This window comes from Candidatus Methanoperedens nitratireducens (assembly GCF_900196725.1).
Taxonomy (GTDB): Archaea; Halobacteriota; Methanosarcinia; order Methanosarcinales; family Methanoperedenaceae; genus Methanoperedens; species Methanoperedens nitroreducens_A.
In genome coordinates this window covers 1-54,769 of the sequence record NZ_FZMP01000178.1, presented here as the reverse complement: position 1 = coordinate 54,769, position 54,769 = coordinate 1, and the positions used below count along the sequence as shown (strand labels likewise).

64 protein-coding genes, 2 tRNA genes and 1 pseudogene (1 of these 67 cut by a window edge) are annotated in these 54,769 nt (G+C 46.0%); 34 read left to right on the top strand and 33 right to left on the bottom strand.

From position 1 onward, the window contains the following. Positions 1 to 213, top strand: partial view of a hypothetical protein gene (locus MNV_RS11455; protein WP_096206090.1) — the end only. It extends 282 nt beyond the left edge of the window; only the last 213 of its 495 coding nucleotides appear in the window; its start codon lies beyond the left edge, outside the window; it ends in the stop codon at positions 211 to 213. A 96-nt stretch (positions 214 to 309) separates the two neighbouring features. Here the strand turns inward: MNV_RS11455 and MNV_RS11450 are convergent, their stop codons facing one another. The 5 genes from MNV_RS11450 to purM all read right to left on the bottom strand — a co-directional run bounded on the left by MNV_RS11450 (position 310) and on the right by purM (position 2,813). Continuing rightward, complete coding sequence (locus MNV_RS11450) at positions 310 to 855, bottom strand: TOBE domain-containing protein (RefSeq protein ID WP_096206089.1); 546 nt, start codon at positions 853 to 855, stop codon at positions 310 to 312. 51 nt (positions 856 to 906) lie between these two features. Continuing rightward, positions 907 to 1,206, bottom strand: a complete 300-nt coding sequence (locus MNV_RS11445; RefSeq protein ID WP_096206088.1) for a hypothetical protein — start codon at positions 1,204 to 1,206, stop codon at positions 907 to 909. Further along, complete coding sequence (locus tag MNV_RS11440) at positions 1,206 to 1,424, bottom strand: hypothetical protein (protein WP_096206087.1); 219 nt, start codon at positions 1,422 to 1,424, stop codon at positions 1,206 to 1,208. Before MNV_RS11440 ends, MNV_RS11445 begins: the two co-directional genes overlap by 1 nt. 53 nt (positions 1,425 to 1,477) lie before the next feature. Continuing rightward, positions 1,478 to 1,723, bottom strand: coding sequence for a hypothetical protein (locus tag MNV_RS11435; RefSeq protein ID WP_096206086.1), 246 nt, complete (start codon positions 1,721 to 1,723; stop codon positions 1,478 to 1,480). A 97-nt stretch (positions 1,724 to 1,820) separates the two neighbouring features. Next, complete coding sequence (gene purM, locus MNV_RS11430) at positions 1,821 to 2,813, bottom strand: phosphoribosylformylglycinamidine cyclo-ligase (protein WP_096206085.1); 993 nt, start codon at positions 2,811 to 2,813, stop codon at positions 1,821 to 1,823. A gap of 211 nt (positions 2,814 to 3,024) precedes the next feature. Here purM and hisF point away from each other — a divergent pair, with 211 nt between their 5' ends. Then, positions 3,025 to 3,846, top strand: a complete 822-nt coding sequence (gene hisF / locus MNV_RS11425) for an imidazole glycerol phosphate synthase subunit HisF (protein WP_096206084.1) — start codon at positions 3,025 to 3,027, stop codon at positions 3,844 to 3,846. Between the two features lie 31 nt (positions 3,847 to 3,877). On the opposite strand, the gene fae is transcribed toward hisF, so the two are convergent. From fae to MNV_RS11390, 8 genes are all read right to left on the bottom strand, one after another. Beyond that, on the bottom strand, positions 3,878 to 4,381 hold the full coding sequence (fae, locus tag MNV_RS11420) for a formaldehyde-activating enzyme (protein ID WP_218838008.1): 504 nt from the start codon (positions 4,379 to 4,381) through the stop codon (positions 3,878 to 3,880). Positions 4,382 to 4,731: 350 nt separating this feature from the next. Further along, on the bottom strand, positions 4,732 to 4,965 hold the full coding sequence (locus MNV_RS11415; RefSeq protein WP_096206083.1) for a DUF488 domain-containing protein: 234 nt from the start codon (positions 4,963 to 4,965) through the stop codon (positions 4,732 to 4,734). Next, positions 4,962 to 5,885 carry a DNA-3-methyladenine glycosylase family protein gene (locus tag MNV_RS11410; RefSeq protein WP_096206082.1) on the bottom strand — a complete coding sequence of 308 codons (924 nt, stop codon included), beginning with the start codon at positions 5,883 to 5,885 and terminating at the stop codon, positions 4,962 to 4,964. Before MNV_RS11410 ends, MNV_RS11415 begins: the two co-directional genes overlap by 4 nt. Before the next feature lie 50 nt (positions 5,886 to 5,935). Beyond that, positions 5,936 to 6,346 (bottom strand): molybdopterin dinucleotide binding domain-containing protein, encoded by a 411-nt coding sequence (locus tag MNV_RS11405; protein ID WP_257000036.1) that lies wholly within the window; start codon positions 6,344 to 6,346, stop codon positions 5,936 to 5,938. Beyond that, on the bottom strand, positions 6,346 to 7,557 hold the full coding sequence (locus MNV_RS11400; RefSeq protein ID WP_096206081.1) for a formylmethanofuran dehydrogenase subunit B: 1,212 nt from the start codon (positions 7,555 to 7,557) through the stop codon (positions 6,346 to 6,348). The genes MNV_RS11405 and MNV_RS11400 overlap by 1 nt, the downstream gene beginning before the upstream one ends. Before the next feature lie 9 nt (positions 7,558 to 7,566). Next, positions 7,567 to 7,815, bottom strand: coding sequence for a 4Fe-4S binding protein (locus MNV_RS20790; protein WP_257000039.1), 249 nt, complete (start codon positions 7,813 to 7,815; stop codon positions 7,567 to 7,569). A gap of 68 nt (positions 7,816 to 7,883) precedes the next feature. After that, positions 7,884 to 8,012 (bottom strand): (Fe-S)-binding protein, encoded by a 129-nt coding sequence (locus MNV_RS20785; protein ID WP_257000038.1) that lies wholly within the window; start codon positions 8,010 to 8,012, stop codon positions 7,884 to 7,886. A gap of 67 nt (positions 8,013 to 8,079) precedes the next feature. After that, the gene (locus MNV_RS11390) at positions 8,080 to 9,057 is read right to left on the bottom strand and encodes a patatin-like phospholipase family protein (protein WP_179293952.1); all 978 of its coding nucleotides are present in this window, start codon (positions 9,055 to 9,057) and stop codon (positions 8,080 to 8,082) included. Positions 9,058 to 9,274: 217 nt separating this feature from the next. Here MNV_RS11390 and MNV_RS11385 point away from each other — a divergent pair, with 217 nt between their 5' ends. From MNV_RS11385 to MNV_RS11355, 7 genes are all read left to right on the top strand, one after another. Then, entirely contained in the window at positions 9,275 to 10,450 is a 1,176-nt protein-coding gene (locus tag MNV_RS11385; protein ID WP_096206080.1) for a DUF2341 domain-containing protein, read from the top strand. A gap of 32 nt (positions 10,451 to 10,482) precedes the next feature. Continuing rightward, entirely contained in the window at positions 10,483 to 11,520 is a 1,038-nt protein-coding gene (locus MNV_RS11380; protein WP_096206079.1) for a hypothetical protein, read from the top strand. A 165-nt stretch (positions 11,521 to 11,685) separates the two neighbouring features. Beyond that, complete coding sequence (gene queC / locus MNV_RS11375) at positions 11,686 to 12,360, top strand: 7-cyano-7-deazaguanine synthase QueC (protein WP_096206078.1); 675 nt, start codon at positions 11,686 to 11,688, stop codon at positions 12,358 to 12,360. A gap of 61 nt (positions 12,361 to 12,421) precedes the next feature. Then, complete coding sequence (locus MNV_RS11370; RefSeq protein ID WP_096206077.1) at positions 12,422 to 12,655, top strand: Lrp/AsnC ligand binding domain-containing protein; 234 nt, start codon at positions 12,422 to 12,424, stop codon at positions 12,653 to 12,655. A 251-nt stretch (positions 12,656 to 12,906) separates the two neighbouring features. Next, positions 12,907 to 13,194 (top strand): DUF357 domain-containing protein, encoded by a 288-nt coding sequence (locus tag MNV_RS11365; RefSeq protein WP_096206076.1) that lies wholly within the window; start codon positions 12,907 to 12,909, stop codon positions 13,192 to 13,194. Between the two features lie 11 nt (positions 13,195 to 13,205). Then, the gene (locus MNV_RS11360) at positions 13,206 to 13,595 is read left to right on the top strand and encodes a DUF555 domain-containing protein (protein WP_096206075.1); all 390 of its coding nucleotides are present in this window, start codon (positions 13,206 to 13,208) and stop codon (positions 13,593 to 13,595) included. Continuing rightward, on the top strand, positions 13,592 to 14,302 hold the full coding sequence (locus MNV_RS11355) for a diphthine--ammonia ligase (protein ID WP_096206074.1): 711 nt from the start codon (positions 13,592 to 13,594) through the stop codon (positions 14,300 to 14,302). Before MNV_RS11360 ends, MNV_RS11355 begins: the two co-directional genes overlap by 4 nt. A gap of 86 nt (positions 14,303 to 14,388) precedes the next feature. Here MNV_RS11355 and MNV_RS11350 read toward each other — a convergent pair whose 3' ends face one another. After that, positions 14,389 to 15,147 carry a CRISPR-associated protein Cas4 gene (locus MNV_RS11350; protein ID WP_143311751.1) on the bottom strand — a complete coding sequence of 253 codons (759 nt, stop codon included), beginning with the start codon at positions 15,145 to 15,147 and terminating at the stop codon, positions 14,389 to 14,391. Positions 15,148 to 15,287: 140 nt separating this feature from the next. On the opposite strand from MNV_RS11350, the gene psmA reads away from it, so the two are divergent. The 7 genes from psmA to MNV_RS11315 all read left to right on the top strand — a co-directional run bounded on the left by psmA (position 15,288) and on the right by MNV_RS11315 (position 20,222). After that, positions 15,288 to 16,055 carry an archaeal proteasome endopeptidase complex subunit alpha gene (psmA, locus tag MNV_RS11345; protein ID WP_096206072.1) on the top strand — a complete coding sequence of 256 codons (768 nt, stop codon included), beginning with the start codon at positions 15,288 to 15,290 and terminating at the stop codon, positions 16,053 to 16,055. Positions 16,056 to 16,119: 64 nt separating this feature from the next. After that, entirely contained in the window at positions 16,120 to 16,320 is a 201-nt protein-coding gene (locus tag MNV_RS11340; protein WP_096206071.1) for a 30S ribosomal protein S17e, read from the top strand. A 6-nt stretch (positions 16,321 to 16,326) separates the two neighbouring features. After that, positions 16,327 to 17,205: a 4-hydroxy-tetrahydrodipicolinate synthase gene (dapA, locus tag MNV_RS11335; RefSeq protein WP_096206070.1), complete on the top strand. Its 879-nt coding sequence runs from the start codon at positions 16,327 to 16,329 to the stop codon at positions 17,203 to 17,205. A 7-nt stretch (positions 17,206 to 17,212) separates the two neighbouring features. After that, positions 17,213 to 18,007 (top strand): 4-hydroxy-tetrahydrodipicolinate reductase, encoded by a 795-nt coding sequence (dapB, locus tag MNV_RS11330; RefSeq protein ID WP_096206069.1) that lies wholly within the window; start codon positions 17,213 to 17,215, stop codon positions 18,005 to 18,007. 302 nt (positions 18,008 to 18,309) lie between these two features. Next, on the top strand, positions 18,310 to 19,170 hold the full coding sequence (locus MNV_RS11325; protein WP_096206068.1) for a coiled-coil protein: 861 nt from the start codon (positions 18,310 to 18,312) through the stop codon (positions 19,168 to 19,170). 85 nt (positions 19,171 to 19,255) lie between these two features. Continuing rightward, positions 19,256 to 19,945, top strand: a complete 690-nt coding sequence (locus MNV_RS11320; RefSeq protein WP_096206067.1) for a phosphoribosyltransferase — start codon at positions 19,256 to 19,258, stop codon at positions 19,943 to 19,945. Further along, complete coding sequence (locus MNV_RS11315; RefSeq protein WP_257000035.1) at positions 19,935 to 20,222, top strand: acylphosphatase; 288 nt, start codon at positions 19,935 to 19,937, stop codon at positions 20,220 to 20,222. The genes MNV_RS11320 and MNV_RS11315 overlap by 11 nt, the downstream gene beginning before the upstream one ends. Here MNV_RS11315 and MNV_RS11310 read toward each other — a convergent pair. Beyond that, complete coding sequence (locus tag MNV_RS11310) at positions 20,212 to 20,721, bottom strand: hypothetical protein (protein ID WP_096206066.1); 510 nt, start codon at positions 20,719 to 20,721, stop codon at positions 20,212 to 20,214. The genes MNV_RS11315 and MNV_RS11310 overlap by 11 nt on opposite strands. A 231-nt stretch (positions 20,722 to 20,952) precedes the next feature. Here MNV_RS11310 and MNV_RS11305 point away from each other — a divergent pair, with 231 nt between their 5' ends. Both MNV_RS11305 and MNV_RS11300 read left to right on the top strand, forming a co-directional pair. After that, the gene (locus MNV_RS11305) at positions 20,953 to 21,534 is read left to right on the top strand and encodes an HVO_0476 family zinc finger protein (RefSeq protein WP_096206065.1); all 582 of its coding nucleotides are present in this window, start codon (positions 20,953 to 20,955) and stop codon (positions 21,532 to 21,534) included. Next, entirely contained in the window at positions 21,504 to 22,139 is a 636-nt protein-coding gene (locus MNV_RS11300; RefSeq protein ID WP_096206064.1) for a protein-L-isoaspartate(D-aspartate) O-methyltransferase, read from the top strand. Before MNV_RS11305 ends, MNV_RS11300 begins: the two co-directional genes overlap by 31 nt. Here MNV_RS11300 and MNV_RS19685 read toward each other — a convergent pair. Next, on the bottom strand, positions 22,136 to 22,294 hold the full coding sequence (locus MNV_RS19685) for a hypothetical protein (protein ID WP_179293951.1): 159 nt from the start codon (positions 22,292 to 22,294) through the stop codon (positions 22,136 to 22,138). The two genes, MNV_RS11300 and MNV_RS19685, sit on opposite strands and share 4 nt — an antisense overlap. 71 nt (positions 22,295 to 22,365) lie before the next feature. Further along, positions 22,366 to 24,144 (bottom strand): COG1361 family protein, encoded by a 1,779-nt coding sequence (locus tag MNV_RS11295; protein WP_096206063.1) that lies wholly within the window; start codon positions 24,142 to 24,144, stop codon positions 22,366 to 22,368. A gap of 171 nt (positions 24,145 to 24,315) precedes the next feature. Here MNV_RS11295 and MNV_RS11290 point away from each other — a divergent pair, with 171 nt between their 5' ends. Further along, positions 24,316 to 24,492 (top strand): preprotein translocase subunit Sec61beta, encoded by a 177-nt coding sequence (locus MNV_RS11290; protein ID WP_096206062.1) that lies wholly within the window; start codon positions 24,316 to 24,318, stop codon positions 24,490 to 24,492. A gap of 27 nt (positions 24,493 to 24,519) precedes the next feature. Here MNV_RS11290 and purD read toward each other — a convergent pair whose 3' ends face one another. After that, positions 24,520 to 25,824 carry a phosphoribosylamine--glycine ligase gene (gene purD / locus MNV_RS11285; RefSeq protein WP_096206061.1) on the bottom strand — a complete coding sequence of 435 codons (1,305 nt, stop codon included), beginning with the start codon at positions 25,822 to 25,824 and terminating at the stop codon, positions 24,520 to 24,522. 70 nt (positions 25,825 to 25,894) lie between these two features. Here purD and MNV_RS11280 point away from each other — a divergent pair, with 70 nt between their 5' ends. The 8 genes from MNV_RS11280 (at position 25,895) to MNV_RS11245 (ending at position 34,727) form a co-directional block, all read left to right on the top strand. After that, complete coding sequence (locus MNV_RS11280; protein ID WP_096206060.1) at positions 25,895 to 26,452, top strand: diacylglycerol/polyprenol kinase family protein; 558 nt, start codon at positions 25,895 to 25,897, stop codon at positions 26,450 to 26,452. A 338-nt stretch (positions 26,453 to 26,790) separates the two neighbouring features. Beyond that, positions 26,791 to 28,500 carry a PAS domain S-box protein gene (locus tag MNV_RS11275; RefSeq protein WP_096206059.1) on the top strand — a complete coding sequence of 570 codons (1,710 nt, stop codon included), beginning with the start codon at positions 26,791 to 26,793 and terminating at the stop codon, positions 28,498 to 28,500. 247 nt (positions 28,501 to 28,747) lie between these two features. Further along, the gene (locus MNV_RS11270) at positions 28,748 to 29,899 is read left to right on the top strand and encodes a M24 family metallopeptidase (protein ID WP_096206058.1); all 1,152 of its coding nucleotides are present in this window, start codon (positions 28,748 to 28,750) and stop codon (positions 29,897 to 29,899) included. After that, positions 29,896 to 30,771: a type II methionyl aminopeptidase gene (gene map / locus MNV_RS11265; protein ID WP_096206057.1), complete on the top strand. Its 876-nt coding sequence runs from the start codon at positions 29,896 to 29,898 to the stop codon at positions 30,769 to 30,771. Before MNV_RS11270 ends, map begins: the two co-directional genes overlap by 4 nt. Beyond that, positions 30,768 to 31,565, top strand: a complete 798-nt coding sequence (locus tag MNV_RS11260; protein WP_096206056.1) for a hypothetical protein — start codon at positions 30,768 to 30,770, stop codon at positions 31,563 to 31,565. Before map ends, MNV_RS11260 begins: the two co-directional genes overlap by 4 nt. 25 nt (positions 31,566 to 31,590) lie before the next feature. Continuing rightward, positions 31,591 to 32,616: a methyltransferase domain-containing protein gene (locus MNV_RS11255; RefSeq protein WP_096206055.1), complete on the top strand. Its 1,026-nt coding sequence runs from the start codon at positions 31,591 to 31,593 to the stop codon at positions 32,614 to 32,616. 57 nt (positions 32,617 to 32,673) lie between these two features. Next, positions 32,674 to 33,465, top strand: coding sequence for a slipin family protein (locus tag MNV_RS11250; RefSeq protein ID WP_096206054.1), 792 nt, complete (start codon positions 32,674 to 32,676; stop codon positions 33,463 to 33,465). Next, positions 33,462 to 34,727 carry an NfeD family protein gene (locus MNV_RS11245; protein WP_096206053.1) on the top strand — a complete coding sequence of 422 codons (1,266 nt, stop codon included), beginning with the start codon at positions 33,462 to 33,464 and terminating at the stop codon, positions 34,725 to 34,727. Before MNV_RS11250 ends, MNV_RS11245 begins: the two co-directional genes overlap by 4 nt. 33 nt (positions 34,728 to 34,760) lie before the next feature. On the opposite strand, the gene MNV_RS11240 is transcribed toward MNV_RS11245, so the two are convergent. The 8 genes from MNV_RS11240 to MNV_RS21030 all read right to left on the bottom strand — a co-directional run bounded on the left by MNV_RS11240 (position 34,761) and on the right by MNV_RS21030 (position 40,029). Further along, positions 34,761 to 35,822, bottom strand: coding sequence for a 60S ribosomal export protein NMD3 (locus MNV_RS11240; RefSeq protein ID WP_096206052.1), 1,062 nt, complete (start codon positions 35,820 to 35,822; stop codon positions 34,761 to 34,763). Between the two features lie 231 nt (positions 35,823 to 36,053). Then, positions 36,054 to 36,392: a DUF4870 domain-containing protein gene (locus MNV_RS11235; RefSeq protein ID WP_096206051.1), complete on the bottom strand. Its 339-nt coding sequence runs from the start codon at positions 36,390 to 36,392 to the stop codon at positions 36,054 to 36,056. 188 nt (positions 36,393 to 36,580) lie between these two features. Next, complete coding sequence (locus MNV_RS20780) at positions 36,581 to 36,952, bottom strand: DUF5667 domain-containing protein (RefSeq protein WP_257000037.1); 372 nt, start codon at positions 36,950 to 36,952, stop codon at positions 36,581 to 36,583. A 352-nt stretch (positions 36,953 to 37,304) separates the two neighbouring features. Beyond that, positions 37,305 to 37,389, bottom strand: a tRNA-Leu gene (locus tag MNV_RS11230). 123 nt (positions 37,390 to 37,512) lie between these two features. Continuing rightward, positions 37,513 to 38,301, bottom strand: coding sequence for a DNA-directed RNA polymerase subunit D (locus MNV_RS11225; protein WP_179293949.1), 789 nt, complete (start codon positions 38,299 to 38,301; stop codon positions 37,513 to 37,515). A 2-nt stretch (positions 38,302 to 38,303) separates the two neighbouring features. Beyond that, the gene (locus tag MNV_RS11220; protein WP_096206049.1) at positions 38,304 to 38,684 is read right to left on the bottom strand and encodes a 30S ribosomal protein S11; all 381 of its coding nucleotides are present in this window, start codon (positions 38,682 to 38,684) and stop codon (positions 38,304 to 38,306) included. Between the two features lie 2 nt (positions 38,685 to 38,686). Continuing rightward, positions 38,687 to 39,301: a 30S ribosomal protein S4 gene (locus MNV_RS11215; protein WP_096206048.1), complete on the bottom strand. Its 615-nt coding sequence runs from the start codon at positions 39,299 to 39,301 to the stop codon at positions 38,687 to 38,689. Then, the gene (locus MNV_RS21030) at positions 39,301 to 40,029 is read right to left on the bottom strand and encodes a 30S ribosomal protein S13 (RefSeq protein ID WP_096206047.1); all 729 of its coding nucleotides are present in this window, start codon (positions 40,027 to 40,029) and stop codon (positions 39,301 to 39,303) included. Before MNV_RS21030 ends, MNV_RS11215 begins: the two co-directional genes overlap by 1 nt. 151 nt (positions 40,030 to 40,180) lie before the next feature. Here MNV_RS21030 and nifS point away from each other — a divergent pair, with 151 nt between their 5' ends. Genes nifS through MNV_RS11195 form a run of 3 tightly spaced genes read left to right on the top strand, consistent with a single transcriptional unit; the run spans position 40,181 to position 42,073 of the window. Next, positions 40,181 to 41,335, top strand: coding sequence for a cysteine desulfurase NifS (gene nifS, locus MNV_RS11205; protein ID WP_179293948.1), 1,155 nt, complete (start codon positions 40,181 to 40,183; stop codon positions 41,333 to 41,335). A gap of 4 nt (positions 41,336 to 41,339) precedes the next feature. Further along, positions 41,340 to 41,723 (top strand): Fe-S cluster assembly scaffold protein NifU, encoded by a 384-nt coding sequence (gene nifU / locus MNV_RS11200; RefSeq protein ID WP_096206045.1) that lies wholly within the window; start codon positions 41,340 to 41,342, stop codon positions 41,721 to 41,723. Then, on the top strand, positions 41,720 to 42,073 hold the full coding sequence (locus MNV_RS11195) for a transcriptional regulator (protein WP_096206044.1): 354 nt from the start codon (positions 41,720 to 41,722) through the stop codon (positions 42,071 to 42,073). Before nifU ends, MNV_RS11195 begins: the two co-directional genes overlap by 4 nt. Positions 42,074 to 42,084: 11 nt before the next feature. On the opposite strand, the gene MNV_RS11190 is transcribed toward MNV_RS11195, so the two are convergent. From MNV_RS11190 to MNV_RS11170, 5 genes and pseudogenes are all read right to left on the bottom strand, one after another. Then, positions 42,085 to 42,531, bottom strand: coding sequence for a hypothetical protein (locus tag MNV_RS11190; RefSeq protein ID WP_143311750.1), 447 nt, complete (start codon positions 42,529 to 42,531; stop codon positions 42,085 to 42,087). 56 nt (positions 42,532 to 42,587) lie between these two features. After that, a complete protein-coding gene (locus MNV_RS11185) occupies positions 42,588 to 43,214 on the bottom strand; it encodes an MBL fold metallo-hydrolase (protein ID WP_096206042.1) in 627 nt (208 codons plus the stop codon). A gap of 194 nt (positions 43,215 to 43,408) precedes the next feature. Then, positions 43,409 to 45,424, bottom strand: coding sequence for a methionine--tRNA ligase (gene metG / locus MNV_RS11180; protein ID WP_096206041.1), 2,016 nt, complete (start codon positions 45,422 to 45,424; stop codon positions 43,409 to 43,411). A 134-nt stretch (positions 45,425 to 45,558) separates the two neighbouring features. Then, positions 45,559 to 46,658: pseudogene (locus MNV_RS11175) on the bottom strand (pyridoxal phosphate-dependent aminotransferase). Positions 46,659 to 46,840: 182 nt separating this feature from the next. Beyond that, positions 46,841 to 48,154 (bottom strand): ATP-binding protein, encoded by a 1,314-nt coding sequence (locus tag MNV_RS11170; protein ID WP_179293947.1) that lies wholly within the window; start codon positions 48,152 to 48,154, stop codon positions 46,841 to 46,843. 160 nt (positions 48,155 to 48,314) lie between these two features. Between MNV_RS11170 and MNV_RS11165 the strand changes: the two genes are divergently transcribed. The 3 genes from MNV_RS11165 to MNV_RS11155 all read left to right on the top strand — a co-directional run bounded on the left by MNV_RS11165 (position 48,315) and on the right by MNV_RS11155 (position 52,009). Next, positions 48,315 to 51,410, top strand: coding sequence for an FAD-binding and (Fe-S)-binding domain-containing protein (locus MNV_RS11165; protein ID WP_218838007.1), 3,096 nt, complete (start codon positions 48,315 to 48,317; stop codon positions 51,408 to 51,410). Between the two features lie 27 nt (positions 51,411 to 51,437). Next, positions 51,438 to 51,549 (top strand) — tRNA-Tyr (locus MNV_RS11160). A gap of 52 nt (positions 51,550 to 51,601) precedes the next feature. Further along, positions 51,602 to 52,009, top strand: a complete 408-nt coding sequence (locus MNV_RS11155) for a hypothetical protein (RefSeq protein ID WP_096206039.1) — start codon at positions 51,602 to 51,604, stop codon at positions 52,007 to 52,009. 29 nt (positions 52,010 to 52,038) lie between these two features. On the opposite strand, the gene MNV_RS11150 is transcribed toward MNV_RS11155, so the two are convergent. Continuing rightward, positions 52,039 to 52,791 (bottom strand): cupredoxin domain-containing protein, encoded by a 753-nt coding sequence (locus MNV_RS11150; protein ID WP_096206038.1) that lies wholly within the window; start codon positions 52,789 to 52,791, stop codon positions 52,039 to 52,041. A gap of 72 nt (positions 52,792 to 52,863) precedes the next feature. Here MNV_RS11150 and MNV_RS11145 point away from each other — a divergent pair, with 72 nt between their 5' ends. Then, positions 52,864 to 53,436, top strand: coding sequence for an endonuclease dU (locus tag MNV_RS11145; protein ID WP_096206037.1), 573 nt, complete (start codon positions 52,864 to 52,866; stop codon positions 53,434 to 53,436). Between the two features lie 36 nt (positions 53,437 to 53,472). Here MNV_RS11145 and MNV_RS11140 read toward each other — a convergent pair whose 3' ends face one another. Beyond that, positions 53,473 to 54,627 carry an ethylbenzene dehydrogenase-related protein gene (locus MNV_RS11140; protein ID WP_096206036.1) on the bottom strand — a complete coding sequence of 385 codons (1,155 nt, stop codon included), beginning with the start codon at positions 54,625 to 54,627 and terminating at the stop codon, positions 53,473 to 53,475. Positions 54,628 to 54,769: the final 142 nt, after the last annotated feature.

The window sequence follows — 54,769 nt, the reverse complement described above, 5'->3', positions numbered from 1 at the left end:
CCCGTGCTGACTATTGAATGTATCAACAGGGTGTGGCATCCTATTGGAATTGAGCGTATTCTCGGGTATGCTGCCTTAAGCTATGCTGTGGGTTGCAAACGTGTGATGTATCCTGATAAAGTTGAAGAGTTCATGTCATTCCAGCGCATGTTTGCACAGTATATCCGGGAGCAGGAGTGGCTGAAGAACGGGGTAAGGATAAAGAGAAAATAGGTACCAGATACGTCCTTGAAGTTTAAAAAAGAAGACAACTTACTACAGACTGAAAATTATACTTTGATTAGATAATAAACTCAGAGATGGCTGTAATCATTCTTTCCCTATCATTACTTCAGTTGCCTTTACCACAGCCACCACTTTATCGTCTTTTTTGATATCCAGGGCATCGGCAGCCTCTTTTGTGATGACGGCAGTTATCGTGGTCGGCTCTATGGATATCTTAACCTTTGCGATAAGACCCTCTTTCTCGACCTCGATTACCTTACCCTTAATCTGGTTCCTTGCAGAAATTTTCAACCCGATCACCTCCCAGAATGTAGCATCATAAATGGTTTGCGCAAGTATGCTTTGATATGTATTATATGCATCAAGTAAGCTTATTGCCTTTTCGGTCAGGAACGTGCCCTGGGCTTTTCCACCCCGTTTTTTTATTATAACAGGTTCTCCCACGCTTTCTTCTATCTCTTTTAAAAGCAGCCACGCATGCTTGTATGAGATTTTTACTTTCTTACATGCTTTGTTCAGCGACCCTTCATCCCTGATACTTTCCAGAAGAGCAGCCTTACCTTCACCTATTATCGGCTTATCTCTGTTGTTTACCAGCCATAGCTTTGTTTTAGCCAGCGTTCGTTCCATCGTAAATAAAATGTAAAAATCAATATATAACACTTAAGGTAGCGGTGAGTATCATTTCTTATACACAAGCGCCCCGGTTACCGACGCCAGTATGCCTATCAGCACATATCCAAAGCCTTTCATGCCAAAGTACGTATCGATAACGGTTGAAATACCCCAGAGAGTCAGGAAGAACCCGGTCGCAATTAATGCTGCCGCAATTGTTATATAATACAGTTTCTCACTGAATTTATGTAAGCCCTCTGCTACACCAGTACCGATTGCACTGATTACAACCTTTTCTGTTTCCTGGGAAATCCATTGAATGATTAATTTTGAAGTCTCACCAAGAGATTCCAATACGCCTGACACTAACTCTTCCTCGATACCAGGTAACCAAGGATAAGACCCCCGATGAAAGCCCCGCTCAGGCAGGTGAAAGGTTTTTCCTTTATACTTTCTTCAGCTCTGGTTTTTCCTTCGATAAATGCTTTGGATATGCTCCCCTGCTTCCCAAGGAGTGCATCGGATAGCTCATCTATCCTGGCACTCAGGGTCTTTAGTGACTCTGCTACGTCCACTTCATCCATACTAAACCGTTCCTCCCTTTGAAAAATAACCAATCAGGAATATAGACAGGATCTTATCTTGTCTTACTCTTGCCCCTTCTCGACATAAGAAAACCAAGAGCCAGACCCCCGACAAATGCCCCACCCAGGTAAGTGAAAGGCTTCCCCTGGATCGTCTTTATAGCCCTGGTTTTCTTCTCGGTAAGCGCATCTGAAATCCCGCTTGATATATTTTCTTTCTTCTCAATAAGCGCATTAGACAGCTCATCTATCCTTGCACTCAACGTCTTTAATGTCTCTGCTACTTCAACTTCTTGCATAATATAACCTCTTCCTCCCATCAAATATATGTTATATGTGTACTTAAGTTTTTCTCAACTATATAGAGAGGCGTTTGCCACCCCATTTTACGCCTGCTTATTTTATTTCCAGGTCTCTGACATAGATACCCTTATCTATGATTTCTCCCACTATCTTCCCTCCAAGCATTTTTGCTGCTTCCATGGCTTCTCCCCGGGGCAGCACGACAACAAAACCCATGCCCATGTTAAAGGTCTTGTACATCTCAAGGTCTTCCACACCCCCTTCTTCCTGCAGGAACCTGAAAACGGGCTGCGGTTCCAGCGGGTCGGTAATATTGAACCCGTACTTTGTGATGCGGTGAAGCTTCATAAGCCCGCTGCCAGTTATATGCGCAAGACCGTGGAGATCGAAGCGGCTCGCTGCATCCAGTATTTCCATATAGATCCTTGTGGGGATGAGCAGTTCATCCCCGATGGTGGTATCAGTATTGCAGGGGAACGGATTACCGTACCGGTACCCGGCGCTTTTTATTATCCTGCGCACAAGGGAATATCCATTGCTGTGCACGCCTGCTGAAGGAAGTCCCACGATAGCGTCGCCAATTTCAATACGCTCGCCTGTGATTATACGGTCTTTTTTTACCATGCCGAGGCATGTGCCTGCAAGGTCAAAGCCCCGGATGATATCCGGGAGAGAGGCGGTTTCGCCGCCCACTATTGTTATCCTGGACATCTCGGCTCCTTTTGCCAGCCCTTCCCCTATCTGCCTCATGATCTCATCGCTGGGTTCGCTTATTGCGATGTAATCCACGAACGCAAGAGGCTCTACGCCCATTGCCAGCAGGTCGTTCACGTTCATGGCTATGCAATCAATACCGACAGTGTTCCACCTCTTCATCTCGTTCGCTATCAGCACTTTTGAACCAACGCCGTCGGTGGTAAGAGCGAGTGCGTACTCGCCAAAATCGATAAGACCTGCGTAATGGCCCACATCTGTCAGCGGCGCGCCCATGCCGCTGCGCTTATAAGTAAGCTGCCGCGCAAGAGCAGCGATAGCCTTGTTCTCCTTCTCGATGTCAACCCCGGATTTTGCATACGTTAGAGCCATGCGCCACTTAATGAGGACGAACAGATAAAGACTTTATGATTAGGATAGAGCAGGCATGGATAGGAGGTGGGAGTGACGTCTAAAAGAAATATTATCGCCTGCTCACTATCATCATTATTATGATAATAGTAAATATAGTTATCGGTTTAAAAACCTCAGGATTTGTACTTTTCCCAAAACTATTTCATTTCATAATAACTACTGGAGGGCGATGCTCACCAAACGTATCATCCCGTGCCTTGACGTGACGCTTGATAAAAAAGGAGGCTGCGTTGTCAAAGGTATCGAGTTCGTGAACTTAAAAGAAGCGGGCGACCCTGTGCAGCTTGCGAAGATGTACAATGAGCAGGGGGCGGATGAGCTTGTTTTCCTGGATATTACGGCATCGCACGAGCGCAGGGGAACGATGATAGACGTGATCGAGAGAACGGCAGACGAGGTATTTATACCTCTCACGGTCGGGGGCGGGATAAGCAGCACGGAAGCCATAAGGAATATCCTGCGGGCAGGCGCAGATAAGGTTTCTATTAACACGGCAGCTGTGAAAAATCCCGCGTTTGTAAAGGAATCCTCGGAGATATTCGGTTCCCAGTGTATCGTTACAGCCATCGACTGCAAACGCAATCCCGATATCAAGAATAATAAGGATAAGACCATTATCGAGCTTGAGGACGGGACTGAAGCCTGGTACGAGGTTGTTATCTACGGTGGCAGGACTCCTACCGGCATAGACACGGTGCAGTGGGCGCAAAAAGTGGAGGAACTGGGCTCAGGCGAGATACTTCTTACCAGCATGGATAAAGACGGCACAAAGGACGGCTACGACCTTCCTGTGACCAGGACGCTTTCAGAGCTGCTGGACATCCCCATCATAGCCTCAGGCGGCGCCGGGAATATAGGGCACATGTATGAGGCGTTCACCGAAGGCAGGGCTGATGCTGCGCTTGCGGCGAGCATTTTCCATTTCGGGGAGTACACGATAGAAGAAGCTAAGGAATATCTGGGGAAAAAAGGCGTAGCGGTCAGGTTATAAATATTTTAAAAAATAATCAAGCCTGCTGTGTTCAGGCGAACGGATGTTTGGCTTTCTCCTTCCGGGCAAGTGCCTCATCTACGGATGGCTCTCTCTTCATCGCTCTCTCGATAGCAAGCTTTGTAGCCTCGTAGTTGTAATCATATATCTTTTGCTTGTCTTTTGCCTCCCAGTGTATGAATACCGAGACTATTATCAGCAGGTCTTCGGCATCGTCCTTATTTATCGTTCCTTCCTCGACGCAATCCATTACGGCCTTTGCGACAGATGCCTGCCCCGGGCCGAACATAAGCAACGCCTGGTCTGCATTTTTAATACTGACCTTGTTCACTATCAGTGTTGAAGGCTTTGGCTGCAGGTTCGGCTCAAGCACTGCCAGGAGAGGTGTGTGTCCTTCCCTCGGCATTGCAAGCGAATTCATAAAAGCTGTTTCAACAGCGGTTCCTTTTGTGCCTATTACCAGGTCAATGTGGGCTATCTCGGCTCCATCGCCAACAAGCGCCTCGCCGACCATGCTTTTTACTATGTGTGCCATTTGACCACCTAGATTCTCCTGAGCACTGATTGTATATATTAGTTAGCTTTTGAAAAAAAGTTAAGTTAAAAATGCAGGTGTGAAGAGATACTATCACCTCTGCACGCCTGCTTCTACGGATTGATTCTATGGCAGTTTTACGTACTCGATTTTACGTACTCAATGAACGTTTATTTTCGTAGTTGCATGATACGCCATATTCGCATGCCCGTAGCTCTTCGCATGCCTGGTTGATTATGCGTGTCACGCAGTTGGTGTTTGTATGTTTACATTTCATGTTCTCATCCGGTCTGTTTTTAGCCTTCAGTCTCCTTTATGACCCTGACCTGGGCACAGTTACAATTTTAGTTTCACATTTTAATTAATATGGGTGTGATAAAAGTGTGTATGCCGGCAGCTTTAAGTTTGTCGGGCAGCGTCTCTTTGTTGAACTGGGGGTTATGCCTTGAGCGCGGGACGGTGCGTATATCTACAATAATTGTAACTTCATGCACCTTCAGCATACGGATGAAAAATTCAAGTGCTCGCGTGGAATGCCCGATTGTCATCACCGGGGACGCTGTTTGAGATAGGCTTCCGGTCATGGCAGCTCACCTTTATGAGCAAGGTCGTTCAGCAGCAGGTGAAAATAGATAAATCCTCCATAGGGGCTCCAGCGGGCAAGGGTGCTTTTAACACTTTTATAATCCAGCTTTTCTTCCACGCCAAGCCAGCTTTGCAGCTTGTTCCTGGCGCCTGAATCATCCCCAGGAAAGACGTGCAGCCGCCCCATACCTCGCAGCAGAACATACTCGGCGGTCCAGCGCCCCACGCCGCGCAATTCACACAGGCGGCTCAGGGCATCTTCATCAGTCAGGGTTATCATCTCTTCAATATCAACATGTTCATCAATAACCTTGTGAGACAGTTCCAGCAGCGCGCGTGCTTTCTGGCGGCTGAACCCCAAATTTCGAAATGCTTCCGGTTCCAGTCCCGCTATATCCTCAGGCTGCGGAAAAGCATATGCTATCGAGTCCCGCCCCTCAACAGTTTTGCCGCATGCCGTTACCAGCTTGTTGAGCAGGCGGATGCCCTGAGTGAGTGAAACCTGCTGGCAGGCGATCCCGTTTACTATGGCATCGAACAACGTGGGGAAGCGGGGCGGCTTGAGCCCGCGAAACTGCGAGGCAAGATACTCAAGCTGCGTGTCATTTTGTGCAAGCCGGTAAAACCCGCTCACGTCCACCCGGATGCCAAGCATACGCTCCAGGAGTGCAGCCAGGGCTGGGCCTGTTCCTGATGAAAGCTGCAAACCGGTGGCTGTGATAGAGAGTTCAGGCTCATCAGGCTTGCCTTGCAGTACAACAGCCGTTTCAACCGGTTTGCCGTCCAATACCAGCACCCGCCGATAGGTCGTACCATCCCACCTGTCCACGGTGTTATCCCGCCTGCGGCGCAATGCCCAGACTGTAAGGTCAAGGCGAAAGGGCGGCAGCGGCTTGAGATCGAAAGATAGACTGTCCATAGATAAACCCCACTAATAGTTTTAGACTTTCAGTCTATTAAAGCAATGCGTTAAAGTCCCATCAGCTTTTCAAGCGGGGTGATTTCCTCTTTTGTCAATGATATGCGGGCGATTATATTCTTGAACTCAGGTATCCCATTATCCCCGGCGTCGCTTGAAACGAGCAAGTTTGACCAGGGGCTGTTCACCATGAATGCAATGCCGCCGGGTTCATCTCTTCTGGTTGCGCGGACCTCAACCACGATGCTGCCGTTATTGTTGGTCAACCTGACCCTGTCCCCTGCCTTGAACCCCATTTTTTCCATATCGCTTTTACCCATCATTACGGCTGCTGAGAGCTTTTTATATTCCTCGCCAAACCTGTCCTGCTCAAGCGCCTCTACCTGGAAGATATCCCGGTAAGTGGTGATCCTGATATCATATTCCGGAGCTTTAAGGAACTTCCCTACATCTATTCCCATCAGGCTCCCTCCATTATCCTTGCCAGGATTTCAGTATCGGACAAATAATTATTTTCAACGACCTTTGATAACTCTATCACCCTGCCATCCATCCTCACAGCACTGCCGCCCGATTCTACGCCTGAGACCGCAGCCGGGATAGTTACGGTTGCGATTTTCGAGGTAAGAGTAACACAAGGGTCGATGCATATCACGGGTATGGCTGCAAGGTGGGGCAATACCGGGTGGGGAAGGCTTGATAACGGGTCAGAACCAACAACGAGCAGCGCATCGATAGCTTTCTGCCGCAGCGCTTCCACAATTGCGTATTTGTTATCGTGTACCGCTTTGCCATCGAACTTGACCCGGTTCACGAAACCGGTTTCTTTGAACAGGATCTCATTAAAACCGCGCATGTTGTAATGCCCTACCATCGGCAGTATGTGGAAATTCGGAAGCCGGTCAGCCAGGGCTACAAGGATATCAAGCTCATCTTTTATAGAGTAGGTAAGCCCTATGCCGGCGAAAATCACCCCGAACTCAGCCTTTTTCAATATGTTCGCAAGTTCCAGTATCCTTTTTGTATCGTAAGCGGGCACTTTCCCGGAGAGCGCATCCGACAGAGCAAGAATAAAATCCCTGTCGCCTTTCAGGGGTATCCTGTAAAAATGTCCTTTGCATATCTTTGCGGTATTGGATTCGCGCACATCTATTGCTATGGCGGTGCGGTCTTCTTCGTATCCGCGCTGGCGGGCTTCTCCGCGGGGAAAGTACGAGAACCTCGAAAGATGGCGCGGCTCCGAATCCTGCGCGTCCGAGCCCCAGTAAACCAGCACATCAGCCTGGTTCCTTATCTCCTCAAGCGAACATGTCCTGAACTTTTTCTGGAGGACTTTTTCAATAAGTATCCCCTGGCAAAAAGAGGAGGTATCGTCTATGGTGGCGTTTAATTTTTTAGCCGCCTGGATACCTTTTGCTTGAGCCTCGCATGTCGAGTTGCTCCACCCGAAGAGCATGGGCGATTTTGCGGTTTTCAGGATCTCTGATGCTCTTTTTATGGCTGCATCAATATCGGTTTGCTTTTTATTAACGGAAGATATAAGCCTGTTTTTACAGCCCCTGAACTTTGCAGAGCCCCGTCTGCATGCGTTTCTTGTCTCTTTTATCCTGTTGTTCTCTACGACGGCATCAATGTCTTCGCATAACAGCGCGCATCCTGTGCAGGTAACCATATGGTTCTCCTAAACGAACTCGATAGCCCCGGTCGGGCATGGGTCGATGCAGGCATAGCAGAGTACCCGATTCTTCCCGAAGCGGCGGCATTCCTTGATGTTTGAAGCCACGACTTTCCCGTCCACGACCCTGAATATCACTTTATCGCTGGTAGGCGCACATCCGATAGCCGCACCCTTCGGGTCGTTGGCAACGTCCACAGGGCATGCAACAACGCAGTTGCCGCAGCCTGTGCACAGATCGGGATGGACGATCATTCCCGTTTCCTCTGCTCCTGCGGTCGGCAAAAGAAGCGATTCCAGCTTCTCTTTCTGCTTTTTGAAGTTCACTTCAAGGATCGGCGTACATTCTGATATATTTTTTTTCTTGATAGCAACGCAACCGCAAAAGCCATGCATGTGGATTCACCGCATTTCTTGCAGTTGGTTCTCGGTAAGAGCTGGTAAAGCTCCATCACTGTAGGCATGATGTGGGGGATTGATTTTTTAATGGATAAATGTTATGATTAGGGGCAATAAAGTTTATGCCAGCTGCTTCAAAAACTTCACAGCCTGCTCTTCACCGTGTTTCATCAATCCATCTATGAACTGTGGGTTGCGATCCAGCTTTGATGCAACATCGAGGTCCTCTTTAAACAGCATTTCGATCCATCTTACTTTGATGTGCTTATATTTGTCACCAGGAAGATATCCAGCATCTACCCATTTATTAACGTTTTCCATGAAATCTATTTCCTGGTATAGCGAAAGGTTGCCTGAAAGTTCGTTGCGCCTGTCCTCTATTTCTCTTATTGATTTCGGCTCATAATGCCGTTTTTGCGGGTTTATATGTATTATCCATATCTCATCGGGTTTTTCGTGTATATTCGCATCCTCTATAAAACTCCTTATAGGAGGATTCTGTGAAAACAAGCCATCCCAGTACACCTTTCCATCCGTGCGAATTGCCCTTAAGAGTGTCGGTACCGCGGCTGAAGCAAGAATCGCATCAGCATTGATCTCAGGATTCCAAAAGATTTTGAATTCACCAGAAAGAACATCAGCAGCCCCAACAAGTAAATCAGGACTTGAATCATTTATAAGTGTTTTGAGTTTATCAAAATCAACCAGCTTATTCAGGATGCCCCTCATGCGCTCCTGTGCCACGGGAGGATAATTGTATGGGCTTATATCAAGCGTAGGTGTTATACCACGCAACCGGGATATCCATACAACCCATTCGTTCAATAGCATATCGTCAAATGACCAGGCTGAAATATCTCTCCAGAAAGAATCCAGAAGCTTGATTGCCTTATCCTTATCATTCGTTAACAAACCGTACCATGTAAGCAGGGCGCAGATCGCGCCGCCAGAAGTACCGCTCAGACCTGCGATTTCATACTTTCCATCCTGTTCTTTAAGAATTCCTTTCAATACGCCTGCAGTGAAAGCTGTATGGCTCCCGCCGCCCTGGCACGCTATAGCAACTTGCTTTTTTCCATTTGTTTCTTTAATCACCATAATTTACTGACCCCCTTTACAACACGTATGTTACTTTTATTTTTAAAGATTTTGTTCCCGGGTTTGGATAGAAGAACTTCTCATAGTTCATCGTATCTGAAGACTCGTTTATAACCAACCATGTGGATCAGATCGGTGTAAAAACCAAATGTTCACGACCCACTACTTTTATCATTAGTTAACGCAATCTTAATATCATAAATAATTAGGTGGGGTCATGGGTAGTAAAAAATTACCTTTAATGGCATGCATTCTTGTAATAGGTATGGCTGCTATACTGGTGTTGATAGGAACGGCAATGGGCCAGATATCATCAAATCCAATTGCCGGCGGGTGGTTATATAGACAAAAAACTTCTGATATCTCCAACTCAGATTCTAATCTGACAGATTATCCTGTTACTATGGATACTGCATACCTGATTTCAGCTAGAAAAATGCGTTCAGATTGCGCAGATATAAGGTTTGCTGATTCTAGTGGTTCTACACAATTCAACTATCGGTTAGAATCTGGCTGCAATACTAATTCTACTAAGTTATGGGTAAAAATTCCTTCTGTTCCTCCTGAAAACAAAATTTATGTTTATTATCATAATTTTGAAGCTGATTCAATGAGTGATGAGAAATATATTGTAAATGTAGAAAACATGGCGGCCGCCCAAGAGCTACAAGCAAACTCACAAATCGATGAAACAATAAGGAGGGTAGGAGATAGTATTTATTTTGAAGATGGGGGGTACACATTATTAATAAAAGAAATTGATTCAAATAGTGGCAATGTTTGGACAGAGTTACAATTAAATGACCGTACAATTGATGATAAAATATTGAACCAAAGCAATAGCGAAGATCAAAATCCCCAAGATTATAAACCCAGCAAATATATTGTCACTTGGGTAGATGTATCTAATGATACCACTGGGGATTATGCTATTTTACAAATAGTTCCTCCCTTAGCTGCTTATTTCGATTTAATTATTTCTACGGATCCACAAGGGGCAAATATATCAATCGATAAGGAATATAAAGGTAAAACCAAAAAAACCATTCCTATAGGAGATCTAGAAGAGCATTCACTCAGTCTGAATCTAAATGGATACTATGACGAGGAAATAACTTTTAAATTTCAACAAAATGAGGGGAAGAAAGAAATACAAAGAACCTTGAGAAATATTCAACCCACTACAACCGGAACAATTGTAATATCAGACGGAATATTAACCAATGCAACAACACCAACTGGAATATCAGTAGAGACAGCCAACACACCAGCACCAACATTAATAACTCCTATTACTTCTAAACCCACACAGGCCCCTGGTTTTTTTGCATTAACATTTATATTAGCAATTCTTTGGGGATATTTTATTTTTAAAAAAAATCGGCATAGATAATTTTAAAATTTTCATAACTAATTTTGATAAATATGCGGATTGAGAAACTTTTCAATAGATTATCCTTAAATTATCTAATTTCTTTTTTAATAATATCTGCAACTATTTTTATATTCGTTGCAGCTAAAGTTCGTCCACTTAATTTATATATATTTTATGTAACAATTTCATTAAGTATCCTTATTGGATACCAATTTGCAGAAATTAAATATTTTTACTCTAATATAAAATTAACATTCATCAAGCTAAATATAATTTTTAAAGAAGATTATTTTAGAACTTATTTTGATTATTTGGATAAAAAAATCCAGAAATCTAAAATATATTATTTCGCGATATTATTGGTAATTATTCCATTTGTATTATTAGAAATTATCAGATATTGGAGATGGAGGATTACTATCGAATCTCCCCCACCTTATTTTTCATTAATTTGGCCGTTTAGCAAGTGGACAATTATACTTGATATAATTAATCATATGTTTGGGTATTTGATGCTCTTCTTGTTAGCAATTATTGTTGGAATAATCATCAACTTAATTGTCATCATAAATGAACTTAATAGCAATCCTTTAATCAACATTGATATTTTTCATACCGACGAGATGGGCGGACTTAGACCACTGCGAAATTTTGTTATAATTGTTGTAAGCAACTATTTTATTACCATAACATTAGCTATAATTTCCTATATTTCTCCTATAGCTGTTATCTCGTATGAGACGGTTTTCCTAATTAGTATACTTTTTCTAGGAGTTATTTTTTTCATAATAACTCAAAAAACAATTAGAAACTTGATAAATAAGGGTATAGAATTTGAACTAGGCAAAATCAATGGAGAATATAAGAAAACATATAATAAATTAATTAATATTATTGCTAATAATAAATTTAATAAAGACGAGCTTGAAAAGCTATCATTTATCTTAGATACGCTTGAAAAAGAGAAAATTAGAATAAAGCAAATAAGTCCTAAAAGATACGATCTCTCGGCGATAGCAACTTTCATCAGTTCATTTTTAATTCCAACAGTTACTTTAATTGAAACAATAAGAGGATTCATTACCTAACCATTCTCAATTTCCTTTATTCTTTCTATTGCAGCATTCGTGGAGAAGTTATTCCAGTTCGGGCTTGAAATTAAAAAATTTCTATACTAAAATGATCGGGGCGATTATATTATAAAACGAGACAGAAACTCAGGTTTTAATATCTGTTAAACCATTATTCGGCTTATGAAATCCATCGTCTTGCTTTCATCAGGTCTTGATTCCACGGTTGCTTTCAAGGAAGCGTACGATAAATGCGATGAAGTGATGTGCGTTACCTTTGATTACGGGCAGCGTGCCAGGAAAAAAGAGATAGAGTTCGCAAAAGCCATCTGCAAAAAGTTCGGGGTAAAGCATACAATAATCGACCTTCCCTGGTACAGGACATTCCGCGGTGCACTCACCGGAAGAGAGGAGCTTCCTGAAATTTCAGGTAGAGACCTCGATAACAGGGAGATTACACAGAAAACGGCAGAGGCGGTCTGGGTACCCGCACGCAATGTGGTCTTTCTTGCTATTGCAGCAGCGCTTGCTGAGAATTACAGGTACGACCTGATAGTTACCGGATTCGATGCCGAAGAGGCGGCAACGTTCCCGGATAATACGTCCGGGTTCGTTGAAAGTTTTAACGGGATGCTAAAATCCGGCACTCTGACTCACCCTGAAATTTATGTCCCTCTTATTTCCATGAGCAAAACAGAGATAGTAAAACGGGGTCTTAAGATAGGAGCGCCTCTTGAGTGGTCATGGTCATGCTATAAAGGAGAGGAGAGACCGTGTGGTGCATGCGAGTCGTGTCTGCGGCGCAAGAGGGCTTTTGCTGCTGCCGGCACAGAGGACCCGCTTCTTGAGAGGCTCTGATAGCCTTTATACAAGAAAACATTATATTCCCCCAGTATATATTAGTAGTCGGGTGAATACTATGGCAGTTGGTTTTGTGTTAATAAACGTCGCACCTGGCTCTGAGAAAAAGGTTTTTGATACCATGATTAAGTGGGATGAGATACAGGAGCTGCATCCACTGTTCGGGGACTATGATCTTATCGCGAAAGTCCAGGCGCCTGATTATGAGGCTTTAAGCGACATCGTTGTCAATAAAATAAGGACTATAAAAGGGGTAACCGAGACAAAAACGCTGACGGGGGCGAAATTCTAAACATCCTGCGAGAAGCTGCTGCTACACTTTTTGGGTTAATTCCGCTTCAGTTCGGAACCAATTTGGGTATAATTTTGGGAAAATACTATTATATACTAAAAGAAAACAGGCAGTCGTAGAGGATAAATAACGCTTATACTTCCTATCCTATCCATATAATCTTATTTTCCTCTACCTTTTCTACTTATTAATCCGGCAGGAAATGGTTATAACAACAATCTTTACATATCTTCGCTAAAATAATATGACCAATGACAAAACCTGCCGTTCTTGAAGAAAAAGTTAAAAGATATGAGAACCTGCTGAGTAAAGCACTGTCGGCTTTTGAGGTCGCTCCGCAGGAAAATTCCCACCTGAGAAAAGTCGCAGATGATTATTCCAACATGGCGAACTCTTATTATGAAGACGGTAAGTATTTCCTTGAACAGGGGGACAAGGTGAATGCGCTTGCGTGCTTCAGCTACGGGCATGCCTGGCTGGATGCGGGCGTGAAGCTCGGCGTGTTCAAAGTGAGTGATGAGAATCTGTTTACGATTTAAAAGAGGAACAAATGACAAATTACATAGTTACGCTTGAGGCTGCATGGCTTGTGAAGGATGTGGACAGCGTCGATGACGCGATGAACATCGCAATATCCGAGATAGGAAAACTGCTCAATCCCGACCTGAACTTTGTGGAGATAGAGGTGGGTGCTACAAGCTGCCCGGCATGCGGTGAGGCTTTTGACAGCGTGTTCATGGCTGCAGGCACAGCGCTTGTCGGCGTACTGCTTGAGATGAAAGTGTATGACGCAGAGAGTGAGGAGCACGCCGCAAGGATAGCAAAATCCACTATCGGCAAGGCATTGAAAAGTACTCCCCTGGATGTTGTGGAAGTTGAGGAATTCGAAGGCGGGAAAGAGAAAAAGAAGCAGGAAAAGCCGAAGGAAAAACATAAATGAAGCTTGCGGCTCTCATCTCAGGTGGTAAGGATTCGTCTTTCGCGATATACAGGGCTTTACAGGAGGGGCATATCGTGACAGATCTTGTCACAATAAAACCGCAGAGTGAGGATTCCTATATGTTCCATTCGGCGAATATCCATCTTACTGAGCTCATCTCCCGGGCGTGCGGGATTCCTCTCACCTCAAAAACTTCATCGGGAGAGAAAGAAAAGGAACTTGACGATCTGAGGAATGCGCTGCGTTCCGTAAAGGTGGATGGCGTCGCGGTTGGGGCCATCGAATCGCAATACCAGGCTTCACGGGTGATACGAATCTGCGATGAGCTTGGACTTAAGATGTATGCGCCGCTGTGGCATAAGGAGCCTGAACCTCTTCTTCGCGAAATGATCAAATGTATGGATATCAGGATGGTTAAGGTGGCGGCTGGAGGCATGGATGAACTGTGGCTCGGCAGGCGCTTTGACGAGAAATTGATCGAAGACCTGAAAGCTCTTAACAGGAAGTACAGGATACATATTATGGGAGAGGGCGGCGAGTATGAAACGCTTGTGCTCGATGCGCCGTATTATAAGAAGAGGATTAACCTGATCAAGACGGAGAATGTGTGGATGCGGGATCACGGGGTTTTGAAAGTGATAAAGGCGGAGTTAGGGGAGAAGCAAAAATATTCTGGTATTTCTACAGCTTCTTCCACCAGTCTTTGATTTACAGCCATAGATTCACGTTTTAGGGCTACCGATTGTTACAGGAGATTGGCTGTTGCGCCATAAGAACAAATCTGTGCCTGTCATCAGAAAAACCTGGATGCGAGGGTTGACTTGACCTCACATAAGCCCGCAAACCCGCAGCGCTCGCACGGCGCATCCTGCGGTCTTTCAGGCATGAGACCGTCCTGGATTTTCTTGATCCTGTCCCTTAGCTGGAGGACTTTGCGCCGCTCATGCCTCTTTATCGTTACTTCCCTGACCGTACCCCAGCGCGCGTATTCAACAAAACCCCGCTCCACAATTGAGTTGTACTTATCTTCGACCAGTATCGCATAAGCGGTCAACTGGAGCCTGTCGCCCTGCCATACGCCGTTCTCAGGCATGGCACCGGTTTTTATTATAGAGGGAACAGGAGTCTCATCGATATTTATAAGCTTATCCGGGCTGCCGCTCAGTCCGAATTTTTCCGAGTGCAGCAGAGGCTCGATATCGACCTGGCTATTGGCATAATAATCGGCATTTGAAGAAAGGTTGGAACATATGTTTTCAAGAGAGGTACGAACAGCGGACACGGCATCCAGAAGAGCATCATCTTCAACGCCTTCCAGTTCTGCCCTGTAAATAATACGGACCTCCTTTGAAATACGGTCAAGCTCGTTATTCAGGATAGATAATATATCTTCTCTACCAGAAGCAAGTCCATACATCAGAGCCAGTTCTTTTAATATAATACGCTCCGGATAGCCGGGTGAAGCATCTGTTAAAAGCTTGTGCCCTTTATTTGTATAGTAGCACATCCTGGGGCATTTGAGATAAGTAGTAATTTCCGAGACACGTATCATAGCCGCCACAATACAGCAAACATTTAAAAATATTGCTTTTTTGTTCAAGAATAGAAATTGATATATTCCCAGACAATCCTCTTAACATAAAGATAGTTTCAATATAGTGTGGAGATTATTAGGCTAACGGAGATGTTATAATGCAAGCGCCAGCCCAGATGGGATATGACAGGGCGATAACGGTATTCAGCCCTGATGGACGGTTGTTCCAGGTAGAGTACGCACGAGAAGCAGTAAAGAGAGGGACGACCGCGGTAGGGATCAGAGCGATCGACGGGGTTGCCCTGCTCGTGGACAAGCGGGTCACAACTAAACTCCTTGAACCTGAGTCCATAGAGAAGATATTCCAGATAGATGACCATATCGGTGCAGCTACTTCAGGTCTTGTGGCAGACGCAAGGGTCCTCATAGACCATGCAAGGGTAGAGGCGCAGATCAACAGGATCACCTACGATGAACCTATCGGCATCGAGGAATTAGCCAAGAAAATATGCGACTTCAAATATGCATATACCCAGTCAGGCGGCGTAAGACCGTTCGGTACATCACTTCTTATAGCAGGGGTTGATGACAGCCGCGCCCGGCTGTTCGAGACAGACCCCAGCGGCGCTCTTCTGGAGTACAAAGCCACAGCCATAGGCTCGGGAAGGGATGATACCATGGAGATCTTTGAAAAGAAGTACGCCGATAATATCAAACTTGAGGATGCGGTACTTCTCGGTCTTGAAGCGCTTCACGGCATCTCGGAGGGACTGTTCAATGCAGCCACCATTGAGATAGGTGTAATTGAGTTTTCGACCAGGAAATTCAGGGTTCTTGCTCCGTCCGAAGTGGAAACATATGTAGATAAGGTCACAAAAATGCAGGCATCGGAGGGCAAGGGGAAGGAGAAAAAGAAAGGAAAGTGAACCATTCTCTCCCCAAAACCTATATGAGTAATAAAGTTGTATGCGAAGCCAATGGAGATAGACCATGGGAAATATCAGACCTAATTATATCAAATCAATGGCAAACCAGTTACTTGAAGAGCACGGCGATACTTTTACAACCGACTTCACTGCTAACAAAGAGAACGTCACTAAATACACCAATATCGAGAGCAAGGTTATCAGGAACCGTGTAGCCGGTTATATTGTACGTGCGCTGAGAGTAAAAGCCATACGAAAGAAGTAGATCTCTATGATCGAAGGTGTTCTGCCTGCCCTTATTACCCCTTTCACAGAGGATAATAAGATAGATAAAGAAGGTCTAGCGCAGAATATCGAGTTTTTAATAGAGAATGGGGTTTCCGGCATCGTTCCCTGCGGGACGACTGGTGAGGCTGCGACCCTTTCTATAGAGGAGCATGAGAAGGTTATTGAGTATGCTGTCGAATGCTCCAATGTTCCTGTCATAGCAGGCACTGGCTCCAATAACACGACAGAAGCGCTTGAGCTTACGAATTTCGCGGCGGATGCTGGTGCAGATGGCGTTCTTCTGATAACGCCCTACTATAACAAACCCAATGACCGCGGAATGGTCGCCCATTTCAAGACTGTTGCGAACGCCGTCGATGTACCTATCATTTTATACAACGTCCCCTCACGCACCGGGATAAACATGAAGCCCGAGGTCGTTGCAGAGCTTGCAAAAGTTAGCAACATCGTGGGGATAAAAGAAGCAAGCGGCAGCCTTGATCAGATCACACGGATACTTGAACTTACAAAAGATGAGGATTTTGTTGTTCTTTCAGGGGATGACGGTCTCACACTACCCATTCTTTCGCTGGGAGGCGCGGGTGTAATTTCAGTCGTGGCTAATGTAGCCCCTAAGCTTATGGTCTCCATGGTAGAGGCATTCCGGAAGGGAGATATGGACAGGGCAAGGGAACTGCACCTTTCACTTGCTCCCCTGATACGCGCTGTCTTTTTAGAGACAAATCCCATACCTGTAAAGAAGGCGGTCGAGATTATCGGGCTTCCTGCAGGGAACCTGCGGCTTCCTCTTGCGCCCATGAGCGAGGAGAACGAAAAGAAGCTGAAAGCCGCCCTGAATGACCTGCATCTCATAAAAATGTGAGCGACCTATGATAAAAGTAGCAGTCACCGGCGCATGCGGCAGGATGGGCATGCTTATTATCGAGAATATACTGAGATCAGGGGATATGAAGCTCGTTACTGCCATAGATGTCACCAATACAGGCAAGGATATAGGCGAGGTGATGAGGCAGGGCAAACTGGATGTCCCGGTCGGGGATGCAAAGGATATAGATAATATCCTGAAGATGTCAAAACCCGACGTGCTTATTGATTTCACTATAGCCGGGGCTGCTGTGAAAAACGTAACAGCAAGCGCCAGGAATAAGGTCAACCTGGTTGTCGGGACTACGGGTTTCACTCAGGAGCAGCGCAAGCTGATGGAGGACGCCATAAAGAGCAGTGGCGTAGCTGCGGTCATCGCACCTAATTTCTCCATAGGCGTGAACGTGTTCTGGGGCTTGCTGGCTGAGGCTGCAAAGCGTCTTTCGGATTTTGACATAGAGATAATAGAAGCGCATCATAACCAGAAGAAGGATGCGCCCAGCGGGACTGCTTTGAAAGCTGCCGAGGTTATCTCAAAGACGCTGGGAGGGAAGGAGATGGTGTACGGCAGGCATGGCATTTCCCCGCGGCAAAAGGAGATAGGCATCCACGCGGTCCGGGGAGGCGACATTGTGGGAGACCACACGGTCCTTTTCGCGGGCGACGGGGAAAGGATCGAGATAAAGCACCAGGCGCACAGCAGGCAGGCGTTCGCGAAGGGCGCAGTAACAGCCGCGGAATGGGTATGCTCTGCCCGGCCGGGTGTATATGAAATGGCGGATGTGCTGGGGATCAAATAATCATAGTAACGGCATTTTTTTTAGACAGGATAAAATATTTTCTCCTTCCGAAAAGGTTAAAAGGTATGTGATATTATGAGGAGAAGTCATTCACTCGTTATGCAGTGATTCGGAGTACGTCAAGATACAGTTCCAGGTTGTTTTGAAAATTCAACTATAAACCGGACAATTGAGGCTATCTTAATCAGTGTATAAATATAAAAATGTGAAGATGTGTAAAGGTGTCCCGGATGATCCGGGATATGAATCGTGCATTAGAAATGCATAACCCCAACGTTTGTTGGAAAAGGAGGACATATAGATTGTTAAATGAATTAACGAACAGAAAGACCGACTTAAAGAACAAGTCGGAAGAATACAAGAACAAGAGGAACGAGCTCAACTTGGAAGCAAGTAAATGTGCAACTAAAAGAAACGATTTAAACAAACGCACAAAAGATCTGATCGATGAGGCACAGCAGCTCAAAAAACAGCGCGATGAGAATAACCAGCAGGTAAGCGAGGCAAAGCTCAAACGCGATGAGTTGAACGAGCAGGCTAATAAGGTGTACGCCGAAATCGATAAAATCCGGAAGGACTTAAATCTCGGCGATGGTCCGTCCCTGAAAGAGTTAAAAAGGGAAATAGACAGGCTGGAATTCAAACAGCAGACAGAGGTATTGACACCTACCTCGGAGCGGGAGCTTGTTGACAGCATAGCCAAAATGACCGATGAACTCAAGCGCCGGAAACAGCAGCTTGAGGGCTCAAGCGAACTGAAATCGCTACTTGAGAAAGCCCAATCTCTTCGTGATGAAGCGGCAGTCCACCATAACAAGGTAAAAGAATATGCTGAGGCTGCACAGCAGTATCATGATAAGATGATAGTGATCTTCAAGGATGCTGATAAGGTAAGGGCTGAGTCGGATGAGGCGCATAAGGAATTTGTCAAAGCCCAGGAAGCTGCGGATGAGCAGCACAGGTTATTCATACAATCCCAGAAGGAAATCCGGGAACTTAATAAAGTAATAATCGGGTTAAAGAGAAAGACAAAAGAGAGTAAGGAAGAATCTATCAGAGAAAAGACCAAGAAGGAAGCTGAAGAGGTTTATAACCAGTTCAAGCTTGGCGAAAAGTTGAATACTGAAGATCTGATGTTACTCCAGAGATCGGGACTTCTGTAAACCGATATTCTTTTATTTACCGGACTTTACCGTTTTTCTACTTTCCACAGGAAAGAATATCTTTACGGTAGATCATCTAAATCCAATGGAAAGGCCTGTAAATTCGTTTAAATGCTACATGGTAAGCTGGGATGAGGCATACCAGCTGGCAAAGAGCCTTGCGAATAAAATAAAACGCTCAGGTTTCAAGCCTGATATGGTCATAGGCGTCGCAAGAGGAGGATTTGTACCTGCACGCATAGTATGCGATATTCTTCTTCAAAAAGACCTTACATCTATCAGAGTAGAGCACTGGGGGATTGCATCAAAGCTCGGGAACGCGAAAATAAAGTATCCCCTTCCGGAAGAGGCGGACATCGCGGGGAAAAGGATACTGATAGTGGATGATGTCGCAGATAGCGGGGGTACTTACGCTGCCATCCTGGATTACATGAAGGGGAAAGCTCCGGCTGAGATTAGAACGGCGTCCCTGCATTACAAGACCTGCTCCTCTTTTATCCCTGATTACTGGGGTGAAAAGCAGGACTCATGGCAGTGGATAATCTATCCATGGGCTGTATATGAGGATGTAGCGGGGTTTATCGGGAAATTACTGGTGCAGCCAATGACTCAAAATGATATCAGGAAAGCGCTCCATCATACTTTTGATATAAAAATACAGGGAAAAGAACTGCTTGAGATACTGGATGAGATGCACCTGGACGGGGAGCTGAAGAAGACAGGTAATAACAGAAAGGTTTTCTGGGAATACGCCGGAATCAAATATGGGCGCTAAAATGAAAACCAGGACGCGTATCTTTGTTTCAGGAAAGGTGCAGGGCGTATTTTTCCGGTCAAGCACTGAGGAAAAAGCACAGGAAACCGGTGTTACAGGCTGGGTGAGGAACCTTGCTGACGGGCGTGTCGAGGCTGTTTTTGAAGGCGAGCAGGAAAAAGTTGAAGAACTGGTACGCTGGTGCAGAAAAGGACCCCAGTATGCAGTCGTGGACAGCGTGGAGGTCATACCTGAAAATTATAAAGGGGAGTTCCCGGGTTTTATAATCAGGTATTAACGGCGCTGGTGGCATTTTTGGCTATATGATCGTCGATGATGCTGCCGGCGGTTCCAAGGATAACCAGCATTTTAATATAAAGTAAAGTGATATCCCTGGGATCCATAAAAGGGACACCCATCAGTGCCTGGACGTTCGCCTGGATAGCCGCAGTCCCGGCGATGATGAGGGATGCCAGAATCCCGTTTATCAGCCAGTAGCTCTGTTTATTGACTATAGAGGCGATCATCAGAGGAATAACTATGAACCAGAGCTTAACAGCGATAAGCCCGGCAAGCCCGTGGTTTTCATATACATACCTTATAATAAAATTGTACTCGGCTCCGATGCCTTTTGCGTCCATCATTATTGCGCCTGTTACTGCATCTCCTATATCGAAAGTTACTAACACCAGGAAAAAGAGTATATGCTGAATATTGATCCTGCGGAGGGCGTATCTAAAAAGAAGCCTTAATATCTCGAATATTTCAGGTTCAGCCTGTTTTTGGGTGTACGTCATTTGATTTCACCATTTTTTGCGAAAGATTTGATACTTAACAATCCCAAGGATAGGATGTTTTATCATCATTATTATGATAAGTATCGCAAAATTGGAGTTGAAAAAATATAAATTCATCCATCTATATAATGTTTATATACATTATGGAAAATCTATTTAAATCGATCAAGCACCTGACGCCGTGTGCCTCTATTAGATATTTATATCTACCCCGCCCCTCAATCTTGAAGTATGGAAAATTGCGAGAACTGCGGCAAGATGCATGAAGCCCCGAAACCCCGTAATGTGCAGGTAAGGGTAATAGTCAGTAAAGGAGAAGAGTCGGTACACAGGAAAGCCCTGCTTTCAGATGTAATAAGGACGGGAGACGAGCTTTTGATAGATGATGAGGCAACAGGTGAAGCGAACATTGTGCGGATCACATCTATCGAGGTCGGGGATAAAAGGAGAAACAGCGCCCGGGCGGAAGATATAAAGACAATATGGGCGCGGGCCATCGACGAGGTAATAGTGAAAATAGCTGTGAGCCACAGGGAAACGACAGAATCCATAGAGATGCGGGTACCCGGGGAAAGGGAATTCATCATCGGGGAAAAAGTCAAACCGGATAACCGCGAGCTTGAGATCAAAAAGATAAAGATACGGGACGGCGGTTTTAAAAGCAGGAGAGGTACGGCGGTTGCTGCAAAAGATATCAGGCGGATATATGCCGATCCCGGTATCGTGGAACCAAAGAGATTTTCAAAAGGCGAGCGGGTCGTTATCAGGAAAAGGGAGTCGGTATGGAGTTTGAGGCACAAAGGGACGGGCTGATAGAGGAACTGAGGCTTCTGGGTATAAGCGAGTGTGTGCTGGATGCGATGCGCCGCGTTCCAAGGCATCTCTTTGTCCCGGAGAGCGAGTGGAAATATGCTTACGCCGATTATCCATTACCGATCGGATGGGGGCAGACCATCTCAGCCCCTCACATGGTCGCGATAATGTGCGACCTGCTTGATATCCGGGACGGCATGAAGACGCTGGAAATCGGGGCGGGCTCAGGTTATCACGCTGCTGTGATGGCTATGCTTGCAGGAAGCGGTCATGTCTATGCTGTTGAGGTTATAGAAGGCCTTGCGGAATTTGCCCGCCGGAACCTCAAAAAAGCAGGCATCACAAACGTAACCGTAGTTTCAGGAGACGGTTCCCTGGGGCTCCCTGAATATGCTCCTTATGACCGCATCAATGTTGCATGCGCGGCGCCTGATATTCTTGATACCCTGACCGACCAGCTCAAGAGCGGCGGCAAGCTGGTCATTCCCGTAGGCAGGTATTTCCAGGAACTCTATCTTGTGACCAAGGTCGACGGGCTAAAAAAGGAAGCAAAAGGGGGGGTCGTATTTGTGCCCCTTGTAGGTAAAAAAGGTTTCCCGGCTTAGATAGAGTGAAGCTCGCCGGATTGGATCTTCTGTACCAGGTTATTCCATTCGTTCTTTTTTAACCGCACAGTGTTCGCGCCCTCTCCGATCAATACTTCATCGCCGACTGTCTCAACTGCAGGGCAGCAACTCTTATTACAGATATATACTTTCATCGAATCACCGCCCAATGTTAGGCAGGTAATGGATTTAAAGTTTTGTATGGGCAAAAAAATTGACTGAAAAACTAAGGAGTATTCAGCTTAAAATAGCTGCAGGCATTATATGCCTGGGTAGTTTTGTTATCAGCGCTGGTATCATTGCAGCCAAGCATAAAGCCGAGGATGGCACCGACCTGCATTGGAGGCTCAATTACAGGAAGTTTGTCTTGGCCGGGTTCGTTTATCCCGTTATTGCCTGAAGTGACGGGCTCCGTGTCAAGCGGCTCAGAGGGTGCAGGAGTCTCAGGCGGCGGAGGCGGTGTTATATTTTGAGTTGCCTCTGCGACCCGGTTATCTTCATCCGGAGATTTGATCCTTATTTCTACACCTTTACTCTCTATACTGATCTTACCGCCAGTATTGCCGAGCTTATAGTACTGGGCAGTTGCAGGCTGGAGCTTGACGGGCTCTGTTGAATCTATTTTAATAGTATAGCTGAACATCACGTCTTTCCCTGCTTCCAGGAATTCCTCAAAGGATGTGGTACCGCCGACTAAAGTAGTACCGTTAGGCAGCTGGTCTTTTATAAAGATCCTTGTGGGAGTGCTTCCGTTGTTTTTCGCGCTCACCGTCACAGTCACCGTATCACCCGGGTTGAGCGCAGAAACATCAGTATGCTTTTCGAGCGTAACCAGCGGTCCATGAACGATTATTTTCGGCTGGTTTGACCGGATGCCGAACAGTTCCTTCTTTACTTTGAACTCTGCTGTTGCCACCGGGAACACCACGCCCCTGGCGTTTGGCTCTTCAGGCGTTACCAGATAGCGATAATTCCATTCTCCACCGGCGGAGATATCGGCTACCCAGTTCAGTGAAGTGTTGCTTACCAGTTTAAAGCCCCTGGGAACAGAATCCTCAATGGTCACGTTCTTAATATCGATCTTCCCGTTATTTTTTAAGGTGATCGAGACCATCGCAGAATCTTTTAAGTATATCTTCTCAAGTGTGGTCTTCCGAAGAGACATGCTCCATTCAGGATTGACAACTACAGAGAGCTGCTTTGATGAATTAGCCGGGTAAGGCAGGTCCTTAACATCGAATGCGCTAGCGTTTGCAAGTATGCTGTACATCTGATCTCCCGTGGGAATCGGTGATATAAAAATGATATCTTCCGTTACTGATTCACCTTTTTTTATCCTCTCGTAGTGATACTTTAAACCGCCGTTTTTCGTTGGGAACGGTGCATCGATGTTCAGATCAACGTTAACGGCGTCAGCCGAACCTGAGTTCTTTACAGTCACTGACGCAATAATCTCAGTATCGTCTGCTGATGAGTATTCATCCTTATCGGTTTCTACCGATACAACAAGTTTTGGCTTACCTCTCGGGTTCAGTTCTACTGTCGCCCATGGATTGTAACTTTCCAGGAGCCAGTCTGTCGAGTTCTTAGATGGCAGTTTTCTTACTATGACTCTTAACTCACCATCAGGTGTGATATAAGAATTCTCAAGTCCGAGAGCAGTATTATTAGCAAAACTGCCGTTCTTTGAGACGTTTAATCCCACGAACGGGTCGATCGGTTCGCTGGGGATTTCACTGTATCTGTCTGACTCCACGGGGTCAGGATAACTGATAGCTTTTACAGTATATCCGTTATATGCGATTATATCATTGCGGTGGAGCGTTTTTGATATGCCCGAAGCCCACTGGAGATCGGTTTCCTCATAGGCAGAAACAAGACCAATAAACCCCGATATTATAAGCAACACGACGACCGCTTTTATAAGACCGTAATATTTATTCCCTATACTAACATTGCGGCGAATGTTTTTGTTTTGTGTGTGGAAATCTCTTATATATGACATTGATGGTATTGTAATATTTTGTATTGTAATATTTTAATAGTTCATCATCCAGATAATCAATTTATGGCTCATGGTATAATAATGTTTGTATTTATATGAAACACTTCAAATACATACAAATACTGTGAAACTGCGATACATTCAAATGCTATGAAAACGTAGAGGAAAAATATGGCAAAGAAGAATGAAGGCAGCGGTCTGATGTCCTCGGCAGGTTTGATGAGATACTACGATGCAGAGGAGACCGCCATATCGATAGACCCGAAAACAGTAATCTCAGTATCAGTGGTTGCAGGAATACTTGTACTTATATTGAATGCATATTACGGCATCTGGCCGGTGAAATAGTTCGGCGGAATAGTTAATTATCAGGTGTTAAGAGTTCCCTCTTAACTCTTCCATGTGCCGTATCCTTTTCCTGATAAGAGCTTCGGTTCCTATATCATGCCTGCTATAGAGCCTGCCTTTTAGACCTGAAAGACCTGCCCCGGCTTTCTCTTCTGCTTTTTTGATCGTGTCCGCCATGCCCAGTACTGCAAGAGCCCTTGAACCTGTGGTATATATTTTATTGTCTTTTTCATATACGCTGGAATAGAAAAGTAGCGCATCCCCGGTATCTCCTACCTCCACTGCCGAATCCCGGACCGGGTTATCGGGATAGCCTTCTGGAACCGCGTATTTGCACACGGTAGCTTTCTTTTTGAATTTGACATTTACACTGTCCAGGGTACGGTTCACAATGCCGAGGCATATTTCAAGGAAGTCGCTATTAAGAAGAGGAAGCACGTTCATGGCTTCGGGGTCTCCGAACCGTGCATTGAATTCGATGACCAAGATGCCGCTTCCTGTTGCCATGAACTGGCCGTACAGGATACCCTGGTAGGGGACTCCGGTCTCTTTTTTGATAGCCTGGACTGTGTCCGACATTATCTTTTTCGCGCCATTATAATCCGATTCTTCCATAAAAGGCAGTATATCTTTTGAATCGTTGTAAGAGCCCATTCCACCTGTGTTCGGTCCTTTATCCCCGTCGTACGCTCTTTTATGGTCCTGGACAGCCGGGGCGAACGCAAGGGTTTTGCCGTCCACGAAAGCCTGTACCGTGAATTCCTCGCCGACCAAACGCTCTTCGACCACAAGGTCGTCGTTTTTCAGGACTTCCTTTGCATAAGTCGCAGCACCCTCAAGGTCAAAATGATCTCCCATAACACGTACGCCTTTCCCGCCCGTCAGACCTGCGGGTTTTATAACAACGTCCCCAAGCTCTTTGATGTATTCGTCCGTACCGCTCTCGCCTTTCCTGAACACTTTGAATTGGGGAAGCCCTGCTATACTGTATTTCTTCATGAAGTTGCGCGTCCATGCTTTATCGAATTCGATCTGTGCAGCAAGCTTCCGAGGTCCAACAACAGGAATCCCGGCATCCCAGAGAAGGTCGGGAATGCCTGCCGCAAGCGGCGCCTCAGGACCCATGACCGCAAGCTCGATCCCGTTCCTGACTGCAAAACCAACAAGCTCGGGGTCTGTTTCCTTTACGAGCAGATAATCTTTGCATAAGCGCGCTATGCCGGGGTTTTTCTTGCTCATGGCTGCGTAAAGCTGCGGGTCTTTCTTGCTGCGGGCTATAGCCTCAGCAATGGCGTGCTCCCGTCCGCCGCCTCCGACTAACAGGACTTTCATAATTTATCTCACAATGTTTGCGGGGATAAATATGTTCTGGTTTTAATAACCAGAAGGTCAAAGTAGTAGTGTGCAATTCCGGAAAGTAATCCATATCTCAGGCGTCTTAATACCGGTCTTAGCCAGAGCCGACATTCTCGGGAAAAACCTGACGATAGCCCTGATATTTTTGGGTCTTTTTGTTTATCTTATCATCGAGACCTTAAAACCAAAAATAAGCGTGGATGTTCTTTCCCTTGTTTACAGGGAAAATGAATTAAAAGGTTTTTCGACCGAGCCCTTATCGTATATATTTTCAGTCCTTTCGCTCCTCTTTCTCTCATTCTTCATCGATGAGAAGATCTGCTTCGCAGCCATTGCAATCCTTGCAGCCGGCGACGGGTTTGCAGGCGTCATAGGCAGAAGATATGGGAAACACAGATTCCCGTTCAATAAAAACAAGTCCTGGGAAGGCTCAATATCAGGCTTTATCGCCGCTTCGATCGCCGGGTTTTATTTCGCCGGCGCCATAGCGCTCATCGGGAGTTTCTTCGGGATGCTGGCAGGCGCGGTCAATAAGCAGGATAACATCTTCGTGCCTTATGCGGCGCTGGTGGCAATGGAGCTGGTTTTATACCTGTTAGCTTAGCCTTCGCCTTCTTCTTTCGCAAAGGTCACAACTTCCGACTGTACTAAGCGTACATGCGCTGAGTATATACCAAAGCTACATATGTTTTTAAATATAAACAAACTAAAATAAGATATTGCGGGCAGGCGTGTATCCGGAATGTGTTGGAATTTTTTAACCGTATGGACACTACCAAATCCTCACCCCTGCCCCTCACCCTCTATTTTACTGAGACACCGGGTACATAGAAATATGAAATAGCTGAATCGCAGCGTTAAAAAAGAAAGCTTTTATACCATTTAAACGTTTCGTTAGTTAGATACAGTCATAATAGTACTCTGAAACCGGAGCTTTGGAGTATGCCAGAAAATGAAAAACCAAAATTAAAAGCACTGTCGGACATCGCATCAATAAACATTGACCAGGAATTTGATAAGATCCTGCAAAATATCCTGGAAATCACCTGCGAAACTATGAAGGCGCACTCAGGTACCATTATACTGGTCGATGAAACTGCCGGTGAACTCAAAATGGTAGCTTCGTATGGATTAGGACAGGATTATCCCGAAAGGGTACACGAAGCAGCAAAAGAAGCGGGCGTATCTCTAACATATAGCCCTTCCGGCATTGTGCTAAGGACCGGGAAATACTACATCGTTCCGAACGTATTTGAAGAACCTAAAGGTAAGCCCTGGCTGCATCTGACAAAAGAGCTTGGATTTTCATCCATAATCTTTGCCCCCATGAAAAAAGGATTGAGAGTCATCGGCATGTTGAACATTTATATGGCGCAGGTGCATCAATTTACGGATGAAGAGATCGATTTTGTATCAATCGCTGCCTCCCAGGCATCGTCTGTGGTCCAGAACGGCAGGATTTGCGGCAAACTTAAAAATAATATTATGGAACTTAATGAATATAAGGAGCACCTTGAAGAGAAAGTAAAAAATGCTTATAAGGAGTTATACGAATCCGAAGAAAGATACAGGGACTTTTTCGAGAATGCAAATGATTCGATATACATCTATGATTCTGAAGGTTACTTTAAGGAAGTAAACACCACGGCGCTCAAGCTGCTTGGATGCACGAAGGAAGAGATAATCGGCACCCATATATCGAAATGGATCACACCGGAGAGCCTTAGGACCACCCGGGAGACTCTGAAGAAACAAATATCAGGAGAACTCGTAGAACAGCCAATTATCCTTGATGTGATCTGCAAGAACGGCGAACACCGATGGATGGAGATAAAAAGGCGTTTAATCAAAGACGATGATAAGGTAACAGCAGTTCATGGCATAGGAAGGGATATAACTGAAAAAAGGAAGATGGAGCAAGAGCTTGATGAATATCGTAGAAAATTAGAAAAATCTTATGAAGAACTCGAAAAATCCGAGGCAAAATACCGGGAGCTCTTTGAAAACGCCCAGGACATTATGTTTGTAATCGACACAGAAGGTATTGTTTTGAAAATGAACCGGATGGGACTTCGAATACTCGGTTGTCCGAAAGAGGAAGTCATTGGCAGTAACATATTAAAATGGCTTACACCGGAGGGTAGAGAAATCATTCAGGAAAACCGGAAGAAACACCGCGCTGGGGAGATCGTGGAACCGATAGATATCCTTGAGATGGTGTGCAAAAACGGTGAACACCGGTGGGTTGAGATAAATATCAGGGATATCAAGGATGGTGAAATCCATGGGATAGCCAGGGACATAACTGAAACTAAGAGACTGAAGAATGAATTAAAAGAATCTAATAAACAACTGAAACTATTATGGTATTTGATAGGGGGAACACGCGGAGGGGCTACCCGTGCATTAATCCTGAAACAGCTCGTCGATAAACCCCATAACGCAAATCAAATAGCGCAAGCCCTGAATATAGATTATAAAACTGCCAGGCATCATCTTGGTGTTTTAGTAAAAAACGGAATAGTCACAAAGGAAATCAACGGATATAACACAATATATTTTCTTTCAAAGAACATGAAAGTGAATTTAAATGAGTTCAATCGTGAGGTCAGGCAGCGTAAAAATCAGGTGAATCTGGTAAAGATATTTTAATAAATTCTTTCGAATTTAAATTGAAAAAGCTTTTATATAAATAACCTAGAATCGTAGGTAACCTTTGCAGAAAGGAAAAAAACCACCACCACCTTATCCTCTTTTTATCTTTTCTGCAAGGGTCTCTTTTCCACGATGATGCGTATGTTTTTAATATTTATATTGATTTTCCCAAACTATACCCAAAGTGCTGCCGAGAATCAGGTAATCGAAGGTTTAATCGTTCCCCTCGCTGTGTGTGGATAGAATGAAACTGAATCTTCCGGATGCAGATGCTTTCCTGATGGTCAGTGAAAGCGAGCACAATGCTGACATGTACTACGCCACAAAGTTCCTTGCCGTAGATTCTTTCATATATTTTAACTCCAAAAACGAGAGGCTTCTTGTCTCCGATATGGAACTTGGCAGGGCAAAAAAAGAATCCAGGGTAAAGGATGTGATCCCGGCTTCCAGGTACGGGCTTATGGGAAAACTCAGGAAGCTCGGGGATATAGATGTCGCATATTGCGAAATGATCGTTGAGTTCCTGAGCTCTGAGAATGCAAGACATATTGCAGTACCTTACAATTTCTCTGTGCAGCTTGCTGATTGCATGAGAAAGAACGGTCTTGAGGTAATTCCCATAAAAAGCCCGTTTCGCGAAATGCGCGAAGTGAAAAGTGAACTGGAAATTGCTGCGATAAAAAAGGCGCAGAGGGCAGGTGAGCGCGCGCTCGCTGAAGGCACCAGCGCAATAAAGAGCGCCCCGGTCAGGCACGGGGTCCTGTACCGGGAGAACGCACCGCTGAAAGCAGAGGACATAAGGGCGATAATCGAGATGACGCTTCTTTCGCAGGGGTGTGAAGCGCCGGATATCATTATCGCGTGCGGAAAGGACAGCTCCGACCCGCACTGGCAGGGAGAGGGAGAAATTCTTGCAGATGAACCGATCGTTATCGATATGGTGCCGCGCTCGAAAAAGGAGAGATATTACTCGGATATGACACGCACGGTAGTGCGCGGGACGCCAAAGGATGAGCTGAAAGATATGTATTCGGCTGTGCTTGATTCGCAGGTTGCGGCGATAAATGAAATCAAAGCAGGCGTTAGCGGCAGCGAAATCCATAACATAGTATGCGATGTGCTGGAAGAGAGAGGATACAAGACCGCAAGAGGAAAAAACGGGGAGTTCACCGAGGGCTTCATACATTCGACGGGGCACGGCGTCGGGCTTGATATCCATGAAGGACCGAACCTGAGCGAGAGCGGCAGGGAACTGAAAGCGGGATGCGTGGTCACTGTCGAGCCTGGTCTTTATTACAAAAACACAGGTGGTGTAAGGATAGAGGATGTTGTGGTGGTAACACAGGGCGGATGCAAGAATTTAACTATGTTCGAGAAGAATCTGGTGCTGAAATGAAAGAAACAGAAGAAGTATTGGAAAAGTACCGGAAGGCTGGAAAAATCCTCTCCGAAGTACGCGCCGAAGCAGCTAAAAAGGTAGTAGAAGGCGCAAGCTTACTTTCGGTGGCTGAGTTCGCAGAGAGCCTGATACGCGAAAAAGGCGGGGAGCCCGCTTTCCCTGTGAACATATCCAGAAATGATGAAGCAGCTCACTCGACCCCGTCTGTTAACGATACTGCTGTTTTCGGGAAGGATATGGTCAAGCTGGACATCGGGGTACATATCGACGGCTACATAGCGGATACGGCTGTAACTGTTGACCTCTCAGGCAATCCCGAACTTGTAAAAGCCGCTGAAAAAGCCCTCTCGGACGCAATAGCAATAATACATGCAGGCGCGAACACCACCGACATCGGAGGAGCCATCGAAGATGCCATAACATCGTTCGGGTATAAACCGATAATCAATCTTACAGGCCATGGTCTTGAACAATATATCCAGCACGCCCCGCCTGCCATTCCCAACAAGAGGATGCCGCACGGCGTGACTATCGAAGACGGGGATATAATAGCCATCGAACCGTTCGCAACCGATGGCGCGGGGAAGATACACGATGCCGGGAATGCTGAGATATATCATATCGTTTCCGAAAAACCGGTGCGCCACCCCTCTGCCAGAGCACTGCTGCAAAAGATTGGGACTTATAAAACACTGCCGTTCGCGAAGAGGTGGCTGGGAGAAAATATTGATTTTGCGATGGTACAGCTCGTTAAAGCGAATATAATCCGACCATACCCTATCCTTAAAGAAATCAAAGGCGGGCTTATCTCCCAGGCGGAACATACTGTTATAGTTACACAGGACGGCTGTGAGGTCATCACCAGATGAAAATTTTCCTTGCCCTTGTTATCATAGCCATGAGCGCCGGTGCAGGCTCGGCAGGGCATCTGTGGATGAATAATATCACAGTGAACGAATACAACATGACCTGGAGCTACATCGAGACTTTTACGGGTGCGGATTCGGTGGCATATAGAGTGAGCATTGATTCGGGGCTTGGCAATAATGACAGTTTTATCAGCGCATGGGAACTCCTGAACGCTGACAGGCAGACGCGCAAAAGCCTTAAAAGCGCGATAGATACGGAGCTTGATATCAGGATAAACAACGATAGCGGCGGGGTTGAGGTGCTTGATGTGGACTCAACGCTGTCACCCGATGCCATCGGAAAAACACATTCCATGGATGCGATCGTGAACAGGTACAACGTCACTTACAGGTTTAAGGAGAACATCCTTAACGCGAGCAGCATCTGGTTCCTCGGGCAGGCAAATTCCTCTGTGACCATAGTTATGCCGCCGGGGGTTGATGTGGTTAATAGCAGCGGAATGAACAATGTTTCGGAAAATGTTGCTAACCATTCAGAGATCACAGGGTTCTTTAAAGGGATGACAACGGACAGGGGGGAGATCACCCTGTATCTTGCTAAAAATACTTCGTACAGGGTTCCTGAGATCAACGTATCATCAAATTTTACTTCGCCCGTGCCGACAGAGAACCTTACAATGAACTTTACAAAATCCGCAAAGGAAGTTGCATCAAAGGCAAGAAATGCGGCTATTATAATAGCTGCGTTTGTGATAATTGTATTGATATACGTTTTTAAGGTGAAGAGAAGATAGTCGGAAAGATATTTTAGAATTATACATGACCCGGGATAAACGCACGATTAAATTCACAAAACCGATTTTCTCAAATAAAGAGGGGTTGCAGCTTGCCACTCCTGAGATAGTCGCAGGATACATAGCAAAGCGATTGAAGACCGGTATAATCGCAGACCTGGGCTGCGGCATTGGCGGTCAGGTGATTTTTTTTGCAAAGGAAGGTAAGAAGGTATATGCGGTCGAGAGGAACCCGGAAAAGCTTGAATACGCAAAGAAAAACTGCGAACTCTACGATGTTAAAAACGTGGAATTCATACTTGGCGATGTGCTTTCTGAAAACATCAAGGAAAAAGTGAGTGATGCGGATATCATTTTCTCAGACCCGGCACGCCCGCTGGCGGAGAAGGAAAGGACGCTGGAAAATCTTGAGCCGCCGATCACTGAAATAATAAAGCTATACTCCGACACCACACAGGAGCTTGCATTCCACGCGCCGCCCCAGATGCCGCCCTCACGCATAGCCTTTGATTGCGAGCGCGAGTACCTTTCGCTGAACGGGCAGTTGAACAGGCTCACTCTTTATTTCGGCGCGCTCAAACGGTGCGACAGAAGCGCGGTCGTTCTTCCGGGAGAAGCACAGCTTTGCTCTTCAGGTGCGCCTGCGATCAAAACCGGCGACCTGAGGGAGTATGTTTACGAGCCTGAACCTTCTGTTGTTAAGGCAGAGCTCCTGAACGAACTGGCTCAGACGAGCTCAGAGGCTGGCGGCAGGATTTTCTTTTATAAGGGAGATGAGCGGCGCACGCTTCTTACGTCCTCGGAGCTTATCGAGTCGCCTTTTTTTAAAGATAGTTACAGGGTTCTGGGAACGACTGGGAAGGATATTCGTTCTATTAAAGAAATATTGGGGTCAGAAAATGCAGGGAAAGTCGTTTTGCGTTTTGATATCGAACCTGAAAGATACTGGGATGTCAGGAAGAAGCTTGAGGAGGGATTAAGAGGGGAGAGGACGCTGCATGCTTTCGGGTTCGGGGATGAGGTGTTGGTGGGGGAGAAGATAAAGAAATAAGCAGAACTCACCAAACTATTTATAGAACCTCACCCAATAAAAAAGTGGGTGCAGTAAATGGTAGATGTAATAACAACACTGATCGTAATAATATTGATAGTAATAATTCTCTCGCAGTCAATAAAAGTAGTGAGAGAGTACGAACGCGTCGTGATTTTCAGGATGGGAAGGCTGTTCGGGGCGAAAGGTCCGGGGATATTCATGATAATCCCTATTATAGACAGCACTGTAAAAGTAGATCTAAGGGTAATTACGATCGACGTGCCGAAACAGACCATCATCACGCGGGATAACGTGAGCGTGGACGTTGATGCGGTCATTTATTATCGCGTCGTCGCGCCGACGAACGCAATAACAAATGTCGAGAATTACAGGATAGCGACGAGTATGCTTGCGCAGACAACCCTCAGGGATATCCTGGGGCAGATAGAACTTGACGACCTCCTCTCAAAGCGGGAAGAACTGAACAAGAAGCTCCAGGCAGCACTGGATGAGGCGACAGACCCGTGGGGAATTAAGATCACCGCAGTAACAATACGCGATGTCAGCCTGCCCGAATCGATGATGCGAGCCATAGCTAAACAGGCAGAGGCAGAGCGGGAACGCAGGTCAAGGATCATACTTGCGGATGGAGAGTTCCAGGCAAGCCAGAAGATGATGGAAGCTGCTGAATTATACCAGAAAGTGCCAATCGCCATGAAACTCAGGGAACTTCAGACACTCGCTGAGATTGCACGGGAAAAGAACCTGATAGTGGTAACATCAGGCGCGCCCGGAGGCGATGTGAGCAATATAGCAGGCCTGACAGGGGCGTTCTCAGAGGCTAAATCGAAGGCTGAACATAAATGAGGCTCCTGCCTTTTTTTTTATTTTTTTTCATATTTGCACAGACCGCAGGCGCACAGGTGCTGGTGGTCGAACTTAAGAATACCATAACCCCTGCAAGCGATGATATTGTGAGCGAGGCGCTTGAGGCAGCAAGGCTTGGGGACGCGCAGGCGCTGGTCATAACGCTGGATACTCCCGGAGGCGGGCTTGAAGAAACCAAAAGGATAATCCAGCACATCGACGGCTCTCCCGTACCTGTTATAGGCTACGTGCACCCGAAGGGCGCAACCGCATGGTCAGCAGGCACGCTGATTCTCCTTGCAACAGATGTAGCAGCCATGGCACCGAATACGATAATCGGCTCTGCCCAGCCTGTTGAAGTGACCTCGGAGGGTCTCAGACCTGTTATGGAAGAGAAGATCGTAAACGCCGTGGTTGCGCTTGCCGAGGAAAAGGCAAAGCAGCACGGCAGGAACGTGACCGCTGCAAAGGAGTTTATCACTGAGAACCTGAACCTCAATGCAGAGCAGGCAAAAGAGGCGAAAGTGATAGAAGTGGTCTCACCGGGCATCGAGGAGCTGCTGACGGAAGTGGACGGGATGACGGTAAAAGGCAGGGTGCTCAATACATCAGGGGCTGATTACACGTTTTACACGCCGTCGCTGCGCCTTTTACTTCTGGATTTGCTCACCAACCCGATTTTAGCATCCCTGCTGCTGCTCGTGGGCATATATTCGCTCGTGTTCGGGCTTACAAGTCCGGGCTACGGCGCTGAGATATTCGGGGTGATCTCTATAAGTCTCGGACTTATAGGGCTGGGATTCTCGGTGAACATAGCTGCCATATTCCTGATCGGGCTCGGTATGGCGCTGCTGCTGTTCGAACTCTATGTCTCGTCCTTCGGGCTCATCGGCATAGCAGGAATCGTATGCGTAGTCCTTGGAAGCATATTGCTTGTACCTGTTGGTTATCCCGGGCTGTACTCCCCGGAATTCCAGACGACCATGTTATTAAGCCTGCTTGCGCCGGCTGTCGTTCTTGGAGTGTTCCTCGCTTTTGCGATATATAAAATGATGCAGGTGCGAATGAGAAAACCTGTAATGGGAGGAATAGTAGGGGATACGGCTGAAACAATCGACGAGCTAACCCCGGGCACGACGGGCTATGTCAGGTACCAGGGAGAGTACTGGAGCGCAAGATCAGAGGAGAGGATAGAACCGAAGACGAAGGTCGTAATAACAGGAAAAGATGGGCATGTGCTGATAGTCAGGCAGTCGGGCTGAGCGATTGGCATCTGTTAAAAAATTAAAAACCGCTCACCGCAGCACATAAATTCCTTTTACAGTTTTTATTATCTTTATTTCATCCCCCGGCTCTGCGCTCAGGAACTCAGGTCTTTTAACAGTAACTGTTTCATAGGTCTCAGGGTCAAGCACCTGGATAATTTTATCTTCCTCCGCGACCAGCACGGCAGGAACTGCATCCTGGCGCCTGCCTAATTTCTTAACATCCATCAGGTCGTTAAAGTTCTCGATAAACCTCCTGCCGGTCTCAAGGTCGATGCCGCTAACATGCTTTCCGCAACTCTGTACTTCTATCACCGTATCATCCACGCTGACAATATCCCCGCGCACGAATTCAGGCAGCCGGAAAGCGAATGTGATCCGATAAAGGTCTTCGCCGTTTTTCTGTCCCACAAGTTTTGGCGATTCTGAGAACCTGCCTCCGAACGCATCGGTTATTGCTCTGCATATCTGCTTTCCAAGCTTGCTTTGTCCTACATAAATATCAATGCCTTCATCAAGTTCCACGATCTTTGCAATGAACGCAAGCCTCTCCCCTTTTTCCCGCGAGCGGGCAGCCACATCCTTTGCAATTTCCCTGCACCTGTCAAGTTCCTCCTGCGTCGGGAGCCTTTTATCGGCGCGGATCTGCACGATACCTTCAAAATAACCTCCCGATATCCTGCTGCATGTATCGCATGTCTCCCAGCTTATCCTCACTTCCGTATCCAGCGCAGCCTCTGTCTGCACGCCTTCGATATTCGCTTTTGCTTTTACATGCACAGCATACCTTGAGTAATCAAGCTGCTTCGGGGTTATTTCCAGTTCGATATCCTGCGCCTGTTTATTTATAATCAGGTTATCTTTTACGCACTCGATAATGACATCGCTTTCATCCTGCCTGGACTGCCACTTTCCCTTCTTGAAGACCGAGCCGCACGTCGGGCATATCCGCGTATAAACAACAAGCGGGCATTCAATAAGTTTTTTATCTCCGATAAGGCTGGTTTTTCCCTGTTTTATATGCTCCAGGAATTCCGGGAAGGACATGCCATTAAGATCCCTGTCTGTTTTTTGAGTGTGTCTTTCAGCCATAAATACTTTCTAAAAAGAGTATTATTTATTTATAGTCTCCCGTATGGCATTTGATAATAGTGTATAATTTAAAAATCGCTCAGAAGTATTCTGGAAGACACATAAATAAGGAAAATCCCGAAAAAATATACGGCGTAGAGATCAACTGCTGAGTAATACGCATCGGGAACTTAGCTCATGATCCGGAAAAGTGCCGTCTGATATGGATGCAGGCTTTCGGGTTATTTTAGGTTATTTTACCTGGTTCTCAGCAAAATCGCCAACTACCGGCAGCTTATATTTTTCACCTTTAAATGCCTTATACATCAACAGCAGCCACAGGATTAGAGATAACAGTCCTATAAGAGGCGATATTACCCATCCGATAAGTGGAATCATCCCAAAGACAATTGAGACAACGAATATAATGACAAATGTCGCTGTCGACTGCATTGCATGGAACCTGACAAACCTGTTCTCTTTCTCCAATATCAAAAATAATATTCCGGTTATGAAACCCAGAACATAGCATAGAAGTCCTTCTATATTCTCGTCTATGCCCAGGGCAGTGGTTGTTCTTTTTTCTTCCATGGTTTTTATTACCTCCGTTTTTAAATATAATTAAATGTCATTGATTAAAAGTTTTACTGTACTTATAAAATAAATTTTTCTATTATCTGGACACAAATATCTTGAAAGGTCTTACTTTTCCAGATTACTCAGGCATCTCTTGATCCCCTTTCGTGGTATTGAGATTAAGTCTCTGCTCGACCTTTAATTCAAATTTTCTTAAGTTCCACGCTGTTATTGTAAGCTTTCTGAAGTCCTGTACTGTTGGGGTGTGAAGCAAGAAGCTGTTCCAGAATTACCTGATGTTTTGCAATCATCTGCTGTGCATTGATGAGTCCAGTGTCTTTGTCGGAAAGTTTAGCCGTTGACTCATTTACACTGTTCATTTTCGCTTTGTACTGAGCAAATGCTTTATCTGCAGCGTCAGTATCATTCCTTTTTAGGGCCGCTCTTGCCTCAGCTATCCTCTTTCTCGCATGGGCTACCTGTTTTCCGAGTTTTTCACTCGCATTGAATGTAAAGGTCTCACCGATGTTCTCAAATGCTATCTGTAATCCGTATAAAGCATTTCCAGGGCCGATCAGACCTCCACCTGACTTATCATCGTCTGCTAATTCTGCAATTGCTGTACTGGCAGCCGTTGCATTGACAGTTGATGTGCCAGAGTTATATTTTCCAATCTCATAATTTCACCTCGAGTTAGGCGGCATTTTGCCGTTAAACTTATTAAAATCATTTACAATTATAAATATTCTTATAATCTAACATTATTCTAATGTACTGTCTTCCTCCAAAAACTACCAGAAGGTTCAAGAATGTCCGGACTACTTTAAATAACTCTAATATCAGAGAAAACAACATAAATACTGCTAAAACCGCATTGTTATGTATGACCTATATAACCAGGCTTGAAGTTTATAAATCAAAAAGATATGCGGAGGATGGGATTTGAACCCACGAACTCCTACGAGACCAGCCCCTCAAGCTGGCGCCTTTGACCGGTCTGGGCAACCTCCGCAAAACTGTATTTATGAAACCGATTTTCGGTTTACCTGATATGCGAGCGCACGTCCTTTATAGCAGAACCCTAAGATATATTTTTGTAATGGACACAAAAAATGATAAAGAGATAAAGGTCTCCTTATCCAAGAGTCTCAAGTATCCCGCCTAACTGTTCAGCTCTTTTCCTAATACTATCAGCCGCTTGAACTGCAAGCTCAGCCGCAGTCATGGAACCGCTTGTCTCAAATGTCATCACAAAGGACTCTGTATCCTCGCCTACTTTAATAGAGTTCATATCGCAGGCTTTTTCGCATAACTTGCACATAGAACAATCTATCACATTAACGACCTTGATCTTGTCCCCGTTCAGTTCCAAAATATCACGAGGACATACCTTGATGCACTCTTCGCACAGATCGCAGTCTCCGATCGTTATAACAGGCATATTCTTGTATCCGCTTGCGATACCGGCCTGCCATTTGCTGTGGCTCCTGCCTGTACCAAGCCGCGCTATCGCCTCAACCACGACTTTGTGCTTTTCCTTAAGTTCCACTATCGGTACTGTTGTTTCCGCCGGGCGCGTATCAGGATCTGTGGAGACCATATCCCCGGAATATACTACCCTGGGACCTTCGGCGCTCAGTGTCAGCGAGACCTGGCACGACGGGCATCCCTGGCCTTCGCACTTGCATTCTCCGGGAAACGCAAATTTCCCGGCATCGGCTTTCAGGGGTATAAGTCCCATTCTTAAAGCAAGCTGCTCATCAAAAAGTACGGATGTATTATCGTAGATATTCACATCGTCAATAGCCAGTACAGGCACTTCCGAGATAATGCTTCTTCGCAATGCGTTGGCAAAAGCCGCAGAAACGCCTGATAGAACGAACCTGGCTTTGCGTTCTGATAATTCTATTATGTCAATATCCATTCTTATACTCGCCTTCCCTTCTTAGCTTTCGTACCGTCGTGCGGGATTGGCGTCACATCTTCGATACGTCCTATCTTGATCCCGGCGCGGGCAAATGCCCGTATTGCAGCCTGCGCTCCCGGTCCGGGGCTGCGCTGCATGTTGCCGCCAGGCGCTCTTACCTTTATATGTATTCCTGTAACTCCTTTATCCCTGAGCTTGTCAGCAAGCTGGGTCGCCATCTGCATGGCTGTGTACGGGGAACTCTCTTCCCTTGCTGCCTTAGTTACCATACCGCCGCTTATTTTAGCAATCGTTTCAGACCCTGTCAGGTCGGTAACGGTTATCAGGGTATTGTTGAACGATGAATATATGTGGGCAACGCCCCATTTCTCTGATACCATAATTAAGCCTCCATCCTGGTCTCTGCTGCCTTTGCCTCATCTGCGACCTGGACTGGTTTTACTGTTTCTGCTACCTTCTCTTTGACGACCTGTGCAGGTCTTGAGGGATGGGCGTCGCTTGATAATGGTGAGCTGCCATAATAACTCAACTGCATCTCTTCTTCCATGGAAACAAGGTAACCCGGAACAGTGACCTTCCTGCCCTCAACCGAAATATGGCCGTGGACGATGAACTGCCGGGCCTGTTTTACAGTATTGGCAAGTCCCTGTTTGTGCACCTGTGTCTGAAGCCTCCTGTCAAGAAAATTAGTAACTTCCAGCGAGAGGATATCATCAAGCACCGCGTCTGTTTTCAGCAGACCGTACCGTTTTAGCCGGTTCAGGATATTATCGGCATCAGTTTTCACATTACCCGAAAGCTTTCCTTTTGCGCTTTCAGCCAGCAGTTTTCTTGCAAGTTCCCTGTAATTTTTAAGTCCACTGTGCGCTTTCCAGACTTCCTTTTTATTCCTCAGGCCATACCTGGTTATAAGTTCGACTTCACCAGCCATCCTGGCTGCCTGCCAGGGATGTTTTGGCGTATCATAGGACTTTCTATTCTTTCCCGGGTATCCCATTATTTAGCCTCCTCTTTTTTCTCTTCTTTCTTTTCTCCCTCTTTCGCCGCGGCTTTGGACGCTGCCAGGGTAGCCCTGGTAACACCTACGGTCCTTCCTTTCCTGCCTGTAGATCTTGTGCGCTGGCCGCGTACGCGGAGACCGCGCTCATGCCTCACGCCCTTGTATGAGCGCATTTTCTTCATGAGGTTAATATCTTCGTTAACGCTTAATAATACATCAGTTCCGATGACGTGCCTGTCTTCACCTGTCATGAAATCGTTCTGTTTGTTCGTCATCCAGTAGGGTATGATAGTGGTTATAGCATCTATCGATGATTGTAATTTTTCTATGTCCGCATCGTTGAGATACCCGATAGTGCCCATGGGGTCAATGCCTGAATTGACTGTTACGATCTTCGCCAGGCGCCTGCTGATGCCCTTTATCCCTGTGAGCGCATACTGCACGCTTCTTTTGCCGTCAAGGTCTGTATCGGCGATGCGCACGATATGTTTGATCTCAGGCTGCCCTTCCTTGGGCTTAAAAGCTTCTTTCTTCCCCTCTTTCGGAGCACCTTTGCGCTCTTTCTTTGGTTGTTCCTTTGCTTCCCCTTTCCCCTCGTGTTTCTTTTCTTCTTTCCTCTCTTTCTTTGCTTCCTGTGGTGCCTCTTTCTTTGGCGCTTCCTTCTTCTGTTCCTGTTTAGGTTCTTTCGTCTCTTTTATTTCCTTAGGATCTTCTTTTTTAGCCATCTTATTCCTCCTGTGGCTTTAGCCCCGGAACTTAGCCGGCGCAGCCATTCATTGCGGGCTGTCATACTACTTGCACATAGCATTTATATTTTATGTAGCCATATTGTCGCTATCGTTAAGTATATTCTTCTGAGGTGACATACCATAAGCTATGACCCGTTTAATATATATGGATCACAGCGCTACAACACCAGTTGATCCTGCTGTCAGGGAAGCCATGCTCCCTTATTTTTCCGAAAAGTTCGGCAATCCTTCAAGCCTTTATTCCATCGGAAGGGAAGCAAGGAGAGCCATTGAGGAGGCACGGCAGAAAGTGGCAGACCTGATAGGCGCTAAAAAAGAAGAGATTATATTCACAGGCAGCGGCACGGAATCCGATAACCTTGCAATAAAAGGAACAGTCTACAGGAACAGGAAAAAAGGAGACCATATCATTACAAGTTCGATCGAGCATCATGCCGTCCTGAACACCTGCAAGTACCTTGAGAAACAGGGTTTTAAAGTCACGTACCTTCCCGTAAACCATGAAGGATTGGTGAATCCTGCTGATGTCGAAAGCGCAATCACGCCAAAGACAATATTGATATCGGTCATGCATGCCAATAACGAGATAGGCACGATCCAGCCGATAGAGGAGATCGGCAAGATAGCTAAAGAAAAAGAAATCCCTTTTCATACCGATGCAGTCCAGACAGCCGGGAAAATCCCGTTCAATGTGGATGCCCTCGGCGTGAACCTGCTATCCATGAGCGCACACAAGATATACGGACCGAAAGGGGTTGGCGCTCTTTACATCAGGAAAGGGACATTCGTGGAGCCCCAGCTGCATGGAGGAGGTCATGAGAGAAATCTCAGATCAAGTACAGAGAATGTCCCCGGCATAGTGGGCTTTGGAAAAGCTGCCGGACTTGCAAAGGAACATCTTCCTCAGGAAGAAGCTCTGGCAAAGCTCAGGGATTCCCTTATCAGGGGCGTTCTTGAGATCAAAGAATCTTACCTCAACGGGCACCCGACAAAACGCCTCCCCAACAATGCAAATTTCAGGTTCAGCTATATAGAGGGCGAATCCATGATATTAAATCTTGACATGAAAGGAATTGCAGCATCAACAGGCTCAGCGTGTTCTTCAACATCTCTTGAGCCGTCACATGTTCTTCTGGCGATTGGCTTAAAACCCGAAGAATCCCACGGTTCCCTTCGACTGACCCTCGGGCATGAGAACACACAGGAAGATGTGGATTACGTTGTATCGGTATTACCGGAGATAGTGAACAAACTCCGTATGATTTCGCCGTTAGCGAGGTGAAAGAATGGCAGATGGATACAGTGAAAAAGTAATGGAACATTTTGCAAACCCAAGGAACGTTGGCGAGATAAAGGACGCGGACGGCATCGGCAAGGTAGGTAACCCGGTCTGCGGCGACCTTATGTGGATATACATAAAAGTAAAGGACAACCGGCTTGAAGATGTCAAATTCAAGACTTTCGGATGCGGTGCCGCTATCGCCACAAGCAGCATGGTCACCGAGATGGCTAAAGGCAAGACCCTTGAGGAAGCTCTTAAGATTACCAGGAATGATGTTGCCGAGGCGCTTGATGGTCTTCCGCCCGTAAAGATGCACTGCTCAAACCTTGCAGCCGACGGGCTTCATGCAGCTATAAAGGATTATCTTGAAAAATCGGGAAAAAAATGAGACCTCCGTGCGAAATAGTGGTGCAGAAAGTCCTTCCTGCGATACGCGCAGAACTTGCGCGGATAATGCTTGAGGAAGGATTTCCCCAGCAACAGATAGCGAACAGGCTCGGTCTCTCAAAAGCTGCGGTTTCCCAGTATGTAAGTGCCAAGAGGGGAAAAGACATAACTTTCTCTTCCGATACCGGGGAAAAAATCAGGGAACTTGCAAAAAGCCTTGCCGGCGACTTAAATGCGAATGATGCTGTAAGCAGTCTCTGCTCTGTATGCAGGGGTATTCAGGCTTCAGGATGGCTGTGTAAGGAGCATCTCCAGAAAAACGACTCCTGTACCTATTGCCTGAAGAAATAATACTTGCGGGATTATTGTATCATTTGTATAACCCGGTTTTTTTGGTTCGTATCATCCCTGTGGCGGACGAAGCTGCTTACAAATACGTACCAGTTATAGACCGCCAGGATGAACGATAAGAGGAAGATGAACTGGGAAGACTCAACAAGGAAATTCATCTGTGGAATCTCGCCTGTATCCGATAATCTCATCGTGAACTTAATAAGAGCATTGAGAGCGAACGATGCCCCTGCTATCGAGATATACATCCATGTTTTTTGCGTTACGGCTTCATCAAGGAACAGTCTGGCTTTCAACACGTCCTTATCCACTTTACTCATTATGAAAAGAATCTGTCCGATGAAGAATATTAGTATAAGCGATGCGATAACATTATATATTTCTATAAAAGCCTCAATAAAACCCACCGTATACGTTCTAATCACCTTCTTGAAACAGCAGTATATTTCTAATAGCATATATATATTGCTTAGACTAATAAATAGATTAGAACTTAATGTATATTATATAATTCCTATGTACCTGAAAACTGCCTTGCCATCATTAACGAAAGCTTAACATGTTCACTTGCATCTTCTTTTACAATATCCCCGTGCCCGGGATACATGGTGCTCACATCCAAGTTGCTCAGCTTCTCTATGGACCTGACCAACTGCTGCGTGCTTCCGCCGTAAAGGTCTGTGCGCCCGAAACTCCCGTCCTGGAAAACCGTATCTCCTGAAAACAGTACCTTTGAACGCGCACTGTACAGGCAGATGCCACCCGGAGTGTGCCCCGGAGTATGGATGACCTCAAGCTCCCCGAAAAATTCGCCGCCTTTTAGCAGGATATCAGGAACAATGGATAGTGCCTTTTCCCCGAACATGGAAGATGCGCTTGCACTGGCATTTCCAAGTAAAGGGGCATCATCTTTATGTATGGCGATCTTTGCTCCAAAAGCCACTGCAACATCGCCAGCCCCGCCTGCATGGTCATAGTGGCAGTGGGTAAGTATAATCGTCTCCAGATCCTCAGGCTTGATATATTTCCCAAGCTCAGCGATTACCGAACGTGCGTCCATGCCCACGTCAATAAGTATATGCCCGTCCACAAGATATGCGTTGGCATCATACAGAGAAGTTCTCAGTTTTATGACCTGCATATAAATCTCCTATACCGCCTGATGATTTAAAGATATGCGGCGCGGGTAAAAAATCATAATGACGAGAAATATTTATAAGTATAGAAGAGAATATATGCTTTGGGGGCATTTCGGCATCGTATCCATCCCCTCCGATGATTCCGTTACTGCCCCTCTTAGTTATAATAAATTATATCAGTATTTTTAATATCAGCTTACCTGACCTTTGTTCCTTCCCTGACTTTTCTCTCAGGCATTAACAGTACCGCGCCCTCAACATCCGCCGCAAGCACCATTCCGCAGGATTCCACGCCGAAAAGTTTTGCAGGCTTCATATTCGCCAGCACTACAACCTGCTTCCCGACAAGTTGTGAAGTATCATGGGATTTCGCTATTCCCGCAACGATCTGTCGTTTCTCTCCTATATCCACTTCCAGTCTCAGCAATTTATCAGAGCCTTTGATATTCTCGGCTGCGAGCACCGTGCCTATCCTGATATCGAGATTCTGGAACTCTTCAAATGTTATCACTGGCTTCACCTCCTCTGCCTCTATCTTTTTCTCTTTTGACTTTGCTAACTTTACCCTTTTATCAAGTATCGCTTCCATTTCCTTTATCTTCTTATCCTCGATTTTTGAAAATAATATTTCAGGAGGACCAAGCTCCACAGATGGTAATTCGATAAGCCCGTCCTCAAACCGTGCGGAATGTACATCCCCTGCAAGTGCTAACTGTTTCCATGCCTTTTCCATATTTCCGGGAAGCACAGGCTCAAACAGCAGTATAAGTGCTTTTCCTATCTGGAGGCAGTTCTTCACAACACGGGCGCACGCTTCCCTGTCTTTTTTGATGAGCTGCCAGGGTTCATTCGACTGGAAATATGCGTTCCCGTACTGCGCAAGCTCCATCATTTCATCGGTGGCTTTTTTGAACTCGTACTCGTCAAGGGCTGATATTACGTTGTTGGTAGTTGATTTTATTTTTTCGAAAATTTCCTTATCAACCTCACCCTCAGGTACTCTCCCGAAGTTCTTGTAAGCAAAATGCAGCGTCCGGTGCAGGAAATTTCCGAGCGCGCCTACAAGCTCGTTATTTACCTTATCCTGGAACACCTTCCATGAAAAGTTCAATTCCTTCGTATGAGATGTATAATTTGAGATATAATACCGCAAAAGGTCGGGATGGAAACCGTGGTCAAGGTAATCCTCGTCCACCCACACAACATATCCCCTGCTCTTTGAGAACTTCTTATCGTCGATCTTCAACATGCCTGATGCAACAACAGCCCAGGGCTGGGTATAACCTGCGCCTTTCAGCATCGCAGGCCAGAAAATGCAGTGGTGGTAGGTGATATCCTCGCCTATGAAATGAATGATGCGCGAATCGCCCTTCCAGTATTTCTCCCAATCGTTGCCTGTCCTGTTCGCCCATTCCTCGGTGAACGAGATATAGCCGATGGGCGCATCCACCCAGACGTACACTACAAGGTCATCATGACCCGGGAACCGCACGCCCCACTCAAGATTCCTTGTGATGCACCAGTCCTTCAGGTCCTTTGCCCACTCTTTTGCGTAATTTATGGCATTCGACGTGCCCCAAAGCGTATTTAGGTACTTTGAGAGAAATCCGCTGAAGGCTGAGAGTTTGAAGAAGAAATGCTCCTGCTCCCTGTACTCGGCAGGGCTTCCGCAAATCCTGCACCGCGCATTCTTTATCTCGCCCGGTTCAAGATGCTTCCCACACCCCTGGTCGCATTCATCGCCGCGCGCGACCGCTTCGCAATACGGACAGATGCCTTCCACGTACCTGTCCGGAAGGAAACGCTTATCCCTGGGACAGTAAGCCAGTTTGATGACCTGCGGGTACACATAGTTATTCTGTATGAGTGCCTCCACAATGCTGTTCGTCCTTGCATGGTTTGTGGGCGAATCCGTATTCCCGAATATGCTGAATTCCACTTCCATCGCTTTGAAGACGCTTTCAAAAAGCTTATGGTACCTGTTCACAAGCTCTTTCGGGGCAATCCCCTGTTCTTCCGCATTTACCACTATCGGAGTCCCGTGAGCATCGGAACCGCAGACAAATACGGCTTCCTGACCCTGCTTCCTGAGAGCCCTGACAAAGATATCCCCGGGTACATAGGTACGCAGGTGCCCGATGTGGCATTTGCCGTTAGCATACGGAAGACCGCAGGTTACAACGACCGGTTTATCTGATGGGAAATTGGACATGGAGGTTCTAACATGGAGCTTCGTTATAAAATATGTTTCTGTATAAAACGTCTATGCTAACATCTTCTTCTTAAGGTAACAAAATTAAGTCAGAATATTCCACCAACTGGAATATTTCGACAAATATCTGGTATTTAACCAAATAGATACTTCTCTATTCTATCCATGCCCTTCCTGATATTTTCCATGCCGTTCGCATAAGAGAAACGGATATAACCTTCAGCCCCGTCGCCAAAATCAATACCCGGCGTTACAGCCACTCCCGCTTCTTCAAGGATGTGCCTGCTGAGTACAAGCGAATCCGGACCGAATTCACCTGCATTGGCAAGAACATAATATGCTCCCTCAGGCTCGCTTTTGATTCCGAAACCAATCCCCTTTAGCCTCTTCAGAATATAACGCCTCCGTTTATCATACGTGGCTACCATCTCTTTCACATGCTCCTGCGTGCCGCGGAGTGCAGCCACCCCTGCATGCTGGACAAAGCTGTTGGTGCAGATGAAGAAATTCTGTTGTAGTTTTTGAAGCGGTCTGATGTACTCAGTCGGGGCGATCAGGTACCCCAGCCTCCACCCGGTCATGGCGTACAGCTTGGAAAAGCCGTTCAGGATAAAGGCATTATCAGTGAATTCCAGTATGGAGTGGTCTTTGCCTTTGTAAATAAGACCCTGGTATATCTCATCAGAGATCACCGGCACTTTGCCTGCTGCCTCTGCAATCCCCCGCATGGTTTCAGGATACATCACACTGCCGGTGGGATTGATGGGGAATTTATCAATATGGCTTTTGTTCTATCAGTGATTTTTCGAGCAACCCCTTCAGGCTCCAAACTAAAGCCCGCGTCTTCATGAGTATATTCAAATACAGGCTTGCCGCCCAGGTATTTCACAAAGTTCGGATAGCAGGCGTAATATGGATTCGACATGACGACTTCGTCACCCTGCTCAAGGAGACACATAAAAAGAAGCAGCAACGCCGGGCTTGTACCTGATGTAATAACGACTTGCTGCGGGTTTATATCAAGACCGAATCTCAGGTTATAATACTCCGCAACCGCTTCCCTGAGCTGAGGCAGCCCCAGGCTGTGGGTGTACTTCGTCTCACCTGCTTTCAAAGCATCCAGAGCTGCATTACAGATATGAGGCGCAGTCGGGAAATCGGGCTCACCTATCTCAAGATGGATTATGTTTTTACCTGCGCACTCAAGCTCCTGCGCTCTCTCAAGCACTTCCATGACGTGGAACGGGGGGAGATTTGCGGATTTCTGGGAGAACATAAGGGTAATATCAGGATTGCAGCCTTTAATTTTATTTCTTCGTAGCTTTTTCTTCTATTTTTTCGTATGCATAGAAACAATATCAAATTTGTCTTTCTAACTATATAATATTGGCATGACCCTTTATAAATATCACACAGCTAAATGCCGGATAAAAGCAAAAATAGCCATGCAGGTATAAAAAGAATCTCTGTACCCTCGATGTCACGTTTCTCAAGCTGATCTTTTGTGATAATTATCCCTTTTTTAACTTCGAACTTTTGGCAAAATTTCAACACAGGTCTCACATCGTTATTTGTTATATACGATTGATATTTTACCTCTATCGGCAGAATTCTTTCCTTCTCCTTTACTACAATATCCACTTCATCTTTCTGCGGAGTTCTCCAGAAGGCGGTTTTATCAATATTGCCTGCTACTGCCGCCTCAACCAGATGCCCGACAACCTCAGTATTTATAATTTCAAAAGGATAGTCCAGCAAAGCTATAACAATTGAACTGTGAGCAGAATATTGCTTCTTGCTCGCTCGGACCTGCTTGGCAACGCTCGCTGTGAAATTGTAAGCAACATTTATCAAAAAGGATTTCTCAAGCAGGTTAACGTAATAAGATATTAGGTTTCGATTGACTTTTAAAATACCCGATAGGTTCACAATTTCAAACAATCGCGCATTGCTGTTCGCCAGTAATCTCAATAGTTCATATATTATTTTTTCATCTTCCCCGGAGAGCCTGGCTATATCAGTTATTGCTTTTTCTATTACTGATTCTTTTATGTATTTTTTTATAAACTCTTCGTCCTTTATTTCAAGCAACTCAGGAAACGCGCCTTTTATCAGGTAGCTTTCAAATAACGCTTTGTACCTTTCTTTTTTTTCGGCAAATTTCAGATCATACTCCCTGAACAACTCTTTTCTTGAAATTTCATATTCCAATCCAAAATATCTCACATATTCTTTAAAAGTCAGTATGGGCAGATAGAAAGTAAGAATTCTCCCTGCAAGAGTTTCTTTGTATTGATTTAACTCAAGACTGGCTGAACCCGAGATAAAGATTTTAAGGTTCTCTTCAGTATCATAATATACTTTTAGCAGGTCTGCCCAATTTGGCAACTTCTGCACTTCGTCCATAAAAAGATACCTTACTTTACTTTTGTCTGAAAATTCCAGAAAGTAATTTATTAAGTCTTCAGCGGTATTATATTTTTGAAAATCTATGTCATCAAGAGATATGTAGCACAGGTTATTTTTTGGTGCATCAAGTTTCTGCAGAATCTGCTTTACCAGTACCGTTTTTCCCACCCTTCTAAGCCCTACTATAGCTATTATTTGTTTATACCCAACATATTTTAATATCCTTTCATGAAGGGCTCTCTCAAATTCAGGCAGGCTTAATTTTTTGTCCTGCCACCATGGATTTTGTTTGATTAATAGTACCCTGTGTCTCTCTTCCATACTTAACATGATGTAATAGCATGTTTATAAATTTTATGCATGTTTTTTGTGCACAAAATTAAACATTACGTTTTGTATGGTTAATTGAAGATCATACATAAACTATAAATCCCATCGAGGTTATGTATAGTATTGTCAAAACCATAAAAAGATGATAATAATGACCCTGAATACGAGCCAGCAAGCATATCTTGAAGAAAAATTCAAAGACCGTGTGACCTTTGACCCTGTAGAACGCAAACTTTACGGGCACGACATTGCCGCCATCCCTGCCCTAATCAAGCCTCTCATCGGGGATACAACGCCCGATGCTGTCGTCCAGCCCAGAAGCGAGGAAGAACTTATCGAACTTGTCAGGTGGGCTGGCGAGCATAAGATTCCACTTACGCCGAGGGGCAAAGCAACATCGGGATACGGGGGAGCGATCCCGGTCAAGAAAGGAGTTGTTGTTGATTTTTACCGGATGAAAGAAGTACTGGCTGTTGATGAGGATAATCTGACCGTGACCGTGCAGCCTGGCATCTCATGGGAGCAACTGGATAACAAGCTTGCGTCTTCTGATCTGACCCTGAGGCTCTATCCCACAAGCTACCCTTCCTCGACCGTGGGAGGCTGGCTTGCTCAGGGCGGAGCAGGTATCGGAAGCTACGAATACGGCTATTTCCGCGAGAACGTGGTCTCAGCAAGGGTTGTATTACCTGCAGGAGAGGTTCGTGACTTCTCAGGCGAAGAACTTGACCTTGTTTCAGAGGCTGAGGGAATTACGGGATTGATAAGCCGTGTAACTCTACGCGTCCAGCCAAAAGAAGACATGGATGTAGCTGCTTTAGCATGTCCGGATGCCCTTGACCTCCAGAAGCTTGTGAAATCAATCATTGAAGCTAAACTGCCCATCTGGTCAATGGTGTTCATCAACCCGCGTATGGCTGAAATGAAGAACCGCGCACCAGTGATGGAGCACTACGGGCATCCTGCGGAGGAGCGCGTGCTCCTGCCCGCTGCTTACGTACTGACACTGGCTTTTCGCATGAAGAACAGCGGAACGGTCCGCTCTGCCCTGCCGGAACTGGTCAAACCCTGCGAGGCTGAGCTCCTGGATGACCGCATAGCACGGCATGAGTGGGAACACCGGTTCAAGCTAATGGTCGTAAAGCGCCTCGGTCCTTCTCTTGTGCCTGCCGAGGTCATTGTGCCTTTATCCAATCTGGGCAGCATGATGGGAGAGATCGAACGAAAGGTAGACCAGCCCATAGTTAAGGAGGGCGTCATTATCCGGAACGGCTCAAAAGGCGAGCCTGAAGCCGTTATTCTGGGTTTCATCCCGAGCGACCAGAGAAAGTTCAGCTACAACTTTGTATTTGGTCTTGTCCTCACGATCATGAAGATCGCCGAAAAGAACGGCGGAAGACCCTATGCGACAGGATTATATTTCTCAAAGAAAACCGATGAAGTGCTGGGCAAAGAACGGGCAAAAAGACTTCGCACTTTCAAAAAAGAAACCGACCCGCGCGGATTGATGAATCCCGATAAGGTCATCGGCAACGGGCTCCTGGGTATTGCGCTGCACGTAGCCGGAAGTTTCGAGCCGCTTATCCGCCCGCTGGGGAACATGGTAACTACACGCATTGGTGAGAGACCTGAGGGCAACATCCGCGATATCCCTGCTGATGTAGCCTGGTATGCCTATAGCTGCTCACAGTGTGGATACTGCATGGATGAGTGCGCCCAGTTCTACGGACGCGGCTGGGAGAGCCAGAGCCCGAGGGGCAAATGGTACTGGCTGCGCGAGTATATGGAAGGTCGCGCTCAGTGGAATCAGAAGATGGTTGATACGTTCCTTGTATGCACAACATGCGAGCTATGTAACAGGCGCTGCTCCGCCTCTTTGCCTGTCGAACCCTCATGGATGAAACTCAGGGGCAAGCTGATTAACGAAGATAAACAGATGACCTTCCCTCCATTCGTGATAATGTCTGAAGCATTGCGCGCGCAAGGCGATATCTGGGCAGGGTATAGAAAAGACCGCTCTGCCTGGTTCCCTGAAGACTTAAAGGAGAAACACGGTCCGCATCACAGATCGAAGAACGTGTACTTCGCCGGCTGCACAGCCAGTTATGTTGAGAAGGACATCGGCATGGCAAGCGTACGGCTGCTTGATAAGGCAGGCGTGGACTTTACATACCTTGGCGAGAAGGAAAGTTGCTGCGCAACACCGATGCTTGTGGCTGGCAGATGGGACCTGTTCGCAGAGACAATGAAACGGAACATTGCTGCGGTTAAGGCTGCCGGCGCTGATACTGTCATTACTTCCTGCCCTGCATGCGATCTGATGTGGCGCCAGGTTTACCCTGAATGGGCTAAGAGACTGGGAATAAAGTATGGGATTTCGACCAGGCATTACAGCCAGATAGTATCAGAGAAGATTAAAGCGGGAGAGTTCAAATTCCCTGCTCAAGCCACGAAACCGGTTACGGTCACATGGCATGATTCCTGCCACATCGGCAGGGCGTCCGGCATATACGAACCTCCGCGCGATGTCATAAAAGCCATTCCGAACGTGAAATTTGTTGAAATGAGCCACAACAGGGAAAACGCCCACTGCTGCGGTTCGGTACTGACCCTTATCAAAGAGCCGCCTGTAGCTGCGGATATTGGCAGGATACGCCTTGATGAGGCTGTAGAGGCAGGTGCTGAAAAGGTGCTTGCACTATGCCCGTGCTGCCAGTTCCAGCTCAGGGTGAGCACAGATAAGAAGAAAGTCCCGGTTGAAGTCGTGGACCTTGCGAGGTTCGCGGCTGCTGCCATCGGCTATGAATTCCCTGACCCGAACCCCGAAGTCCAGGCACAGTGGGCTGTCTTTGAGGCGATGATAGCTCTCATGACCCCGCGGGGCTTTGCAGACCTGATGGGCACGATGTTCCCGGAGCTTATCGACGCCATGCCCTTCGGGATGGGAAAGATGATGCGTGCGATGGGCAGGGTTCCGGGCGCGCTTTCGCTCATGAAGCCGATGTTTCCGGTGCTGTTTCCCATCCTGCTCCCGAAGATGATGCCGAAAGTCATGCCCGCAACGCTGGAGAGGGTACAGCAGAGGATCCCCATGCCGGATTACATGGCAGAACAGATGCCAGAGCTTATGCCGAAGGTGATGGATAACCTGATGCCGCATATGATCGATGATGTGGTGCCGCTGGTCACGCAGCCGATGATCGATTACCTGGGAGGGAAAGTACCGCCCAAGAAAGAAAAGGGTTAAGTATAATCGTGCATATTGACAGTCCACCCCGCCTTAACTCAGTGGCCAGAGTGCGCGGCTGTAGTATGATTCATGTGCGATATGCACACATTAACGCGCAGGCACCGCGAAGTCCCCGGTTCGAGTCTGGGAGGCGGGATGTTTTATTTATATGGATTAATTTTAAATGTTCGCAATCGGAATTTAATCAGATGAACGAGTATCATTTAATTGGACAATTTCCCAAACCCGGAGAAGGGGAATATGTACCCGTAACCTTTATTGAGTTCAAACGTAAGAGTGTGGGCTGGTCGCCCGAACTTAAAAGAAGCGTGTACATCGAGAATGGCGAGGACAGCTCAAAGCTAAAAAGAATCAGAGAAGTAAATGTAATGATCGCGATAAACCACCTGTCCGGGAATGTATCGTCTATTGAGCTTACAGATGAAGAGAAACAGCGGTTCGATGAAGTGTACGGCATGTTCCTTAAAACTGGAGGGCAGCTCATGTACACGCGGAAAAAGATCGGGTCAAGAATGGTCTCCTGCTTTGAGGTTCATTCTGTTGACAGGGAAGCAACAGATGTACCTGAAAAAACCCTGTTGTCCGAAAGAATATGAGCGGGATGAAAAAAAGATAAACGTGATCTTTATTTTACGATCACTTTACCTGTAGCGTTCGGGTATTCTTTAAGAGAAGGATACGCTGCCAGGACAAAATTATAAGTACCTGACCGGTTAAACTGATAAAAGGTTCTTTTTGCGTACTCTGTAGTCTTGTTTTCAAATAAACCCTCTTTACTGACCAGGACAATGCGTGTGCGCTGCTGTTCCTCATTGCTCCATACGATAGTGTCTGACCTGTTTATGTTTATAACGGCAGGATTAAATCCATGCCCCACATCCATTTTAACCGAATATGATTCACTTTGTTCAGGCTCAATGGCCGGAGCTGATGCCTGTACCGGAACATATCCCTGCACAATATCTGCCGCTGGTGTAGTCGTCACAGATGCATTAATATCGGAAGTATCCGGGAGATGCATAAATTGCGGTATCAGATAATAAGACAGGATCACGATAAATACGATAACCCCACCCAGTACGATGACATTTCTCAGGCTTCCTTTCAGGGCAGGATATTTTTGAGTAACTTCAGTCCCAGTATGGGGTTTTTTAATTTCAGGTATCTTATCCTTAATCGAAGGGAGCTTGATCTGGAGAACATCCTCTTTTATCTCATCAGGTTTTTTAGTCTCGGAAAAATCCTGGTACCAGTCGCACTGCGGGTTCAGGCAGAATTGTGCCGTGGGAATATCTACAAATCCAAGCCCGATTGATTTTTTTACACTTTTTGTCTGAACCTCGCCTCCGCATTTGGGACATCTTTCAACAAACTTCATAGGCAGTATATATTAATGCAGGCAATATTAAGATTAACGGAAATCTATATAAAACTTTAAAACTTAGCAAAAATAGTGCACATAAAACCCCAGATACGTATCCTTGCCATCGATGATTCGCCTTTAATAAAAGAGGAGGTCACCATAATAGGTGCTTTTTTCAGGGGAGGCAGGCAGCTTGATGGCATTCTTCGCTCGGAAATAACAAAAGACGGCATGGATGCCACCGCCGCCATCGTACGGATGGTCAGGGGTTCAAAGTATTACAGCCAGATAAGGGTCATCATGCTGGATGGGGTCACATATGCAGGATTTAATCCTGTTGATATAAATGAACTTTTTAACGAGACAAAAATCCCGGTCATCGTTTTCATGCGTTCATGCCCTGATTTTGAAAGCATCAGGCTCGCCCTCAAGCATCTCTCAGAGTCGGAAGAGAGGTGGGAGATAATCCGGCGTGCAGGGAAAATTTACAAGATAATACAGGAGAACCCGGTATATATCCAGTTCTGCGGCATCGATAAAGAGAGCGCTATCGAGATAGTCCGCATTACTTCAATGCACAGCAATATCCCCGAGCCGCTCAGGGTTGCGCATCTTATAGCGACGGGTGTTGTGCTGGGTGAATCTGCAGGTAAAGCATGATGAAATCAGTAAAAAATGTTAAAAAGAAGGTAAAAATCAATACCTTCTTCTGACAAGCAGCGCTACAAGCAGCGCCCCAATCGCGAAAGCTATCTCAAATGCAGGTGCCTCTGTCGGGGTCGGCGCAGGAGTTGTCGCTGCCGGTGTTGTTGCCGTGGGCGTTGCTTCGGTGAAAACAAGCTTGCTTACCCCGCTCTCATAGCTGTGCCTTACCTGCGCGTTATCAAAGATCGCCGTCCCGAAGGAATATTCCTTCTTCATGTCTGAGAACTGGACATCATTCTGGCTGCCTGTGGTGAGTTTTCTGCCGTATTCCATCGTCCATTTGCCGTCCGTATAAACTGCCTTGCCCTGGATATCTGCCCTATCGCCTGTAGGCGGTCTTGCGATGATAGCTGCAATTTCATCGTTGGCTCTGTAGGTATCATTGAAGGGCTGTTTCTGATCATCAAATATCCAGTATGTTTTGTTTATCTGGGCTGGCTGTGTTGGTGAAGTATAGTTTGGAGCATTCCTGGCAGCATTGATATTATTATAATACGGCACAACCCCGGGATCGCTGTGCCTTCCCGCCTCAGGTGCGCTTGTCTTATTGTATCTTGTAGAGTCCAAAAATTGGTCGTCTATGTAGCCTGTGGGGTTGGTTCTTACAATCTTCATATGCCAGATATCTCCAGTCTCGCCCGGATTCGGAGCATATTTATTTCCATAATCTTTGACATCAGAGTTCTCGCCGACATGACAGGTGGCAATACAACCCTGTGCATCAAATGAGGGCATGTTTATGTTCCAGATCTGGGCGAACTTATCTTCATAATATGTGTTTTCGCCGCCCTCCTTGGCATCAGGCGTTTGAAGTACATTCCAGCTTCCATTTGCCTGTTTCTGCCAGGGCATGCGCCTCAGGCTTTCTGTTGGGTCGTTCCATTGCGCAAGGAAGTATACTGAATCGTCAGTATAAACGCTTTTAAGTGTGACTGTATGCGACCCTGTATTTGCTCCGCCCGCAACATTGACGGTCATCGCAGAAGCCTGATCCCACACTGCTTCAGGTGTTCCATCTATAACGGGTGCTATTGTCACTTTAACTGAAGTAAGGGTGCCTGCTGACCCTGCTCCTGCGCCGAGCAACAGCCATATAACTAATCCTGCTACAATTGAATTATTGATATTAACTTTCCCTAATTCCATATGGACTTCCTCCCAAATATTGCACTGAGTTTTACCCCCGTTTTTATAGTGCTAATTTGTTCTTTGTTATATCTGTTGTCTCTTATAGTTTATAAACATTTTTCAACAATGGAATTTACCCAAGTTTTACCCTTGGTTATGA

Bases quoted from the DNA above. Each gene is read 5' to 3' on its own strand.
- MNV_RS11155 (WP_096206039.1), top strand. From the start codon at position 51,602: ATGAACGAGTATCATTTAATTGGACAATTTCCCAAACCCGGAGAAGGG.
- MNV_RS21030 (WP_096206047.1), bottom strand. From the start codon at position 40,029: ATGGCTAAAAAAGAAGATCCTAAGGAAATAAAAGAGACGAAAGAACCT.
- MNV_RS11165 (WP_218838007.1), top strand. From the start codon at position 48,315: ATGACCCTGAATACGAGCCAGCAAGCATATCTTGAAGAAAAATTCAAA.
- MNV_RS11295 (WP_096206063.1), bottom strand. From the start codon at position 24,144: ATGTCATATATAAGAGATTTCCACACACAAAACAAAAACATTCGCCGC.
- metG (WP_096206041.1), bottom strand. From the start codon at position 45,424: ATGTCCAATTTCCCATCAGATAAACCGGTCGTTGTAACCTGCGGTCTT.
- purD (WP_096206061.1), bottom strand. From the start codon at position 25,824: ATGAAAGTCCTGTTAGTCGGAGGCGGCGGACGGGAGCACGCCATTGCT.
- MNV_RS11310 (WP_096206066.1), bottom strand. From the start codon at position 20,721: ATGACGTACACCCAAAAACAGGCTGAACCTGAAATATTCGAGATATTA.
- dapB (WP_096206069.1), top strand. From the start codon at position 17,213: ATGATAAAAGTAGCAGTCACCGGCGCATGCGGCAGGATGGGCATGCTT.
- MNV_RS20790 (WP_257000039.1), bottom strand. From the start codon at position 7,815: ATGATCGTCCATCCCGATCTGTGCACAGGCTGCGGCAACTGCGTTGTT.
- psmA (WP_096206072.1), top strand. From the start codon at position 15,288: ATGCAAGCGCCAGCCCAGATGGGATATGACAGGGCGATAACGGTATTC.
- MNV_RS11250 (WP_096206054.1), top strand. From the start codon at position 32,674: ATGGTAGATGTAATAACAACACTGATCGTAATAATATTGATAGTAATA.
- MNV_RS11350 (WP_143311751.1), bottom strand. From the start codon at position 15,147: ATGATACGTGTCTCGGAAATTACTACTTATCTCAAATGCCCCAGGATG.
- MNV_RS11400 (WP_096206081.1), bottom strand. From the start codon at position 7,557: ATGGTTACCTGCACAGGATGCGCGCTGTTATGCGAAGACATTGATGCC.
- nifU (WP_096206045.1), top strand. From the start codon at position 41,340: ATGGCAGATGGATACAGTGAAAAAGTAATGGAACATTTTGCAAACCCA.
- MNV_RS11340 (WP_096206071.1), top strand. From the start codon at position 16,120: ATGGGAAATATCAGACCTAATTATATCAAATCAATGGCAAACCAGTTA.
- MNV_RS11315 (WP_257000035.1), top strand. From the start codon at position 19,935: ATGGGCGCTAAAATGAAAACCAGGACGCGTATCTTTGTTTCAGGAAAG.
- MNV_RS11415 (WP_096206083.1), bottom strand. From the start codon at position 4,965: ATGACCGGAAGCCTATCTCAAACAGCGTCCCCGGTGATGACAATCGGG.
- MNV_RS11240 (WP_096206052.1), bottom strand. From the start codon at position 35,822: ATGGCTGAAAGACACACTCAAAAAACAGACAGGGATCTTAATGGCATG.
- MNV_RS11245 (WP_096206053.1), top strand. From the start codon at position 33,462: ATGAGGCTCCTGCCTTTTTTTTTATTTTTTTTCATATTTGCACAGACC.
- MNV_RS11225 (WP_179293949.1), bottom strand. From the start codon at position 38,301: ATGGATATTGACATAATAGAATTATCAGAACGCAAAGCCAGGTTCGTT.
- MNV_RS11255 (WP_096206055.1), top strand. From the start codon at position 31,591: ATGACCCGGGATAAACGCACGATTAAATTCACAAAACCGATTTTCTCA.
- MNV_RS11170 (WP_179293947.1), bottom strand. From the start codon at position 48,154: ATGGAAGAGAGACACAGGGTACTATTAATCAAACAAAATCCATGGTGG.
- hisF (WP_096206084.1), top strand. From the start codon at position 3,025: ATGCTCACCAAACGTATCATCCCGTGCCTTGACGTGACGCTTGATAAA.
- fae (WP_218838008.1), bottom strand. From the start codon at position 4,381: ATGGCACACATAGTAAAAAGCATGGTCGGCGAGGCGCTTGTTGGCGAT.
- MNV_RS11360 (WP_096206075.1), top strand. From the start codon at position 13,206: ATGACAAATTACATAGTTACGCTTGAGGCTGCATGGCTTGTGAAGGAT.
- MNV_RS11140 (WP_096206036.1), bottom strand. From the start codon at position 54,627: ATGGAATTAGGGAAAGTTAATATCAATAATTCAATTGTAGCAGGATTA.
- MNV_RS11410 (WP_096206082.1), bottom strand. From the start codon at position 5,885: ATGGACAGTCTATCTTTCGATCTCAAGCCGCTGCCGCCCTTTCGCCTT.
- queC (WP_096206078.1), top strand. From the start codon at position 11,686: ATGAAATCCATCGTCTTGCTTTCATCAGGTCTTGATTCCACGGTTGCT.
- MNV_RS11440 (WP_096206087.1), bottom strand. From the start codon at position 1,424: ATGGATGAAGTGGACGTAGCAGAGTCACTAAAGACCCTGAGTGCCAGG.
- MNV_RS11275 (WP_096206059.1), top strand. From the start codon at position 26,791: ATGCCAGAAAATGAAAAACCAAAATTAAAAGCACTGTCGGACATCGCA.
- MNV_RS11450 (WP_096206089.1), bottom strand. From the start codon at position 855: ATGGAACGAACGCTGGCTAAAACAAAGCTATGGCTGGTAAACAACAGA.
- MNV_RS11290 (WP_096206062.1), top strand. From the start codon at position 24,316: ATGGCAAAGAAGAATGAAGGCAGCGGTCTGATGTCCTCGGCAGGTTTG.
- map (WP_096206057.1), top strand. From the start codon at position 29,896: ATGAAAGAAACAGAAGAAGTATTGGAAAAGTACCGGAAGGCTGGAAAA.
- MNV_RS20785 (WP_257000038.1), bottom strand. From the start codon at position 8,012: ATGGAGCTTTACCAGCTCTTACCGAGAACCAACTGCAAGAAATGCGGT.
- MNV_RS11190 (WP_143311750.1), bottom strand. From the start codon at position 42,531: ATGCTATTAGAAATATACTGCTGTTTCAAGAAGGTGATTAGAACGTAT.
- MNV_RS11195 (WP_096206044.1), top strand. From the start codon at position 41,720: ATGAGACCTCCGTGCGAAATAGTGGTGCAGAAAGTCCTTCCTGCGATA.
- MNV_RS11405 (WP_257000036.1), bottom strand. From the start codon at position 6,346: ATGGGAATAGATGTAGGGAAGTTCCTTAAAGCTCCGGAATATGATATC.
- MNV_RS11260 (WP_096206056.1), top strand. From the start codon at position 30,768: ATGAAAATTTTCCTTGCCCTTGTTATCATAGCCATGAGCGCCGGTGCA.
- MNV_RS11390 (WP_179293952.1), bottom strand. From the start codon at position 9,057: ATGGTGATTAAAGAAACAAATGGAAAAAAGCAAGTTGCTATAGCGTGC.
- MNV_RS11435 (WP_096206086.1), bottom strand. From the start codon at position 1,723: ATGCAAGAAGTTGAAGTAGCAGAGACATTAAAGACGTTGAGTGCAAGG.
- MNV_RS11380 (WP_096206079.1), top strand. From the start codon at position 10,483: ATGCGGATTGAGAAACTTTTCAATAGATTATCCTTAAATTATCTAATT.
- MNV_RS11305 (WP_096206065.1), top strand. From the start codon at position 20,953: ATGGAAAATTGCGAGAACTGCGGCAAGATGCATGAAGCCCCGAAACCC.
- MNV_RS11220 (WP_096206049.1), bottom strand. From the start codon at position 38,684: ATGGTATCAGAGAAATGGGGCGTTGCCCACATATATTCATCGTTCAAC.
- MNV_RS11270 (WP_096206058.1), top strand. From the start codon at position 28,748: ATGAAACTGAATCTTCCGGATGCAGATGCTTTCCTGATGGTCAGTGAA.
- MNV_RS11320 (WP_096206067.1), top strand. From the start codon at position 19,256: ATGGAAAGGCCTGTAAATTCGTTTAAATGCTACATGGTAAGCTGGGAT.
- MNV_RS11365 (WP_096206076.1), top strand. From the start codon at position 12,907: ATGACAAAACCTGCCGTTCTTGAAGAAAAAGTTAAAAGATATGAGAAC.
- MNV_RS11385 (WP_096206080.1), top strand. From the start codon at position 9,275: ATGGGTAGTAAAAAATTACCTTTAATGGCATGCATTCTTGTAATAGGT.
- MNV_RS11235 (WP_096206051.1), bottom strand. From the start codon at position 36,392: ATGGAAGAAAAAAGAACAACCACTGCCCTGGGCATAGACGAGAATATA.
- MNV_RS11185 (WP_096206042.1), bottom strand. From the start codon at position 43,214: ATGCAGGTCATAAAACTGAGAACTTCTCTGTATGATGCCAACGCATAT.
- purM (WP_096206085.1), bottom strand. From the start codon at position 2,813: ATGGCTCTAACGTATGCAAAATCCGGGGTTGACATCGAGAAGGAGAAC.
- MNV_RS11215 (WP_096206048.1), bottom strand. From the start codon at position 39,301: ATGGGATACCCGGGAAAGAATAGAAAGTCCTATGATACGCCAAAACAT.
- MNV_RS11300 (WP_096206064.1), top strand. From the start codon at position 21,504: ATGGAGTTTGAGGCACAAAGGGACGGGCTGATAGAGGAACTGAGGCTT.
- dapA (WP_096206070.1), top strand. From the start codon at position 16,327: ATGATCGAAGGTGTTCTGCCTGCCCTTATTACCCCTTTCACAGAGGAT.
- nifS (WP_179293948.1), top strand. From the start codon at position 40,181: ATGACCCGTTTAATATATATGGATCACAGCGCTACAACACCAGTTGAT.
- MNV_RS11370 (WP_096206077.1), top strand. From the start codon at position 12,422: ATGGCAGTTGGTTTTGTGTTAATAAACGTCGCACCTGGCTCTGAGAAA.
- MNV_RS11355 (WP_096206074.1), top strand. From the start codon at position 13,592: ATGAAGCTTGCGGCTCTCATCTCAGGTGGTAAGGATTCGTCTTTCGCG.
- MNV_RS19685 (WP_179293951.1), bottom strand. From the start codon at position 22,294: ATGAAAGTATATATCTGTAATAAGAGTTGCTGCCCTGCAGTTGAGACA.
- MNV_RS11150 (WP_096206038.1), bottom strand. From the start codon at position 52,791: ATGAAGTTTGTTGAAAGATGTCCCAAATGCGGAGGCGAGGTTCAGACA.